The 57,036-nt window shown below is 44.9% G+C and carries 63 protein-coding genes, 1 pseudogene, 2 riboswitches and 1 other annotated feature (2 of these 67 cut by a window edge); of the genes and pseudogenes, 37 read left to right on the top strand and 27 right to left on the bottom strand.

Annotation, left to right across the window (positions count from 1 at the left end; translation table 11 throughout):
* Positions 1-360 carry the final stretch of a twin-arginine translocase subunit TatC gene (tatC, locus tag OC538_RS10005; protein ID WP_251693020.1) on the top strand. The gene continues 534 nt to the left of window position 1, outside the view, so the window shows 360 of its 894 coding nt (coding positions 535-894); its start codon lies beyond the left edge, outside the window; it ends in the stop codon at positions 358-360.
* Between the two features lie 50 nt (positions 361-410).
* On the opposite strand, the gene OC538_RS10000 is transcribed toward tatC, so the two are convergent.
* On the bottom strand, positions 411-602 hold the full coding sequence (locus tag OC538_RS10000; protein WP_251693022.1) for a hypothetical protein: 192 nt from the start codon (positions 600-602) through the stop codon (positions 411-413).
* Positions 603-831: 229 nt separating this feature from the next.
* Entirely contained in the window at positions 832-972 is a 141-nt protein-coding gene (locus tag OC538_RS09995; RefSeq protein ID WP_251693024.1) for a hypothetical protein, read from the bottom strand.
* Positions 973-1,171: 199 nt separating this feature from the next.
* Between OC538_RS09995 and OC538_RS09990 the strand changes: the two genes are divergently transcribed.
* From OC538_RS09990 to OC538_RS09975, 4 genes are all read left to right on the top strand, one after another.
* Positions 1,172-2,221, top strand: coding sequence for a hypothetical protein (locus tag OC538_RS09990; RefSeq protein WP_262174912.1), 1,050 nt, complete (start codon positions 1,172-1,174; stop codon positions 2,219-2,221).
* 97 nt (positions 2,222-2,318) lie between these two features.
* The gene (locus tag OC538_RS09985) at positions 2,319-2,909 is read left to right on the top strand and encodes a nucleotidyltransferase domain-containing protein (RefSeq protein ID WP_251693027.1); all 591 of its coding nucleotides are present in this window, start codon (positions 2,319-2,321) and stop codon (positions 2,907-2,909) included.
* Between the two features lie 46 nt (positions 2,910-2,955).
* Positions 2,956-3,483, top strand: a complete 528-nt coding sequence (locus tag OC538_RS09980; protein WP_251693029.1) for a cysteine hydrolase family protein — start codon at positions 2,956-2,958, stop codon at positions 3,481-3,483.
* A 262-nt stretch (positions 3,484-3,745) separates the two neighbouring features.
* Positions 3,746-4,081 (top strand): L,D-transpeptidase, encoded by a 336-nt coding sequence (locus OC538_RS09975; RefSeq protein WP_251693030.1) that lies wholly within the window; start codon positions 3,746-3,748, stop codon positions 4,079-4,081.
* A 40-nt stretch (positions 4,082-4,121) separates the two neighbouring features.
* Here OC538_RS09975 and OC538_RS09970 read toward each other — a convergent pair whose 3' ends face one another.
* The gene (locus OC538_RS09970) at positions 4,122-4,454 is read right to left on the bottom strand and encodes a winged helix-turn-helix transcriptional regulator (RefSeq protein WP_251693032.1); all 333 of its coding nucleotides are present in this window, start codon (positions 4,452-4,454) and stop codon (positions 4,122-4,124) included.
* 103 nt (positions 4,455-4,557) lie between these two features.
* On the opposite strand from OC538_RS09970, the gene OC538_RS09965 reads away from it, so the two are divergent.
* The 3 genes from OC538_RS09965 to OC538_RS09955 all read left to right on the top strand — a co-directional run bounded on the left by OC538_RS09965 (position 4,558) and on the right by OC538_RS09955 (position 7,891).
* Positions 4,558-5,406, top strand: coding sequence for a VOC family protein (locus tag OC538_RS09965; RefSeq protein WP_251693034.1), 849 nt, complete (start codon positions 4,558-4,560; stop codon positions 5,404-5,406).
* Between the two features lie 100 nt (positions 5,407-5,506).
* Entirely contained in the window at positions 5,507-6,592 is a 1,086-nt protein-coding gene (locus OC538_RS09960; protein WP_251693036.1) for an AI-2E family transporter, read from the top strand.
* Between the two features lie 111 nt (positions 6,593-6,703).
* Entirely contained in the window at positions 6,704-7,891 is a 1,188-nt protein-coding gene (locus OC538_RS09955) for an MFS transporter (protein ID WP_251693038.1), read from the top strand.
* 53 nt (positions 7,892-7,944) lie between these two features.
* On the opposite strand, the gene OC538_RS09950 is transcribed toward OC538_RS09955, so the two are convergent.
* From OC538_RS09950 to OC538_RS09940, 3 genes are all read right to left on the bottom strand, one after another.
* Complete coding sequence (locus tag OC538_RS09950; RefSeq protein ID WP_251693040.1) at positions 7,945-9,591, bottom strand: SLC13 family permease; 1,647 nt, start codon at positions 9,589-9,591, stop codon at positions 7,945-7,947.
* Between the two features lie 176 nt (positions 9,592-9,767).
* Positions 9,768-10,085 (bottom strand): CHY zinc finger protein, encoded by a 318-nt coding sequence (locus OC538_RS09945; RefSeq protein ID WP_251693042.1) that lies wholly within the window; start codon positions 10,083-10,085, stop codon positions 9,768-9,770.
* A gap of 110 nt (positions 10,086-10,195) precedes the next feature.
* Positions 10,196-10,744 (bottom strand): hypothetical protein, encoded by a 549-nt coding sequence (locus OC538_RS09940; RefSeq protein ID WP_251693044.1) that lies wholly within the window; start codon positions 10,742-10,744, stop codon positions 10,196-10,198.
* Positions 10,745-11,000: 256 nt separating this feature from the next.
* Here OC538_RS09940 and OC538_RS09935 point away from each other — a divergent pair, with 256 nt between their 5' ends.
* The 8 genes from OC538_RS09935 (at position 11,001) to OC538_RS09900 (ending at position 17,852) form a co-directional block, all read left to right on the top strand.
* Positions 11,001-12,272 (top strand): acetyl-CoA hydrolase/transferase family protein, encoded by a 1,272-nt coding sequence (locus tag OC538_RS09935; RefSeq protein WP_262174900.1) that lies wholly within the window; start codon positions 11,001-11,003, stop codon positions 12,270-12,272.
* Positions 12,273-12,746: 474 nt separating this feature from the next.
* On the top strand, positions 12,747-13,100 hold the full coding sequence (locus OC538_RS09930; protein ID WP_251693049.1) for a rhodanese-like domain-containing protein: 354 nt from the start codon (positions 12,747-12,749) through the stop codon (positions 13,098-13,100).
* A gap of 191 nt (positions 13,101-13,291) precedes the next feature.
* Positions 13,292-14,113 (top strand): ABC transporter permease, encoded by an 822-nt coding sequence (locus OC538_RS09925; protein ID WP_251693050.1) that lies wholly within the window; start codon positions 13,292-13,294, stop codon positions 14,111-14,113.
* Positions 14,114-14,117: 4 nt separating this feature from the next.
* The gene (locus OC538_RS09920; RefSeq protein ID WP_251693052.1) at positions 14,118-14,906 is read left to right on the top strand and encodes an ABC transporter ATP-binding protein; all 789 of its coding nucleotides are present in this window, start codon (positions 14,118-14,120) and stop codon (positions 14,904-14,906) included.
* Complete coding sequence (locus OC538_RS09915; RefSeq protein ID WP_251693054.1) at positions 14,903-16,015, top strand: ABC transporter substrate-binding protein; 1,113 nt, start codon at positions 14,903-14,905, stop codon at positions 16,013-16,015. Before OC538_RS09920 ends, OC538_RS09915 begins: the two co-directional genes overlap by 4 nt.
* A gap of 125 nt (positions 16,016-16,140) precedes the next feature.
* Entirely contained in the window at positions 16,141-16,497 is a 357-nt protein-coding gene (locus OC538_RS09910) for a Clp protease ClpB (protein ID WP_251693056.1), read from the top strand.
* Between the two features lie 123 nt (positions 16,498-16,620).
* Entirely contained in the window at positions 16,621-17,109 is a 489-nt protein-coding gene (locus OC538_RS09905; protein WP_251693058.1) for an RNA polymerase sigma factor, read from the top strand.
* Positions 17,109-17,852, top strand: coding sequence for a hypothetical protein (locus tag OC538_RS09900; protein WP_262174894.1), 744 nt, complete (start codon positions 17,109-17,111; stop codon positions 17,850-17,852). The genes OC538_RS09905 and OC538_RS09900 overlap by 1 nt, the downstream gene beginning before the upstream one ends.
* A gap of 83 nt (positions 17,853-17,935) precedes the next feature.
* Here the strand turns inward: OC538_RS09900 and OC538_RS09895 are convergent, their stop codons facing one another.
* The 4 genes from OC538_RS09895 to OC538_RS09880 are packed head-to-tail and all read right to left on the bottom strand — an operon-like array spanning position 17,936 to position 21,787.
* Positions 17,936-18,898: a multidrug resistance efflux transporter family protein gene (locus OC538_RS09895; RefSeq protein WP_262174892.1), complete on the bottom strand. Its 963-nt coding sequence runs from the start codon at positions 18,896-18,898 to the stop codon at positions 17,936-17,938.
* Between the two features lie 12 nt (positions 18,899-18,910).
* Positions 18,911-20,137, bottom strand: a complete 1,227-nt coding sequence (gene pepT, locus OC538_RS09890) for a peptidase T (RefSeq protein WP_262174889.1) — start codon at positions 20,135-20,137, stop codon at positions 18,911-18,913.
* A 37-nt stretch (positions 20,138-20,174) separates the two neighbouring features.
* A complete protein-coding gene (locus tag OC538_RS09885; protein WP_262174886.1) occupies positions 20,175-20,834 on the bottom strand; it encodes a lysoplasmalogenase in 660 nt (219 codons plus the stop codon).
* Positions 20,835-20,890: 56 nt separating this feature from the next.
* Positions 20,891-21,787, bottom strand: coding sequence for a LysR family transcriptional regulator (locus tag OC538_RS09880; RefSeq protein WP_262174883.1), 897 nt, complete (start codon positions 21,785-21,787; stop codon positions 20,891-20,893).
* Positions 21,788-21,915: 128 nt separating this feature from the next.
* Between OC538_RS09880 and OC538_RS09875 the strand changes: the two genes are divergently transcribed.
* Entirely contained in the window at positions 21,916-22,908 is a 993-nt protein-coding gene (locus tag OC538_RS09875) for a YeiH family protein (protein ID WP_262175265.1), read from the top strand.
* An 89-nt stretch (positions 22,909-22,997) separates the two neighbouring features.
* On the opposite strand, the gene OC538_RS09870 is transcribed toward OC538_RS09875, so the two are convergent.
* Positions 22,998-23,228, bottom strand: coding sequence for a DUF2187 family protein (locus tag OC538_RS09870; protein WP_251693070.1), 231 nt, complete (start codon positions 23,226-23,228; stop codon positions 22,998-23,000).
* Positions 23,229-23,469: 241 nt separating this feature from the next.
* Here OC538_RS09870 and OC538_RS09865 point away from each other — a divergent pair, with 241 nt between their 5' ends.
* From OC538_RS09865 to OC538_RS09840, 6 genes and pseudogenes are all read left to right on the top strand, one after another.
* The gene (locus OC538_RS09865) at positions 23,470-23,733 is read left to right on the top strand and encodes a metal-sensitive transcriptional regulator (RefSeq protein ID WP_251697986.1); all 264 of its coding nucleotides are present in this window, start codon (positions 23,470-23,472) and stop codon (positions 23,731-23,733) included.
* A gap of 76 nt (positions 23,734-23,809) precedes the next feature.
* Positions 23,810-24,289 carry a DsrE/DsrF/DrsH-like family protein gene (locus OC538_RS09860; protein WP_262174876.1) on the top strand — a complete coding sequence of 160 codons (480 nt, stop codon included), beginning with the start codon at positions 23,810-23,812 and terminating at the stop codon, positions 24,287-24,289.
* 17 nt (positions 24,290-24,306) lie between these two features.
* Positions 24,307-24,576, top strand: a pseudogene (locus tag OC538_RS09855) (rhodanese-like domain-containing protein); the annotation flags it as partial.
* 84 nt (positions 24,577-24,660) lie between these two features.
* A complete protein-coding gene (locus OC538_RS09850; RefSeq protein ID WP_262175262.1) occupies positions 24,661-25,773 on the top strand; it encodes an MBL fold metallo-hydrolase in 1,113 nt (370 codons plus the stop codon).
* Between the two features lie 25 nt (positions 25,774-25,798).
* Entirely contained in the window at positions 25,799-26,029 is a 231-nt protein-coding gene (locus OC538_RS09845; protein WP_262174873.1) for a sulfurtransferase TusA family protein, read from the top strand.
* Between the two features lie 59 nt (positions 26,030-26,088).
* Entirely contained in the window at positions 26,089-26,862 is a 774-nt protein-coding gene (locus OC538_RS09840; RefSeq protein ID WP_262174870.1) for a sulfite exporter TauE/SafE family protein, read from the top strand.
* 36 nt (positions 26,863-26,898) lie between these two features.
* On the opposite strand, the gene OC538_RS09835 is transcribed toward OC538_RS09840, so the two are convergent.
* Entirely contained in the window at positions 26,899-27,537 is a 639-nt protein-coding gene (locus OC538_RS09835) for a glycerol-3-phosphate acyltransferase (RefSeq protein WP_251693078.1), read from the bottom strand.
* Between the two features lie 285 nt (positions 27,538-27,822).
* A riboswitch (SAM riboswitch) is annotated at positions 27,823-27,938 on the top strand.
* Between the two features lie 121 nt (positions 27,939-28,059).
* Between OC538_RS09835 and OC538_RS09830 the strand changes: the two genes are divergently transcribed.
* Both OC538_RS09830 and OC538_RS09825 read left to right on the top strand, forming a co-directional pair.
* The gene (locus tag OC538_RS09830) at positions 28,060-29,358 is read left to right on the top strand and encodes an O-acetylhomoserine aminocarboxypropyltransferase/cysteine synthase family protein (protein ID WP_251693080.1); all 1,299 of its coding nucleotides are present in this window, start codon (positions 28,060-28,062) and stop codon (positions 29,356-29,358) included.
* Between the two features lie 125 nt (positions 29,359-29,483).
* Positions 29,484-30,470: a homoserine dehydrogenase gene (locus OC538_RS09825; protein ID WP_251693082.1), complete on the top strand. Its 987-nt coding sequence runs from the start codon at positions 29,484-29,486 to the stop codon at positions 30,468-30,470.
* Positions 30,471-30,522: 52 nt separating this feature from the next.
* Here OC538_RS09825 and OC538_RS09820 read toward each other — a convergent pair whose 3' ends face one another.
* Both OC538_RS09820 and OC538_RS09815 read right to left on the bottom strand, forming a co-directional pair.
* Positions 30,523-32,040 carry a BCCT family transporter gene (locus OC538_RS09820; RefSeq protein WP_251693083.1) on the bottom strand — a complete coding sequence of 506 codons (1,518 nt, stop codon included), beginning with the start codon at positions 32,038-32,040 and terminating at the stop codon, positions 30,523-30,525.
* A 266-nt stretch (positions 32,041-32,306) separates the two neighbouring features.
* The gene (locus OC538_RS09815; protein WP_251693085.1) at positions 32,307-32,537 is read right to left on the bottom strand and encodes an excisionase family DNA-binding protein; all 231 of its coding nucleotides are present in this window, start codon (positions 32,535-32,537) and stop codon (positions 32,307-32,309) included.
* A 111-nt stretch (positions 32,538-32,648) separates the two neighbouring features.
* Between OC538_RS09815 and OC538_RS09810 the strand changes: the two genes are divergently transcribed.
* Positions 32,649-33,017, top strand: a complete 369-nt coding sequence (locus tag OC538_RS09810) for a DUF2512 family protein (protein WP_251693086.1) — start codon at positions 32,649-32,651, stop codon at positions 33,015-33,017.
* A 51-nt stretch (positions 33,018-33,068) separates the two neighbouring features.
* Here OC538_RS09810 and OC538_RS09805 read toward each other — a convergent pair whose 3' ends face one another.
* Complete coding sequence (locus OC538_RS09805; protein ID WP_251693089.1) at positions 33,069-33,554, bottom strand: QueT transporter family protein; 486 nt, start codon at positions 33,552-33,554, stop codon at positions 33,069-33,071.
* A 6-nt stretch (positions 33,555-33,560) separates the two neighbouring features.
* Positions 33,561-33,606, bottom strand: a riboswitch (PreQ1 riboswitch).
* 167 nt (positions 33,607-33,773) lie between these two features.
* Between OC538_RS09805 and OC538_RS09800 the strand changes: the two genes are divergently transcribed.
* The 3 genes from OC538_RS09800 to OC538_RS09790 all read left to right on the top strand — a co-directional run bounded on the left by OC538_RS09800 (position 33,774) and on the right by OC538_RS09790 (position 35,698).
* A complete protein-coding gene (locus OC538_RS09800) occupies positions 33,774-34,319 on the top strand; it encodes a hypothetical protein (RefSeq protein ID WP_251693090.1) in 546 nt (181 codons plus the stop codon).
* Between the two features lie 16 nt (positions 34,320-34,335).
* Positions 34,336-34,752: an SRPBCC family protein gene (locus tag OC538_RS09795; protein ID WP_262174826.1), complete on the top strand. Its 417-nt coding sequence runs from the start codon at positions 34,336-34,338 to the stop codon at positions 34,750-34,752.
* Positions 34,753-34,819: 67 nt separating this feature from the next.
* Entirely contained in the window at positions 34,820-35,698 is an 879-nt protein-coding gene (locus tag OC538_RS09790) for a DMT family transporter (protein ID WP_251693095.1), read from the top strand.
* Between the two features lie 156 nt (positions 35,699-35,854).
* On the opposite strand, the gene OC538_RS09785 is transcribed toward OC538_RS09790, so the two are convergent.
* From OC538_RS09785 to OC538_RS09765, 5 genes are all read right to left on the bottom strand, one after another.
* On the bottom strand, positions 35,855-36,745 hold the full coding sequence (locus OC538_RS09785) for a CPBP family intramembrane glutamic endopeptidase (protein WP_251693097.1): 891 nt from the start codon (positions 36,743-36,745) through the stop codon (positions 35,855-35,857).
* Positions 36,746-36,788: 43 nt separating this feature from the next.
* A complete protein-coding gene (locus tag OC538_RS09780; RefSeq protein WP_251693099.1) occupies positions 36,789-37,349 on the bottom strand; it encodes a hypothetical protein in 561 nt (186 codons plus the stop codon).
* Positions 37,342-38,205, bottom strand: coding sequence for a hypothetical protein (locus tag OC538_RS09775; RefSeq protein WP_251693102.1), 864 nt, complete (start codon positions 38,203-38,205; stop codon positions 37,342-37,344). Before OC538_RS09775 ends, OC538_RS09780 begins: the two co-directional genes overlap by 8 nt.
* A 258-nt stretch (positions 38,206-38,463) precedes the next feature.
* A complete protein-coding gene (gene metG / locus OC538_RS09770) occupies positions 38,464-40,110 on the bottom strand; it encodes a methionine--tRNA ligase (RefSeq protein WP_262174820.1) in 1,647 nt (548 codons plus the stop codon).
* Between the two features lie 55 nt (positions 40,111-40,165).
* Positions 40,166-40,423: a binding site (T-box leader), on the bottom strand.
* Positions 40,424-40,476: 53 nt separating this feature from the next.
* Entirely contained in the window at positions 40,477-40,665 is a 189-nt protein-coding gene (locus OC538_RS09765) for a hypothetical protein (protein WP_251693106.1), read from the bottom strand.
* Between the two features lie 417 nt (positions 40,666-41,082).
* Between OC538_RS09765 and OC538_RS09760 the strand changes: the two genes are divergently transcribed.
* From OC538_RS09760 to OC538_RS09745, 4 genes are all read left to right on the top strand, one after another.
* A complete protein-coding gene (locus tag OC538_RS09760) occupies positions 41,083-41,772 on the top strand; it encodes a response regulator transcription factor (protein ID WP_251693108.1) in 690 nt (229 codons plus the stop codon).
* Positions 41,750-41,929, top strand: a complete 180-nt coding sequence (locus OC538_RS09755) for a hypothetical protein (RefSeq protein ID WP_251693110.1) — start codon at positions 41,750-41,752, stop codon at positions 41,927-41,929. The genes OC538_RS09760 and OC538_RS09755 overlap by 23 nt, the downstream gene beginning before the upstream one ends.
* Positions 41,929-44,130: a sensor histidine kinase gene (locus tag OC538_RS09750; RefSeq protein WP_262174813.1), complete on the top strand. Its 2,202-nt coding sequence runs from the start codon at positions 41,929-41,931 to the stop codon at positions 44,128-44,130. Before OC538_RS09755 ends, OC538_RS09750 begins: the two co-directional genes overlap by 1 nt.
* A gap of 131 nt (positions 44,131-44,261) precedes the next feature.
* Positions 44,262-45,296, top strand: coding sequence for a potassium channel family protein (locus OC538_RS09745; RefSeq protein WP_262174811.1), 1,035 nt, complete (start codon positions 44,262-44,264; stop codon positions 45,294-45,296).
* Here the strand turns inward: OC538_RS09745 and OC538_RS09740 are convergent.
* Positions 45,265-45,915: a CPBP family intramembrane glutamic endopeptidase gene (locus OC538_RS09740; RefSeq protein ID WP_262174810.1), complete on the bottom strand. Its 651-nt coding sequence runs from the start codon at positions 45,913-45,915 to the stop codon at positions 45,265-45,267. The genes OC538_RS09745 and OC538_RS09740 overlap by 32 nt on opposite strands.
* 188 nt (positions 45,916-46,103) lie before the next feature.
* On the opposite strand from OC538_RS09740, the gene OC538_RS09735 reads away from it, so the two are divergent.
* Together OC538_RS09735 and OC538_RS09730 are read left to right on the top strand one after the other, a co-directional pair.
* Positions 46,104-46,439, top strand: coding sequence for a hypothetical protein (locus OC538_RS09735; protein ID WP_262174808.1), 336 nt, complete (start codon positions 46,104-46,106; stop codon positions 46,437-46,439).
* 80 nt (positions 46,440-46,519) lie between these two features.
* Positions 46,520-46,984 carry a DinB family protein gene (locus OC538_RS09730; protein WP_262174806.1) on the top strand — a complete coding sequence of 155 codons (465 nt, stop codon included), beginning with the start codon at positions 46,520-46,522 and terminating at the stop codon, positions 46,982-46,984.
* 52 nt (positions 46,985-47,036) lie between these two features.
* Here the strand turns inward: OC538_RS09730 and OC538_RS09725 are convergent, their stop codons facing one another.
* Positions 47,037-47,873: a TetR/AcrR family transcriptional regulator gene (locus tag OC538_RS09725; RefSeq protein WP_262174804.1), complete on the bottom strand. Its 837-nt coding sequence runs from the start codon at positions 47,871-47,873 to the stop codon at positions 47,037-47,039.
* 99 nt (positions 47,874-47,972) lie between these two features.
* Between OC538_RS09725 and OC538_RS09720 the strand changes: the two genes are divergently transcribed.
* Positions 47,973-51,059 carry an efflux RND transporter permease subunit gene (locus OC538_RS09720; protein ID WP_262174802.1) on the top strand — a complete coding sequence of 1,029 codons (3,087 nt, stop codon included), beginning with the start codon at positions 47,973-47,975 and terminating at the stop codon, positions 51,057-51,059.
* A gap of 217 nt (positions 51,060-51,276) precedes the next feature.
* Positions 51,277-53,085, top strand: a complete 1,809-nt coding sequence (locus OC538_RS09715; RefSeq protein ID WP_262174799.1) for a mechanosensitive ion channel — start codon at positions 51,277-51,279, stop codon at positions 53,083-53,085.
* Between the two features lie 472 nt (positions 53,086-53,557).
* Here the strand turns inward: OC538_RS09715 and OC538_RS09710 are convergent, their stop codons facing one another.
* The 5 genes from OC538_RS09710 to OC538_RS09690 form a co-directional block, all read right to left on the bottom strand.
* Positions 53,558-54,190, bottom strand: coding sequence for a response regulator transcription factor (locus tag OC538_RS09710; RefSeq protein ID WP_262174796.1), 633 nt, complete (start codon positions 54,188-54,190; stop codon positions 53,558-53,560).
* Complete coding sequence (locus tag OC538_RS09705) at positions 54,168-55,211, bottom strand: sensor histidine kinase (RefSeq protein WP_262174793.1); 1,044 nt, start codon at positions 55,209-55,211, stop codon at positions 54,168-54,170. Before OC538_RS09705 ends, OC538_RS09710 begins: the two co-directional genes overlap by 23 nt.
* Entirely contained in the window at positions 55,208-55,909 is a 702-nt protein-coding gene (liaF, locus tag OC538_RS09700) for a cell wall-active antibiotics response protein LiaF (protein WP_251693136.1), read from the bottom strand. Before liaF ends, OC538_RS09705 begins: the two co-directional genes overlap by 4 nt.
* A gap of 309 nt (positions 55,910-56,218) precedes the next feature.
* The gene (locus tag OC538_RS09695) at positions 56,219-56,857 is read right to left on the bottom strand and encodes a PspA/IM30 family protein (RefSeq protein ID WP_262174788.1); all 639 of its coding nucleotides are present in this window, start codon (positions 56,855-56,857) and stop codon (positions 56,219-56,221) included.
* 13 nt (positions 56,858-56,870) lie between these two features.
* Positions 56,871-57,036, bottom strand: partial view of an ABC transporter permease gene (locus OC538_RS09690; RefSeq protein ID WP_251693140.1) — the final stretch only. The gene runs 188 nt beyond the window's last position; only the last 166 of its 354 coding nucleotides appear in the window; its start codon lies off the right edge, out of view — the gene reads right to left on this strand; its stop codon occupies positions 56,871-56,873.

The raw sequence follows: 57,036 nt of genomic DNA, 5'->3' as shown, positions 1-57,036 counted from the left end.
TTCGTCGTCAATCCACTGAGTTACGGCTTCCTCGTATCGTTAGGAGCCGTGAACTTCACTGTGATGGTGTCTGCACAGGAATATGCGAAGTTCCTGCTTATGACGACGATGCCGATCGGGCTCTTGTTCGAGCTGCCAATCGTCGCCATGTTCCTGGCCGCAATCGGAGTATTGACAGCGCACACATTACGCAAAGTGAGAAAGTGGTCCTATCTCATACTGGCAGTTGTCTCTGCGCTCATCACTCCACCCGATTTCGTCAGCCAGCTCATCATTCTTATCCCGATGATCTTGCTGTACGAGGCGAGCATTTATATCGTACTTCACATGGAGAGGCGCAATATTGCGGTTCAAGAATAAAAGGAGAGGGCGCTTCCAAATGCGCGCCCTCTCCTTTATATTGATTGGATTCAGTTGAATAGACCGCCCAATAAGCCTTTATTCCGACTGGAGGAAGTGGAATTGCGGGAGCTTTTATCGCCTCTCATCGGTGTAGAGCCGAACGAATCGAACTGCTTCGAAAGTTTATTTCTAGCGTCCTTGTTTCTCATCAAATATGCAGCGCCTAAACCAAGTGCGGTCAATGCCATTTTTTTATTCATTATCGTTACCTCCTAGTTTTTAGCTTATAAAATACTTTCCCGATTTGGTAGAGTCTAAACAACGATGATGTACGTATTTTGTGCGGGTGGGCTCTATTATTTCTACAAGGGCTCCTTTATTCGATTAAGGGCTCAATTAATCGTACAAAGGCTCAATTATCGAATGGCGAATTGTCCTCGACAAAAAACGGCACCCATAAAGGATGCGATTCTCCCGTGAGAAAGACACTTATGAATAAGGTGATCCATTTTTTGAGGTGAATGGTTCTGCGAGCGATTCGAACTGCCTCATCAGCTTTCCTCGGACTTTTTTATTTCTCATAAGAAAAGCCGCTCCGATCCCTAATGCCGCTATCGCCATTTTATTCATAAAAACGTCACCTTCCTCACATTGGATTTTGGATCATTGTTAAGATTCCCTACTTCGAAAATTTTATCCGGATATTTCAACGAGTTCAGTACTAAAGAAGCAACTAATTTTCCTTTTGAAAAATAAATTACGCTTTGAAGTAATTTGTTATTGCGTTACGGCATAAAATAAATTACTATACAAAGTAAGGGGTGAGGAAATGGAAAGAGATAATCTTCGGTTGAATGTTTCACTACTAAGGAGAAGGGTGCCGAATTTGACGAGCGCGGCGAAATCGGTCGGTCTTCGGCCAGCGACAGTTTCGAATTTGTGTACGGGTAAAATTTCAGTCGGTAAATCGGAAGTGAGGACACTTGTAGCGCTTGCGGATCTGGCGGGGTGCAGTTTGGATGAATTGATAATCCGGGGGGAGAAAATCGAAATGATTGAAACGAAGATTAAAACATTGGATTTATTTGCACCGTTGGCAAAAGGCGGGACAGTCGGTTTAGTTGCTAGGAAGCAAATGGGTCAACTTGTCGTCATGAGTGAATTATTCTATCGGTTGAAGCGCGAGGGCTATACGACATTCCTATTAATGCCCGAGGGAGATTACCCTGAGTTGGAAGATATATTGGAACACGTGGATATTACAACGAAAACAATTGATGAAACGTATGAGAAAATGGCAGCCCTAGGCCTTGAGAAAGAAATTGCATTTGCAGCAGACAAAAGTCATGTAGTGGCCGGTGGAATCTATGAGCTGCAAGATCGCTTACAGCAAATCGGGATGGAAGCCGTTACGACTTTCCTATTGGACTTAACGGGAGAATCGGTAGATGAGGAGCTTCCATATGGTCCACTTGAAACGCTTTGGCAGTTCGACGCCGATCTATCGGCAAGACACCAATATCCTGCAGTCAATCCGATTGCCTCCACTTCATCTGTACTGGAAGGCTCGCATATGGATCAGAATCATTTCTTCATTCAGCAAAGAGCACAAAAATTATTACGACGTTACCGGGAATTGCGTTCACTTGTTGCGGTAGGCGGAGAAGAGAGGCTGCCGACTTCCGAAGTGCAAACTTACAAACGTGGAGAGCTTTTGGAAGCGTATTTGACTCAACCGTTCTATGTGGCGGAAGAGTACACCGGGCAAATGGGCCAATCAGTGAATCTTCAGGATACATTGAAAGATGTGCAGGCCATATTGGACGGCTCGTTGGATTCACAAGGTATTGAAAATCTAAGTTACATCGGAAAGTTGTGAAAATAGTTTGTGAGGATTCCAACGTTCAGATAAAATAATGAAAAGACAACTGGGAGTGACGCGGTCGCTCCTTTTTTCGAGTATTGGGGGAATTACCTTGGAGACATGTCGAAAAGTTGCGAAATGGATGGGCGGCTATGATCGTCCTTGGGGAATCGCGGGTGGATGGGCAATAGATCTTTTTGTCGGGAATGAAACACGGGAACATTCGGACATCGAAATCGCTGTACTTCGAGAAGATCAACGCAGGTTTAAGAATGTATTAGCCGACTGGTCCTTTCAAAAAGCGGTCAATGGGGAACTCGTTGATTGGGATTTGGAAATGCTTGAGCTGCCGATCCATGAATTACACGGCAACCATAAGAGAAGCGAGGAACGTTTGGAAGTCTTGATAAATGAAGTGGAAAATGAGCAGTGGGTTTTTAGACGTGATCCCACAATCACTTTTCCAAGTTCTACATTATTTTTAAATTCCGAGGAAGGCATTCCTTATTTGAATCCGGCGATTGTCCTTTTATACAAAGCAAAGAATTTTCGTGAGAAGGACGATGCGGATTTTAAAGTAGTAAAGGACTTGCTGAGCCATGAAGATCAGCACTGGCTTTGCAAAGCGCTGGAAACTCATGTACCCGGTCATGAATGGATTTCCAGGTTGCAAGAAGGGATTGAATGCAGCACCGCAGAATGAAAGAGAGAGCGTAAAACATTTCAACTTTTAAGAGGGGGAAGGGACAATGAAGAAGAAGGCGCTTGTCGTAATTGATGTTCAAAATGCAATGTTCATGGAGGAGGATCCTGTCTATCAAGGAGGAGTCTTGATTCAAAACATTAAAGATCTCATAGCAAAAGCCCGTTCCAATGAAACGCCAATATTTTTCATTCAACATAACGAAGGGATGGGGCAGCCGTTGGAGAATGGAACTTTCGGATGGGAGATACATCCTGAACTAGCACCTGGTGAACAGGACACCATCATTCAAAAGACCACGCCGGATTCATTTCACAAGACAGATTTTGAAGAACATCTACAACATCGAAAAGTTGAAAACCTTGTTCTGGCAGGTATTCAAACGGACATTTGCGTAGATACGACGTGCAGGAGGGCATTCAGTATGGGCTATCATGTCACGTTGGTCGCGGATGCCCATAGTACATGGAATTCCGGGAGCCTTTCCGCCCGACAGGTCATTGATCATCATAATAGAGTGCTGAAATGGTTTGCGCGCGTCAAGGAAGCAGGTGATATTCAATTTAATGAATGAAAATGGATGTCGATCGCTATTCTGCGCTCGGTTTTTAGATTAGATTAAATTAAATTAAATTTTTGGCGCGCCCAAAAAGGGCGGTCCCACGTCCAAAGAGAACCCTTGCCGTCCAATGTAAGCCTCCCTGCGTCCATAGAATCTCGCCATGCGTCCAAAGTGATCCGCTTTGCGTCCAAAGAAATCCCCCCACGCCCAGCCCGCCGAAATCCTTTACCGTATCTTATTAGAAACAATCCTTTTTTAAGAAGGTGGGAAGGCAATGGTGCGTTGGATTGATATCTCCGTTGGAAAGCATGAGTTAAAACTATTTGATGGAGATCGATTGCTGAAAAAGTATCCGATCGCCGTTGGGAGGATTGTGTCGTCTACGCCGATCGGGACATTTACAATCATTAATAAACAGCTGAATCCTGGCGGTCCGTTCGGTGCTTATTGGATGGGGCTATCCAAACCCCATTACGGGATTCATGGTACAAATAATCCTTCTTCCATCGGGAAAAACGTCTCGCGCGGCTGTATCCGGATGCATAACAAAGATGTCCTGGAGCTGTCCAAGGAAGTGCTGTTAGGAACGACGGTCGTCATTCATAAATAAGAATATAGACTAAAAGCCGGTTGCTTGGGTGCAATCGGCTTCATTTCGTAGTGGTTGGGGAATCAAGTTCAACCCATTCCTTCGACCACTCTTCAATCTCTTTCATTATCGGCGTCAAAGACATTCCCTTCTCCGTCAATGAATACTCGATGCGCACCGGTGTTTCGGGATATACTTCGCGGACGACGAACCCGCGCTGCTCCAAATCCTTTAGCCGTTCCGTCAACGTTTTTCCGCTCACTCCCAATTTGTCGGTCATCGTGCAAAAGCGCTGCGGACCGGACATGAGTTGGTATAAAATCAACGCAGTCCATCTCTGGCTCAAGATGGAGACAGTCTTTTCAAAGCGTGGACATAGCTCGAATTCATTCATATGCCAAAATCCTTTCACATAAAATCTATATTTGTTGACAAACTATATTATAGCATATAAAGTTAGTTACATGAAGTAAGTAACTTACTGGGAGGAATAAACAATGAATTTTCATCACCCGCCACATATATACACAGGGGAAGTCGTTTTAAAAGTGACTGACCTGGACAAATTGACAAGTTTCTATACAGAAATTATCGGATTCGACGTGTTGGAAAAGGATGATAATCACGTAATCTTAACAGCCGATGGCAAAAATCCGTTGCTCGTATTGGAGCAGCCGGAGCAAATACATCCGAAAGAGCCTAGAAGAACAGGGCTATATCATTTCGCGCTTTTGTTGCCGACGCGAGCGGATCTCGGAAAAGCGATCAAGCATTTTTCAGAGAACGAAGTACGCCTTGGGGCTTCAGATCATCTCGTGAGTGAAGCACTATACTTATCCGATCCTGACGGAAACGGAATAGAGATTTACCGTGATCGGGAACCGGAAACTTGGAAATGGCAAAATGATTTCGTTGCGATGAGCACGGACCCGCTTGATGCAAGAGCAATTGTTGAAGAAAGCGGGAATGAGGAATGGAATGGTCTGCCCGAAGGAACACTCATGGGGCATGTCCATCTCCACGTCGCAAGCCTTCCCGAGACACAAGCATTTTATGAAGCGTTAGGTTTCAGAGTTGCCACCCATTATCCGCAAGCCTTGTTCATGTCGACGGGAAATTATCACCATCATCTTGGACTGAATACGTGGAATGGAGCAGGCGCGCCTCGACCGTCGGAAGAAAGCGCAGGACTTCAAGCTTACACACTTGTATATCCTGACGAAACGACTTTGGCTGCGGCAATCGGAAAAATTGAAGAACTGGGTGCTCGTGTGGAGCCAAGAGCGGGCCAATTTGTGACGGAAGATCCTTCTGGAAATGGAATCATTCTGCGTCTTCACCGATAAAAAAATCGAAACCACTACTAGTGAAACTTTTTTCGACACCAACCGTAATAAACCGTATACTTGAATAAATACTTTCGTAGACGGTAAAGGACGTGGGAAATTGACAAAGAAGCTTTGGTTCCAAGTTGGTGTCGGCATTTTATTGGCCATCTTAATCATTAAATATTTCATGGAAATCAGTTTCATATTTGCGCCGGTCATCATTATTATAAAAGCGATTATTTTACCGTTGTTGCTCGGTGGAGTGCTCTATTACATGACCGAACCGATACAGCGTTTCCTGGAAAGTCGTAATATCCCGCGATGGGGAAGTATTCTGATCATCTTGGCAGGCTTGGTCATCATACTAGCCATTTTCATTTCCATCATAGGACCCCATGTAACGAGACAGGTGAATAACCTTGTCGAAAACGCGCCAACCTTGTCGAAGAAATTCGATGATATGAGAAGTATGTTCGGGGATCTGGAAGATTATTTACCTCCAAGCTTGCAAGGTTCAATCGACAGTGCCACAAATTCGATTCAGGCAATAGCTGTGAACTTTGGAAAATGGATTGTCCAATTTTTACAATCTTTCTTCCAAGCGATATTCCTGCTCGTATTGGTGCCGTTTTTCTTCATCTTTATGTTGAAGGACCATGAAAAATTCGCACCGATCATCTATGACCTGTTCAGTGGGGAACGGCGTGAATGGGTTAAAAAAACCTTGAGCGATATTGACAATGTGCTACGTTCTTACATTCAGGGACAATTCCTGATCAGTACAATTCTGGCAACTCTCATCTTCATCGGATATTTAATATTGGGTCTTGAATACGCATTGCTTCTAGCCATCTTTGCGCTATTCATGAACTTGATTCCTTTCATCGGACCATGGATTGCGGTTGCGCCGGCTCTCATCATCGCTTTTATGGATAAGCCTAAACTTGTCATCGGTGTAGCGATCGTGACGCTCGTAGCCCAGCAAATCGACAGCAATCTTATCACGCCGAACGTCATGGGCAAATCGCTCGACATTCACCCGCTAACTGTCATTACAATCATCCTGGCAGCAGGTAATATCGCCGGTTTCGTCGGCATTATCGTTGGTGTGCCTGTATATGCGGTAGGAAAAGTGATTGTACGCAATATTTACGATCAACGAAGAAAAATCAAACATGCAGCTACAAAGGATGTACAAGGATGACAATAAACGCCGGTATTGGATAAATCCAATACCGGTATTTTCATTTCTTTCAGATTACAATTTTAAAATGTTATAATACAATCTATTAGGCTGACGACTGGATGTGGGATGATGCAGCATGACGGCTATACGGTAAGGGATCTTCAATTTTGGAAAATTGTACTTGGCTTAGGGTTCGCCTCTATTTTCATTTTCGCATCGATGTATTCAATGCAACCGCTCCTGCCTTTATTCACAATAGAATTCGGCATATCGGTTTCGTATGCAAGTACTGCCATGTCAATGACGACAATCGGGTTAATTACAGGACTACTTGTCCTCGGTTTCTTTTCGGATCGGAACGGACGGAAAGTATACATTTACCTTTCCTTAATCGGATCGGCTATTCCATTTCTACTTATCGCAAACACGGATTCATTCCTGCTCATCATCATTCTTCGCTTCGTGCAAGGGTTTGCACTCGCTGGTGTACCTGCCGCGGCACTTGCCTATATCAGCGAGGAAATACATAAGCAGTTTACGAACATTGCAACAGCGCTTTACATATCTTTTAATAGTTTGGGAGGCATGATCGGCCGTTTCATGACGGGTTTTATTGCCGAACAGGCTTCTTGGCAAATGTCTTTATACATACTATCGATTTTCGGAACGGTGCTGTTCGTCATCCTGCTGTTGGCGTTGCCGAAATCAAGGAATTTCGTGCCAAGTGATACGACCTTTGCGAAAGATATCGAAGGGATTGTTTTTCATCTCAAAAATCCTGCTTTGCTCATCGTATTCGGCTTAGGCATCGTTCTTCAATTGTCTTTCACAGGTGTGTGGACGTACTTACCGTTCCATCTGATTAATCCACCGTATTCTCTATCACTTGAGGCGATTTCATACTTATACTTGGCGTATGGGTTCGGAGTCGTCGGGGCTCCGCTTGCAGGATGGCTTTCAGGGAAGTTCGGTCTCCGCAATGTCAGGCTCGCAGGGGTTGCATTACTAGCCTTAGGCATTGGCATGACAGCATTTTCATCGCTCACTATGATCATTATCGGTCTATGTGTCATCTGTTTAGGATTTTTCACGGCCCATTCTTTGACGGCGGCATCTGTCAGCAAGGAAGCGACTCATCATAAGGGCAGTGCAGCGAGTCTCTATTTGGTTTCTTATTACATAGGCGTAGCGATGGGCAGCACATTGCTTAGCCCGCTATATGAATCGTTCGGTTGGGTAGGGCTCATTGTATTGACGGCAATCTTGCCGATTGTTTATGTAGGAATGATTCGGTATAGACGAGCGAAGAGGGCGTAACGAATAAAAACAGGGCAGCCGTAGAAATATGGCTTGCCCTGTTTTCAATTTATTCATTTGAATGATTCTGGAATGGTTGTTAAATCGATGCCCCATAGCAGCGGAAGCAAGAAATAGATCGCTGCTGTCACGAGGACAATTCCAATGATATTTAGTGCAAACCCAGCCTTCGCCATATCGGGAATCCGTAAATAGCCGGAACCGAAAACGACGGCGTTCGGTGGTGTCGCTACAGGCAGCATGAACGCACAAGAAGCGGCCACACCTGCAGCTATCATAAGTGCAAACGGATGGAACCCTAACGCGACGGCAAGTGATGCCATGATTGGATACATCATGGATGCTGTTGCAGTGTTGGAAGTGATTTCCGTCAAGAAGATGACGAGTGTCGTAACGATGAGAATGACGATGAGGATATGCACGCCGCTCAACCCCGACAATTGTGATCCAATCCAAACGGACAGTTCCGAGCTGACAAATCCGGAAGCGATTGCCAGGCCCCCTCCGAAAAGCAAGAGAATACCCCACGGTAATTTAACAGCCGTATTCCAATCCAATAGATGGTCGCCTTTCTTATTGACCGATGGGATGATGAATAACAGAATGGCAAATACCATTGCGATGACGCCATCACTTAACCCATCAATGAACTTGGAGAGCAGGAATGTCCGTGTAATCCAAGAGAAAGCAGCCAATACAAAAATAGTAAAAACAATTTTCTCTTCCGTAGAAGCTTTGCCCAATTTCTTTTTCTCACTATCTATGATGCCACGTCCACCAGGCAAGGTTTTGATTTTTGAAGGAAATGCGAATTTCACAAGGTAGACCCACGTGATTAAAATGAAACTCCAAGCAAGCGGTACACCGAACATCATCCACTTTGCAAAGGACAGCTCGATGCCGTACATTTTATTGATTGCACCCGCAAGCAAAGTATTCGGCGGCGTACCGATTAATGTCGCGATACCGCCCAATGAAGCCGAATAAGCAATACCCAACATGAGCGCCTTGCCAAATCCGAAATTCTCTTTTGACGTATCGATGGAAGGGTCATCCTTCAATGCATCTGAAATTTGGTAGATGATTGCAAGCCCGATCGGCACCATCATCATTGCCGTCGCCGTATTCGAAATCCACATGGATAGGAATCCAGTCGCGACCATGAAGCCTAGGACGATGCGATCCATATTCGTTCCAATTGCGGAAATGATCGTCAATGCAATCCGGCGATGTAAATTCCATTTTTCCATCGCAAGCGCTATCATGAAGCCTCCCATGAATAAAAAGATCGTTTCGTCCCCATAAGCCGAAGCGGTAGACTTCACTTCCAGTCCACCTGACAAAGGGAACAGGACTAGCGGCAATAACGAAGTGACGGGGATAGGAATTGCTTCCGTAATCCACCACGTTGCAATCCACAACGTACTCGCCAAAATGGCGACACCCTCAGATGATAATCCTTCAGGCTTGAAAAATAAGAGAGTAATAAAGAATAATAGCGGTCCTAACGCCAATCCGGTCAATTGTGCTGGTGAATAACTCCGCGGATCTCGCCCCCCGCCTGCATTTCCGACACCAATCTTCTGACCGCCTCCGCCGCCGGATGCCATCTCTGACGAATCCGGTCGGAAAAAGAAACGGAACAAGTCTTTTACCTGATCGTGCATATGCCACAACCGGTCCCATGTCGATGAAAACATTGTCGAATTCCCCCTTTATGTAATTGTTAAAATTTTTCAGTACATTATGAGTATACTATTCAACTACTTGGGGAACAAGACCATATAAACTTCATTATTGTCGCTAGCACATTAGGCGTATTCTCGGGAAAAATTAAATAGAAGCGAAACTCACTCAGGCTATTTCATTTTACTTTTCACTTTTCGAAATACAATTCCCAATGCAACCCGCATCCTGGATTAAATTGTGCCCCGCAAGAAGGACACCCAAATCCGCTATCCTTATATTGATCAACCGTCAATTCGTTTTTGCATTTACCACATAGCACTGCATGCATACCAAACTTCACTTTCGGCCAAACTTTATGGTCGCCGCAACCTGATTCTTCATGGCACCGATAGCAAGGATAATAAGTATCGCAGCAATAAAATTTAATCGCTATAATATCAAACTCGGAATGGTAGTGCGTACAGCGCGTTTCGCTATCGATGACATTGCCCGAAACATGAATCATTGATTCCCCTCCTCAACATGAATAAATTGGAGCTTTTTACCCTGGGACCGTAATCAGCGGCCTTTATTCCATTAATAAATCTTATCTAGCCTACCGCGTAAGGTGAACGTTCATTTTAGCGGGCAAAACCCACACTGCATTAAGCCCGGCACATCTTTCGAGAAACAGCACGTCGTCCGAACTGTCGTGTTCAGCAAATCGCACGGCTCGTTTCCTTTTAAAAATGCTGCGAATAAAGAGTGCGAGGCGATGTCTTTCCAAATCTCGTCATCTTTCAAGCAATTTATATCTGCCCGCGCTTTTTCTTTCGTGCCAGGATTGCTCAACATGACATGGTACTGCCACAGCAAAAAGCCGAAGATGTTCTCCCAAAGAGTCAGCGGAGAGACGGAGGTGACTGTCCGGATTTGACGGATGACTTTATCCGCTTGCAGCAAGATTTTCCGGATGGCAACCCGATGTTCATCTTCATCAACCACTCGCCAATCGTTCTCTTCGACAAAGGTGCTTACTGTACGATTTCCATACTCTTCGACTGCCCCAAAATACATCTTCGCTGCATCCCCGTCCCATATTTCGTCATAGGCCGCCACGTTATACAACTGCATATTGATGAACATTCCAACACGCCGCATAAAGAAAGAAGCAGCGACCGTCATATTCGGGCTTCCGCTCACTGTTTGCACAGCTCGAATGCAATCCGCCGTTTTTTCATTATCAAGAAGGTCTTGTAATGTGAATAAGAGATGTTGCGGGTTATTTACGCAAACACTATAGCTATTCAATTGTCTAATTTGATCACTCGATAATTTTGTCATACGTCAATTATAAGTATTGACGCATTTTTCAACAAGTTGAGTAGGCTTACAGTCTGTACTATACTGATTGCAATACAACAGCAGGGAAGTGTGACATATGACAAAGCTATTAAATTCATTGGAATGTATCGGATTAATTGAAAAGGACACTGACATTATTATCCCTCTTTCAAATGGCGAGCCACACGGTTTGTTGGATGTACTTGAAGCAAATTATGAGAAATTGGATAACGTCAAAGTGCATCAAATGTTGGCACTTCGTGAGCGTGATTATATAAACGGTAAAATGACCGGACATCTTTCCCACATTTCGTACTTCCTGAGCGGAGCGACGAGAAGAGCATTTTGGGCAGGGCATGTCGAATTAATTCCAAATGTGTTTCAGGAAATGTATAGATTGCTGCAAAAGACGACGAAGAAGCCGATGGTCATGGCGGTCGCTTCGCCGATGGATGAGCATGGCTATTTTTCGCTTGGCACGAATGCTGATTATGCCGCTGAATTTATCGGCAAGGTTCCTTTTGTATTGGAAGTGAATCGCCACATGCCGCGCACTTTCGGGGCGAATCAAATACACATTAGCCAAATTGCGGGATTCATTGAAAATGATTTGCCGTTGACTGAAGAGGTATCACCGGTAATTACGGAGAAAGATCTGAAAATCGCGGAGTATATAACAAATGATATCCAAGATGGCGATACGTTGCAGATCGGCATCGGTGCCATACCGAATGCTGTCATGAAGATGCTCAAGGACCGCAAGCATTTAGGCATACACACGGAAATGCTGACGGATGGCATTGTTGATTTAGTTGAGTCGGGCGCGGTGGATGGAATGAAAAAGTCGTCCCGTACAGGGAAAATCATTGCGACATTCGCTTTCGGATCACAGCGGTTGTATGATTTCCTCGATAACAATCCATCAGTGGAGTTTCTGCCGGTAAGTGTCGTCAATGATGCATATGAAATTGCAAAAGAGGATCATATGGTGTCGATTAATGCAACGACAGAAGTCGATTTGTATGGGCAATGCGCATCGGAAACCGTTGCTGGCCGTTATTACTCTTCTAGTGGTGGCCAGGCTGATTTTGCTAGAGGTGTCCGATTGTCGAAATACGGCAAAGGGTATGTATGTATGCATTCGACGGCGAAAAATGACACGATTTCGAGAATCAAGCTTCATCTTGCGCCGAGCTCTGTCGTGACAACCTCAAAAAACTACGTGGACAATGTTGTAACGGAGTATGGGATTGCCAGATTGCATGGCAAGTCCTTGTCAGAACGGGCGGAAGCATTGATTGGCATCGCACATCCTAAGTTTAGGGAAGAATTAATGAGGGAAGCTATAGAATTTGGTTTTATCGATTAAGTAAGGGGAGGAGCCTAGTGTGGTTCCTCTTTTTTTGATGAAGTGGACGAATTTCAAGCTGAATTGTAGTCAAACGGTGATAAATTCCCCTGAATCGGTGATAACACATCAAGAGTCGGTGATAAAGTCATCCAAGTCGGTGATAACCTGTTTCAAGTCGGTGATAACACTTCCAAGGTCGTTGAAAGCGGGTAAAAATACTACATACGAAGTGGGAAGTATTGGTCAAGTGGTGATAAACCTCGTCTGAGTGGTGATAACCATCTCCTAAGCGGTGATAATGTCCGTCTGAGTGGTGATAAGTCTCTCCTAAGTGGTGATAAACAAAACTGTTGCGCGCCCCATACCCATGGTGGTATATTGAAATTGCAATAATAATACTGTGCAGGGTATGCTTGGGACACGGTTCATTGTTCGCAGATACGCAACTAAACCATTATTATCTTTGCCACGAAAATTTAGGAGTGAAAACCGATGGAATGGATTATTATCATAGCAATCGTCGCATTTTTTGCATGGCGCATGATGCCGGCAAAAGGCGTAAAATCAATATCGACGCACGAATTGAAACCAATGTTGAAAGATAAGTCAAAGCAATTCATCGATGTCCGTACGCCGGCAGAATATAAAGGGCGCCATATTAATGAATTTAACAATATCCCTTTGAACTTGTTGAATTCCAAGTTGGATAAACTTGATAAGAATAAAGAGATTGTCGTCATTTGCCAGAGTGGTATGCGAAGTTCTCAAGCAGCAAATATCCTGACAAAATCGGGATTCACAAATGTCACGAACGTCAGAGGCGGTATGAGCGCCTGGCGCGGATAAATTAGTAAAACACGAAAGCATCTGTTGCGGAAATCGCGGCAGATGCTTTTTGACGTCCAAAGCAAGCCAACCCGCGCCCAAAACCACCCATCCCACCTATCCAAACCTTGTCGATTCGCCAAAAACCGCGCCATTTGCCCAACCAAACCCATAGGCGTATACATATTATTGTTATGAAGAGGTGGTGAACGTTGAAAAAAGATAAGGCGACTATTGGACGCGATCCGTATGAGATCGAACAGCGGGAATGGAAGCACAGACAATCGAAGGAACGATATAAGCAGCTATTGACGATCGCTTCGCCAATCTTCCTGTTGCTGTTGTGGGAAGTGATGTCAAGGACGGGGATAATGGATATCCGATTTTTCCCGCCACCATCCGCCATTTTAGGCACCTTTGTCAAAATGATTGCAAGCGGGGCGATGGCGGACCATATCGGCGTTTCGTTGTACCGGATTTTTGCAGGGTTCCTCGCGGGTGTCATACCAGGGGTTGTCATCGGTTTGCTGATGGGTCTTTATTCCCCGATCCGTCATTTTGTTCAGCCGATCGTCATGGCGCTCATGCCGATTCCGACGCTTGCATTGCTGCCGATCATCATCATCCTATTTGGGATCGGTGATTTGTCGAAAGTTGTTACGATTGCGGGAAGCGTATTTTTCCCGGTTGTCATCAATACGGCGGCTGGGGTCTTGAACATCGACCGAATTTATTTGGATGTTGCAAATAATTATGGAGCAGGTAAAGTGCAGTTCTTTTTCAAAATTGCTTTGCCTGGTGCTTTGCCGGTCATGCTGGAAGGAATCCAGATGGGGCAGGCGATTGCATTGCTCACGATTGTCGCCGCAGAAATGATGGGGGCGACATCGGGTATCGGATATTTGATCTGGACGTCTTATAAAGCATTCCTGCTCCAGGAAATGTACGTCGGACTCATCCTCATCTCCTTTTTCGGCTATCTCTTTTCCTTGATGCTTCGCGGTCTTCAGAAAAAGTTGTTACCTTGGAGGTGAGTGGATGAGAAAGAAAGCGAAAATCGAAATTAGGAATCTGACGAAGGCATTTTACAAGAAGCAATCTAGTGTGACAGCTCTCGACGATATTTCCCTCTCAATAGGAGAAGGGGAATTTGTCTGCATTGTCGGACCGAGCGGCTGTGGCAAAACGACTTTATTGCGGATATTGGCGGGTTTGGAACAACCGAGTGTCGGTGAGTTCGAAATTCGGTCGGAACAAGAAGGACGTCCTCTCCAATCGATGGTGTTCCAGGAGAGGGGCGTCATCCCCTGGCTGACTGTGAAGGAGAATGTTGCATTTGGGTTGAAAATGCGGAAAATGCCGAAGGACGTCATTCGGGAGAGGACGGAATATTACTTAAAAAAGACTGGACTTGACCCGTTTTCACATCTTTACCCTAAGGAATTATCCGGGGGAATGAAACAGCGGGTAAGCATAGCCCGTGCGTTCGCAAATGATCCCGAAATCCTACTTATGGATGAACCGTTCGCTGCGTTGGATGAACAGAACAAGTTCATCCTCCAAGAAGAATTGTTATCTATCTGGTCGGAAACAAAAAAAACAGTGATCTTCATAACACATAGTATTGACGAAGCATTATTGCTGAGCGATCGAATTCTGCTTATGAGTGCACAACCAGGGAAGATCATCCAGCAAGTGAATATTGACACACCACGACCTAGGACAGTGGAAGATATCCGGAAAGACCCGAAACTTGCAGCGCAGTTTGTCGATATTTGGAAACATTTGCAAGACGAAGTACAGCGGTCCAGGAAAGAGAACAAATGAAATGGGGAAAAAAAGTGAAAGGGTTCAAATATGGTTGGATGATGATGTTGGCTGTCATGCTTGTACTTGCTGCATGCGCTAAACAAGAGCCCGCTCCGCCGACAAAAGTGGAAACACCGCCTGGCGATCCAGTCACTGAGGCACCTTCCGGAGATTTGGCGCCACTTGAGAAACGGGTGAAAGTGTTGATTGCTGAAGACGGTGCGGCTTCCGGTGCGGGGTTCTATATTGCGAAGGAAAAAGGGTATTTTGAGGACTACAATATTGAAGTGGAATTTGCGGATTTTGCCAATAGCGACGACATGCTGCCGGCACTTGCAGCGGGTGAAGTCGATATTGCGGGCGGCGTCTCGACCGCTTCATTCTTTAACGCGATTGCGCAAGGCATCGACGTTCGGATCATTGCGGATAAAGGGCATAATATGCCAGGGAAATCGTATTTTACTTTCGTCATCGGAAACCATATGGTAGATGAAATTAAAGATTATCCAGATTTCCGCGGGAAAAAGATTGGCGTATCTTCCAGAAACTCGATTGATGGATATATTTATGAGGAAATGTTGAAACATGCCGGATTGACAGAAGATGACGTCGAATATGTCAATATCGCGGACTTCGGTTCAATGCTTGGCGCGATTAACGCAGGAACAATCGACGCTGCGTTGAATATCGAACCGCTTATTGCGCAAGGAGTCGCGAACGGCTTTCACGTCCGTTTCAAAGATGCAACCGATTATGCCCCTGAATCGCAGATTGCGATGGTACTCGCTTCGCCAAAATTCATGGGCGAGGAAGAAATTTCGCTCCGCTTCATGGCTGCCTACTTGAAAGGCGTCAGGGATTATAACGACGCGTTCTTTAAAGGGGAAGGCAAGGAAGAAATCGTGGACATCATGGTGAAGCATACCGCTTTGAAAGATCCGGAGCTATGGGATAAAGTGAATGTCACCGGGCTCGATCCGGATGGTAGGATGTTCGTGGATGATATCAAGAAGCAATACGAAACATATAAAGCGAACGGTGCAATTCGCGGTGATATCGATTTCGATAAAGCCGTTGATACTTCATTGGCAGAGGAAGCTGTAGAGATTATTGGTGCTTATAAATAAAAGAAAAAGGTCCACTAATACGGGGATGCAATTCATAAGAATTGGCGTCTCCTTTTTTTGTTGTTTATCAACGCACAATTCAGTTAAAATAAATACAAGTGTTGTAAAATATTGGGTGGCGCAATTTGAAACAATCAACGTATCTAATAGGGACTGTCATCCTGGGATTATCAATCGTACTGTCTGCTTTTATTCTCAGTAGCGCAACGAATAAAACAACTAAACAAGAGAACAATCCACAAGCTATCAATTCAACAGCTGATTTAATGACAATAACTCAACTTGCTGAATATCTGCAAACAAGTGAACAGGCATTAGAAGACATTATTTTAAAGGATGATTCTGAAAGAGCGGAACTTAGCAGCTATGACACGTATCGATTCATCCCATATCTAACAATCGCTGAGCAGAAAAGATTTATAAAAGCGGAAATCGATGAGTGGTTAAAGTATCAGAATGACCATAACTACCGCTACCGCTGACTTGCTGTGAATAAAAAGTGCTTAGTTTTTCGATAAACTAAGCACTTCTTTTATATCATCTCCAACAATATGTCACCTTTTAGCATCTTCAAGTGTGTTAGTAGTGAAAGGGGTTGATTAACGTTGCAACAAGTAGTTTGGTTGACTGAACTAGATGTAGAGCGAATGGTTGATACATACGGCAATATGCTGTTCAGGATATGTCTCGTTCTGTTGTCCAATGAGAAAGATGCAGAGGATGTCGTACAAGACACTTTTATAACTTATCTAACTAAATCTCCGAATTTCAATGATTCAGAACATGAGAAGGCGTGGTTGATAACGATTGCCACGAATCGCTGTAAGAATATGAGAAGATACAATATTATTCGTAAGCATATGGATATCAATGATTTGCAACTCTATAGTATAGAGGATGAAAATTATGGGTTACTTGATCACCTTATGAGATTACCAACTAAACATAAAGTTGTATTGTTACTTCATTATGTGGAAGGCTATAAAGTCGATGAAATAGCAAAAATCCTTACTATTACTACATCAGCAGTGAAAAAGCGATTACAACGGGGAAGAGAGCTTCTGCGGGAGAGATATCGAAAGGAGAATGAATGATGGATTATGAGAAGATTAAAGATGCTGTTACCTCTATCGAAATGTCGAGAACGATGGAAGATCGTGTAAGAGAGAATATCGGAAAAAGAAAATCGGGACAGATACATTTTAAAAGGTGGATTCCGTTAGCAAGTGTATTTGCAATCTTATTGGCGATTATGATGGGTATTCCCTACTTTAATAAGAATGGAGAGCTCCAGGTTGCAAATTTTACAATTACGGCCTATGCATTGAGTGACGATGAGAATCAGTTGGATACGACGATTACATCTGAACAAGCTGCTATTGAATTAGCAACTAAAGATAGAATGGGTATTACGGGTATGGGCGGTGATGGAGGTGGATACATCTTCACAGATGTTATGCTCAAAATAACTGGAGAACAAATCGAGTCAATTACGTATACAATGAGCCACGGCAAGTTTGTAGAAGATGTTACATTTACATCTAAAAAGCATCCAGGCGCTGAATGGTTAAGATCGGAAAAGATAGATTTCGTTATTAGTGAGCCGGGTTCAGGTGTATATGAGGGTATAAGGAATATCGGGAAAACGTACACAGTTACCTATAATGAACAGGAAAAATATAAATATACCCTTGCCATTCCTCACGATGGTAATAATGTAATAGTTGACGACGTAATCATCAAAGTAAATGTAACATATATAGATGGCAACTCTGAACAACAAGACATTCTTGTAACGCAAGAAGAAAATTCTATTTCATTGAAGCTTGTAAAGTAATCAAGAATCCAAACCTTTACGCTGATAGAAAACATATGAAAAAACGCTCGTTTCTGAGCGTTTTTTTCCTTCAACCGAACCCGTTACTGAACAACGGACATTTTTTTCTTTGCAACGGAAGTCTGATAGCTATGCAATCCCATACCGATAATGATCACCAATATACCGATCATAGAAAGCGGACCAGGCAAAGCGATATGTAAAATGAGCATTTCGCCGATCATCGCGAAAATGAGCTCTGTCGATTGCGTCGCTTCCACTGCAGCGAGCTTGCCTTGATCATGTTGGACTAGGTCTGTCGCCATGAAGAACAACGTTGTCGCAATGACTCCCGAGCTGACCGCGACAATTAACGACTGGATAACCTGATTCATGGAAGGCGGTCCAACAGTCAACATTGCGTAAACAGCAAATCCGATCCAAACCGGAATCGTCATCAATGTCATCGCTAGCACACGTTGAAACATATCAAGCCTTCCCTGCAACAAATCCATCATTTTCCGATTACCCAAAGGATAAGCGAACGCAGCAATGACAACGGGAAGGATACCGAGCAATAATGTGCGCATATCGACACTGTTCGCATTCGGAATTTGAATCAATACAACACCTGCAAAAATGATCAATGTAATGAGCAGCGATACGAATGGAATCCGTTGTCGAACCCTCTTTTCCCCTTCATCTGTCTTCACGACTATGACGAATAGTGGCGCTAACAGAACGCCTGCGACAATCGTCAGTTGCCACGTTCCCGCAAGCAACCATCCAGGGCTATACGCTGCAGAAAAGGTCAAAGGGGCATAAAATAGTACGAACGCGACGACGCTCCAGCTGAAAAAGGGAAGAGGTTTCGCGGCCATTGCCTTGCCTGTATCCCGAAGCCCTTTCCGATAAGCCACGATGCCAATCAAAAATGGAACCATGAAGAAATAACGGAGGGAGGCGCTCCATAACCAGCTGCCTCCCGAAATCTCCATCGATCTGTTTAACACAAACGTCACCGCGAAAAACAGAGATGATAAAATACCAATCCAAATAGCTTTCACAGCAACGCCCCCTTATGCGCGTTCTTCGAATAGCTTTACAGCTTCGATGATGACATTCGTCGCCTTCTCCATATTGTCGACCGAAATATATTCATATTTTCCATGGTAATTCTCTCCGCCTGTGAAAATATTCGGCGTCGGCATGCCCATGTAGGAAAGCTGCGATCCGTCCGTACCACCACGCACAGGCACGATATTAGGCTTGATCTCGAGCGCTTTGAATGCATCCGAAATGATATCGACAATTTCCATGACTGGCTCGATTTTCTCGCCCATATTGAAATATTGATCGTTCAGTTCAAGCTCAACAACATGGTCGCCGTGCTCTTTCTGTAGTTGAGCAGCTGTGTCGACGAACAATTGCTTCCGCGCTTCAAACGTTTCACGGTCAAAGTAGCGGATAATATAGTGCAACTCGGTCTTCTCGACAGATCCATTAACATCCATCAGATGAACGAACCCCTCATAACCGTCTGTCACTTGTGGAATCTCATTAGCAGGCATTGCCGCTTGGAATTGGTTCGCGATGAGAATGGAGTTCACCATCTTGTCCTTTGCGGAACCCGGATGCACATTCGTCCCGTGGAACGTGACTTTTGCACCTGCCGCATTGAAGCTTTCATATTGAAGCTCGCCAAGCGGTCCGCCATCCATCGTATATGCATATTTTGCACCGAATGCTTCTACGTCGAATTTATGCGGTCCACGCCCAATTTCTTCATCAGGTGTGAAAGCAACACGCAGTTTACCGTGTTTAATTTCCGGGTTTTGAATCAAATACTCCATCGCTGTCATGATTTCAGCAATTCCGGCTTTATTGTCGGCACCTAACAATGTCGTGCCATCTGTTGTGATGAGTGTATGACCCAGATAATTTTTCAGCTCAGGGAATTTGGAGACTGACATTGTCGTCTGTTCATTCAACTGGATGTCGCTGCCGTCATAATTGTCGATCCGCTGTGGATTAACGTTTTTGCCAGTGTAGTCGGTCGCCGTGTCGACATGAGCGAGAAATCCGATTACCGGCAGATCTTTATCGGTAGTTGACGGTAAAGTGGCGAATAAGTAGCCGTTTTCATCCAAAGTGATTTCTTCCATGCCAATTTCAGCAAGTTCTTTTTCAAGTACGTGCAGCAGATCCCATTGACCAGGTGTGGATGGTGTGGATGTGCTATTCGCATCCGATTGTGTATCGATTTTTGCATAACGAGTTAGACGTTCGATCAGTTTTTCCTTCATTCCAAATACCTCCAGTTAATGAAAAGCATAGTTTCTTTTATCTTATCAGATTGTTTCGATTCACGGAATACTTGACGACCCGGCTGCCAATGCTTGCGGCAATGAATACCTGTGCAGCATAGTATGTCACCATGACAAAGGCTTCCCGATAAGGAATATCGATGATGAATCGGTCTATGGCGAGCACGGAATCCGAGAACATGAAGAGCAGCGCACCAGTAATGGCCAGTACCATTCTCGTACGGATCGCCATCCATCCCATTGTCAAAATGACTGTGATATAGGCGAGGATAGCCAATCCAAGAATGGCTTCTCCATTGGCGAATTGGGACCCTGCAATCCAGATGGCCATAACGACACCATAAAGCACAAGCAGAATCGCAGCCCATATCGGTACACGTTTACGGCTAGCAGACTTAAAAGCGAAGATGTAAAAAAGATGCCCGATGAAAAAGGTGATAAGCCCTGCCATGAACCAATAGATGACACCATCTGCAATCATGCAGACACATAATCCAGCAATGATGATTCTTTTATATGTCTGTGACACAAGTGGCAGCGTCATCACAGCGAACATGATAATGAGCGCCATCGGAATGAGCTTCATGAAAATTTTAAAACCGACTGGATCAGGCGGGATGAAAAAGATATATATGGCACCCATTATGACGATGGCTGTCAATAGAATTTTCCTCACTGTATGTACAGCTCCTCTCCTCCTTTTCATTTCGATAGTCGGAGGCGGAAGTCCTTCTATATAAGTGTCGTCAACAGTTTTTTTGTCCTTAGGATATCAATGAAAACTTCGAGTGCCTTCGTTTGGAACGGTGTATTTGTCACAATGGAAAATTGACGGCGGTGGGGGAGTCCTTTCACATCCAACACTCGCAAATCGCCGTTTTTCAATTCTTTTTTAATCGACCAATGGGAAAGCAGGCTGATTCCGAGACCTGCCTCGACCGACTCCTTGATCGGCTGCGTGCTGCTGAAATTCATGAGCTTCGTCGGTAAAATTCCGTGTTGTTCGAATAAAATATCCATCGCTTCCCGAGTACCGGAGCCGTGCTCACGTACAATCCAAGTCTCATTCTCCAAATCCGTCAACTCGAGCGATTCTTTCCTATTTGCAAACGGGTGGTCGATAGAACTGACGATTACCATGGCATCTTCAGCAAAATCCTCTACAATGAGCCTTGCCGTATTGAAATTCCCTTCCACAATGCCGATATCGAGCTGGTGGCTTGCAACGAGATCGGCGACGGTCGCCGTATTGCCGATTTTTACGGTCGGTTGGATATCGGGATAAGTCTGTTGCAAATTGGCGATAATGCGTGGCAACACGTATTCTCCGAATGTATAACTCGCACCGATCGACAATGGACCGCTCGCCTTATTCGCCAGATCATCGACAAGGTTTTGCATTTTCGTATACAAAGCAAGAATCTCCTTCGCATGATGATAGACGATTTCCCCTGCCTTGTTGAGACGGACATATTTATTCGTACGTTCCAGCAGCCTTGCTCCGATCTGTTCCTCGAGCTGACGGATATATTGGCTCACTGCCGGCTGGGTCATATGATGCTCCTCGGCAGCGCGTGAAAAGCTCTCTTTTTCCGCTACCGTAACAAATACTTGAAGGCGTTGGTCCATATCCATCACTCCTTGCGTTCAATCATATCATTTTACTTATCATGGGCATTATTATAATTTATTTTACTTATGGAGTGGCGCATATTAGGCTTATACAGGAGGTGGTATAGTTGGATGAAAAGAAGAGTATGAATGAAAAAAGCATGTGGAGCGCCGGGATTGCATTCACATTTTTTATTGCATTTTTAGGTTTTTTATTAGCGAAAGTACCTGGATTCAATCACATCGGACAATTGGCGAGCGCCATCATCATAGCTGTTGCGTATCGGCAATTTTTCGGTTATCCTGAAGCGCTTCGCGGCGGGATCACGTTTTCATCGAAAAAGCTGCTGAGGCTCGCGATTATATTATACGGATTGAAATTAAATATCGATGTCGTCTTCCGCGATGGATTGGGCTTGTTGGCGCGTGATATGCTCGTCATTGCATTTGCAATCGGGCTTATGGTCCTTCTTGCCAAATGGCTGAAGGCGGATAAGAGCATCTCCATGCTGCTTGGAGTCGGGACGGGAGTTTGTGGGGCTGCAGCCATCGCGGCGGTCGCGCCGATCATCAAAGCGAAGGATGAAGACACCGCAATCGGAGTCGGCATCATCGCCATGCTCGGTACCGTGTTTGCCATCGGCTATACAGTATTACGGCCGATTGTGCCGTTGCTCCCGACAGAATACGGTATCTGGTCGGGCATGAGTCTCCACGAGTTAGCCCATGTAGCAATTGCTGCAGCTCCCGCTGGGGAAGATGCACTTGCGCTTGCGCTACTTGCGAAACTCGGCAGGGTATTTCTCTTAGTGCCGTTATGCTTCATTTTCATTTATTTCATGAAACGTAAAAGTAAAGGGGAAGAAGAGGGGCAGAACAAAATTGAATTCCCTTGGTTCCTCGTCGGGTTCATTGCGATGAGCTTATTCGGAAGTTATGTGCTTGGCAACTTGATTCCGGTATCTGAAAGCGTACTGGCAGGAATTAGCACTGCAACGACATGGTTATTGACAGCCGCCATGGTTGGACTCGGCTTGAACGTAAGCTTGAAAGACTTGCGTGAACGCGCGATGAGGCCGTTAATCGCTGTGACAATCACATCAATCTGCTTGTCTGTTTTGGTGTATTTTATTATATGAAGATCATGGGCTTGATTGCCGATGGAGAATAAATAGAAAACCAAAAGAAAAAGGGCACTCCCTGACGGAGATGCCCTTTTAGATATAAATTAACCAACTGAGTAGTTCTTATGAGAAACAACGGTGAGGTTGGATGCGACACCAATACGGTCGGCGTCGTCCTCCGAAATTTTAACGATGACTGAGTTTTCGAGAATCTTATGAATCGTTCCGTTCACCTCAAAATCATTGCGAACGAATGAAATCTCCTCATCGATATGACGAGCTGCGACAAAATCTGAAACAGGTTTCTCCCTGCGTGGAAATGCCAAACGAATCACTCCTACTGTTTATTCTCATCATAATCCCTAATGAAAAACTGCTTAGGTGCATCCTAAGCAATTGAAATCATGATGGAAAACAACTAGTTGAAACCGATCCCTATCAAGTTGTCTATAACTAGTATACCATAAATTGTCGAACTTTGCAGAACTCTGAATCGTTTATGCCCAGTCGCTTGACATTATACCTAGAGGGGTATAGAATCAGAATTGTAACAAACGATAAAGGAGCTGAAGGTACGTGCATTACGATGATAAAATCGTAAATCGATTAAAAAGGATTGAAGGCCAAATCAAAGGAATATTACGGATGATTGAAGAAGGAAAAGACTGTAAAGAAGTCGTCACTCAATTGTCAGCTTCCCGTTCAGCGATTGACCGTACGATAGGCGTCATTGTCAGCTCAAATATTATTTCATGCATGCAGAACGTTGATGAAAATAATCCGATGTCTCAAGAGGAGATTGTAAAAGAAGCAGTTAATCTCCTAGTAAAGAGTCGCTAACAGTTGACTCTTTTCTTTTATCGGTTTAATATACCCCTAGGGGTAGCGGTATTTTGAAAAGAAAGGATGATTGAGATTGTCGGAAACGAAAAAGACGACCATTGTTTTGTTCAGTGGTGACTACGATAAAGCGATGGCTGCCTATATCATTGCGAATGGGGCTGCGGCTTATGACCATGAAGTGACGATTTTCCATACGTTTTGGGGGTTGAATGCACTTCGCAAAGAGGATCACGTTCCAGTGAAGAAAGGGTTTTTGGAAAAAATGTTCGGCAAAATGATGCCGCGTGGCGCAGATAAGATGGGCATTTCAAAAATGAATATGGCTGGAATGGGACCTAAAATGATTAAGCATGTCATTACTAAACATAATGCGATGACGCTTCCCCAATTGATCGAATTGGCGCAGGAACAAGACATTAAACTTGTCGCTTGTACAATGACGATGGATTTATTAGGTCTTGATCAAGCAGAGTTGCTGGAAGGCATCAATTATGCGGGCGTAGCTGCTTATTTGGCTGATGCACAAGATGGAAATGTGAATTTATTTATTTAAAAAAGGAGGAAATAACAATGAATGAAGTAACAGCAAAAGAAATCGAAGCAAAACTATCCGCGGGACAGCCGCTTACTCTTATAGATGTCCGTGAAGTGGATGAAGTCGCTGAAGGAAAAATTCCTGGTTCCATTAATATCCCCCTTGGATTATTGGAGTTCCGTATGAATGAATTGGATAAAACAAAAGAATACACAATGGTTTGCCGGTCGGGAGGACGTAGCGGACAGGCGACGAACTTCCTTGAAAGTTACGGATACAAAGTAGTTAATATGGCAGGCGGCATGTTGGCTTGGGAAGGCCCGACAGAGGATTTATTTACAAAAAATAATACCCCTGGGGGCAAATTGGAGGGCAGTGCAGTTACACCGATGACAGCTGGAGAAGTCGCAAAGAAAGTGATTAATAAAGAAAAGTTCTTCATTTTGGATGTCCGTAATGAAGATGCGTTTGCGGATTGGAAAATTGAAGGGGAGAACATTCACTATTTGAATAGCCCTTATTTCGATTTACTCGATGGCGTAGAGGAAATCCTCGATCAAATTCCGACTGATAAAGAGGTTGTTGTCGTCTGTGCGAAGGAAGGTTCTTCGATTTTTGTCGCGGAAATGCTTGCTGAGGATGGTCGTGACGTTCACTACTTGCAAGGCGGCATGAAAGCATGGAGCGAACATTTGGAGCCGGTGAAAGTCGGTGACTTGAAGGATGGCGGCGCGATTTATCAATTCGTCCGGATCGGAAAAGGCTGCCTCTCTTATATGATTGTGTCGAACGGAGAAGCGGTCATTGTGGATGCAACAAGAATGACCGATGTCTTCCTTGATTTCGCTAAACAATTGAACGTAAAGATTACGAATGTACTCGATACACATCTGCATGCGGACCATATTTCCGGTGGTAAAAAAATTGCGGAAGCCGTGAATGGAACGTACTGGCTGCCGACGAAAGATGCAACAGAAGTGACGTTTGATTACGAACCGTTGGAAGGCGGCCGGGTGATCACAGTGGGAACATCGAAAATCGATATTCAAGCGCTTTATTCACCAGGTCATACGATCGGTTCCACTTCGTTTATCGTAGACGATGCTTATTTATTGTCAGGAGATATTTTATTCATCGACTCCATCGGTCGCCCAGACCTCGCGGGTTTGGCGGAGGACTGGGTCGGCGATCTGCGGGAAACATTGTATAGCCGTTATCGTGAGTTGGCGGAAGATCTACTCGTACTTCCCGCGCACTTCATGATTATCGAAGAGTTGAATGAAGATGGAAGCGTTTCGGAAAAGTTAGGAACGCTGTTCGCGAATAACCACGGCTTGAATATTGAGGATGAACAAGAATTCCGTCAAATGGTGACAGGAAACTTGCCTCCTCAACCAAACGCGTACCAAGAAATCCGTCAAACGAATATGGGGAAAATCAATCCTAACGAAGAAACGCAGCGTGAAATGGAAATCGGACCGAATCGTTGTGCAGTAAGGTAATTTAATCAAAAAGGAGAAGATGAAAATGAACGTAACAAAAGTATTAGATGCAAAAGGGTTGGCATGCCCAATGCCGGTTGTACGTGCAAGAAAGACGATGAAGGAAATGGAGACGGGTGAAATCCTGGAAATCTTCACAACTGATAAAGGCTCAGTCGCTGATTTGACAGCATGGGCGAAATCCAGCGGCCATGAAATGGTTGATCAAAAAGAAGAAGATACAGGCGTCTTCACATTCTGGATTAAGAAAGGCTGATTGTAGGGTAGGGGGTATCTGAGCAGATACCCCTTTCCTGATTTAGGAGGTAAATACCGATGGATATGACATTTCTAATAACGATTTTCCTCATCGGATTTGTAGGATCCTTCGTTTCCGGAATGGTCGGAATCGGCGGATCAATCATCAAATACCCGATGCTATTATACATTCCGCCATTACTTGGAATTGCCGCATTCTCTGCGCACGAAGTTTCAGGAATCAGTGCAATTCAAGTGTTCTTCGCGACTATATCCGGAGTATGGGTATATCGGAAAGGCGGATATCTCAATAAAACGCTGATCATATACATGGGGAGCGCGATTTTGGTCGGAAGTTTTATCGGGGGTTACGGCTCCAATTTGATTTCTGAAGGAAGCATCAACCTCGTGTACGGAATTCTTGCAACGATTGCGGCCATCATGATGTTCATCCCGAAAAAAGGATTGGATGATATTCCGGCGGATCAGGTTGTTTTCAATAAATGGCTTGCAGCCGTGCTCGCTTTCATCGTAGGGATTGCAGCTGGAATTGTTGGAGCTGCCGGCGCGTTCATTTTAGTTCCAATCATGCTTGTCGTTTTGAAAATCCCGACACGCATGACGATTGCTACTTCCCTCGCCATTACATTCATTTCATCGATCGGTTCGACGGTAGGGAAGATCGTGACAGACCAGGTGCTTTACGGTCCGGCAGCTGTCATGATTGTAGCGAGCATCCTCGCCGCGCCACTCGGGGCAAAAGCAGGACAGAAGATGAATACGGAAGTATTGCAGGGGATATTGGCAGTTTTGATTTTAGGGACCGCTGTGAAGATCTGGTTGGATTTTTGATTGATAAAAGGCAATCTCATCGAAAAAACAGAAGCCTCATTCCGAGTGCTTCTGTTTTTTCTTGAATGATGTGCGAATGCGTGGCTCCGTCCCTTTGCGAATCCGCTTCAAGTTTTCGATATGCTTCCAGATTGCCATCAAGAAAAGTAAGGTTGCAATTACTATTGGCCAATATCCATCTAACCAAACGGCCATGGCCAATAAAGTGATGTATAACATGATAACGCCAAAGACAAGAATGTCAGATATGATGGCCACTAGAATGAATAGAATGAACCCGGCAAGTCCGAACCGCCAGTCAATCGCAAATAATACACCGATTACTGTTGCTGTCCCTTTCCCCCCGTTGAACTTCATATGGAACGGATAGTTATGGCCGAATATAACAGCAGCTCCGACAGCGAATAATAACAAAGTGATGTATTCCGTAGGCAGTCCGAAATGTCCAGCTAGCAGCCTTACAGCAATGACCGCGAAGATGCCTTTGCCAATATCAATCAATGCAACAAGCGCACCATACCGTTTTCCAAGAACGATCATCGCGTTCGACGCTCCGGCATTTTTAACACCGGTTTCTTTCAAATTAACCCCCGAAATCCAACGAGCGACTGTCGAGCCATGAAGGCAGCCGACCAAATATCCACAAATTATGATAGCTATAATCCATAACGTCATAAGAATCCCCCAAAAATAATATAGTCATATACACCGATGTTCTAGTTTGGCTGAATCGCGTCCAAAGCAACTGGCTGCGCGTTCAAAAAGGCTGCATCCGCGCTCTAAGAAGCCACTCCCGCGCTCAAAGTATCCACCCGCTTCATCAATCCGTCATTCCGACTTCTACAACTATTATAACATCGAAGATAAAGCGCAAGTTTCAGAAAAAAATAAATTCACCCCTTGACTTTTAAAAAATAGTCTCCTATACTGTTCAACAAGATGAAAAACTGAATAACCAAACTCTTATCAAGAGCGGCGGAGGGACTAGGCCCTGCGATGCCCGGCAACCGGCAAGTGATGAACTTGCAAAGGTGCTACTTCCTACAGATTCGTGAAAACGGTCTGAAAGATAAGAGGAGGAATAAGCGAAAGCGTAACCCTTCTCTTAGCGAAAGGGGTTATTTTTTTATTCCCAAAACCCCCAACGCCTCCGCACTGCATCATTTTCATCTTAAAAAACCACTGGAGGTAATGACAATGACAAACAAACCACTTCAACCAGAAACTCTTCTCTTACACGGAGGGCAGAAACCGGATCCAATTACAGGTTCCCGTGCTGTGCCAATCCACCGTACTACTGCATTCGTATTCCGTGATACTGAACATGCCCAAAACTTATTCGGCTTGCAAGAAGCAGGCAATATTTATACAAGAATTACGAATCCTACCGTTGCTGTCTTTGAAGAAAGGGTAGCACTCTTAGAAGGTGGAACTGCTGCAGTTGCTCTGTCTTCGGGAATGGCAGCAATCGCATTCTCCATTCTCAATATTGCGGGTGCGGGTGACGAGATTGTCGCTGCCGGCAATCTTTACGGCGGTACGTATAATCTATTCGCCGTTACGCTTCCACGCTACGGTATCAATGTGAAATTCGTGGACGCGGACGAACCTGAAAACTTCCGTGCTGCGATTACAGATAAAACGAAAGCGATTTTCGCTGAAACGATCGGAAATCCTAGCCTTCAAGTGCTCGATATCGAAGCGGTCGCAAACATTGCGCATGAAAATGAAATCCCATTCCTCATCGATAACACATTCGCATCCCCATACGGATCGAACCCAATCGAGTTTGGTGCTGACGTTGTCATTCATTCCGCAACGAAGTGGATTGGCGGCCATGGAACGACTATCGGCGGCGTCGTAGTCGACGCAGGGAAATTCGACTGGACGAGAGGGAAGTTCCCTGGCTTCACGGAGCCGGATGAAACGTACAACGGCTTGCGATACGGCATTGACACGGCGGGAGCTGCATTCGCGACGAAGCTCCGCGTCCAATTGCTCCGCGACTTCGGGCCTTGCTTGGATCCGGACAGTGCATTCAACTTCCTTCAAGGGCTGGAGACGCTCCATTTGCGTGTGACACGCCATAACGAAAATGCCGTGAAAGTCGCTGAATTCCTACAGGCTCATCCGTCTGTGGAATGGGTGACGTACACGGGTCTTGAAGATCATCCAACACATGAAAATGCAAAGAAATATTTGAAGAACGGGTTTGGTTCTATCATCGTCTTCGGAATTAAAGGTGGCCGTGACGCAGGACGCAGAGTGATTGACAATATTACGCTATGGTCGCATGTTGCGAACGTAGGGGATGCAAAATCGCTTATCATCCATCCTGCATCAACGACGCACCAGCAATTGTCTGCGGAGGACTTGAAAAAGACAGGAACGCCAGAGGAATTGATCCGTCTGTCTGTCGGACTGGAGTCTACTGATGATATTATTGCGGACCTTAAGCAGGCGATTGAGAAAGCGGCGCCTGTCGCAGTTCGCTAACTATTGCTATGATTAACATCTAGCTGCGAAAGCCGTCACATAGAACGGCTTTTGCGAGTAAAAGCGAAGCGTTACGAGCACGGGCTAAACGCCCTCCTCCGCTTTAGATCAGAAAGGGTGGTTTCATGCCGTCAATTAAAGTGGCCATACTCGGTTTTGGTACGGTCGGTGAAGGTGTTTATAGAATCCTGCAAGAGAAGCGGGAAGAAATTAAAAAGAGCACTGGTTTCACCGTTGATGTCGTATCCATCCTTGTAAAAGACAAGGCGAAAGAACGCCTGCCGATAACAGGCGCAAATTTTACAGATGATATTCAGGATATATTAGGGAACCCTGAAATCGATATCGTTCTTGAAGCGATTGTCGGGGAAGAACCTGCTTATACGTATTTGTCGGATGCGATTGAGAAAGGGTGCCACATCATAACTGCGAACAAAAAAATGTTTGCAAAACACGGACCTGCGTTAAGGAAACATGCCGAATTTCGGAACGTGCAAGTCGGGTTCGAAGCGACGACTGCTGGCGGGGTGCCAATCATCCGGACTGTGACCAATCTGCTGGTAGGCGACCGGATTAAACGGATCCAAGGCATTTTAAATGGGACGTCAAATTTCATTTTGACGAAAATGCGCGATGAGGGGTCTTCATTCAAAGAAGCACTGTTACATGCACAGCAAAATGGTTACGCGGAAGCAGACCCTGCAGATGATGTGGATGGCACGGATGCTTTCCGTAAACTGATGATTTTGAGCGCGCTCGCTTTCGGCAGGCAGCCTGACTGGGAAGACGTTCCTGTCGTCGGAATCGATCATCTCGAATCAATTGATATCAATGATGCAACCAAAGGCGATCTCCGTTATCGTCACGTGGCAGATATTTGGAAGGATGAAAAAGGGAAGCTGCAGGCGACGGTAGGACCTGTCCTAATTGGAGCGGATCACCCGCTTTTCAGTATTGACGGTGTCGACAATGCCGTCATCGTAAATACCGAATATCTCGGACCATTGACGTTGGTTGGCCCGGGTGCAGGAATGTATCCGACAGGAAGCGCGATGGTTGCGGACTTGCTGCATATCATTCGCCAACACGAAGCAGTCCTGGTGCCAAATTAAAAAAGTGGAGGAGGAATCTTTAGATTCCGTCCTCCACTTTTTTCTATGCTGTTTAAATGGTATCTTTCGCTTTTCTTCTCCTCGGCCGTTCACTCTTAGGCAGTTCGCTCTTCAACGCTTTGAGTAGTGAGAAAATCATCAGCAAAATGATGAAGGAAAACGGCAGAGCGGCAATGATGATCGTGTTTTGCAGTGCAGTCAATCCATTTACAGACAGCAATATGATAGCAATTGCAGACTGGATGACGCCCCAAATGATTTTTACGCTATTCGGCGGGGTCAATGAACCGTATGTGGACTGCATGCCTAACACAAATGTCGCTGAATCCGCGGAAGTGATGAAAAACGATGCAATTAACAGAACTGCGACAATGGAAATAATGAACGACAAAGGCATCGCATGGAACATTTCAAATATCGTCAATTCAGTGTCTGTTTTCGCTAAGTCTGCAATCCCTTTACGTTGCATGTTGATGGCAGTCGTTCCGAAAGCTGAAAACCAGATAGCGCTCAGAACGGTTGGTGCTAACATGACAACGACCATGAACTCTCTAATTGTCCTGCCCTTTGATACCCTCGCGATGAACATGCTGACGAATGGTGCCCAGGAAATCCACCAAGCCCAATAGAAGATCGTCCAACCTTCCAGCCAGTCACGATGAGTGTCATTCAACGGTGCAGTCCGGAAACTCATCGAAACGAGGTTGGCGAGATAGCCTCCAATAGAATCGGTAAAAACATTGAAGATGAGCAATGTCGGCCCTAAGATGAGGACGAAACCTAATAAGGCGAGCGCAAGAACTAGATTTGTGTTTGACAAATATTTGATTCCTTTGCTAAGCCCCGACCACGCAGACATGACAAAGAGGACTGTCACGACCGCAATAATGATCAGTTGTGAAGTGAATCCGATTGAAACGCCAAATAGATAATTCACGCCTGCGTTAATTTGAACAGCACCGAAGCCGAGAGAAGTGGCAACGCCAAAAGCTGTTGCAAATACGGCAAGTACATCTACGAGTACGCCCCATGGCCCCTCCATTTTTTTACCGAAAATCGGCTTCAATGTTGCTGAAATTAAACCTGGCTCTCCTTTACGGAATTGGAAATACGCAAGAGCAAGTCCGACGATCCCGTACATGGCCCATACATGCAATCCCCAATGGAAGAATGTTTGTCGCATTGCTTCTTTAAATGCAGCATCTGTATTCGGCTCGGCCGTTGCGGGATTAATGGCATAGTGGGATAGCGGTTCTGCTGCCCCGTAGAAGACTAACCCGATTCCCATCCCTGCAGAAAATAGCATGGCAATCCAAGTGATTGTCGAAAACGATGCACGGTCTTCATCTTGTCCTAATCGCACTTTGCCGAATGGGCTAAAAATGAAGAAAAGGCTAAGCACAAGCAGGAATGAGAGCAGGAGCATGTAATACCATCCGAATGAAGATGATACGAAGGATTTGATGGAATTTGTGACGGTTTCAAAACTCTCCGCCGCAATCACTCCATATCCAACAGCCAATATAATCAGGCCGATTGTTATATAAAACACATTTGATATTTTTCGCATGTTTCCCCCTATGAATAATGGATTTTTGAAACGACTACACACTATACCAATCATGTAGTGGGAAAGCAAAGGGAGTGAAAATCTAGTCACTTACAACAATCGCTCATTTGATTTTTTTATTAACACCGATAAAATGCATCCCAAAGGTGCCTGTTAGAAATAAATAGGATATTTCGAATTGAAAATCCGACTAGTATTGAATGAAAAAATTGTGTCTTTTATACTATGGCACATCCCTGGTTTCAGTTTACCCTTTATAGGGGTTTTTAATCCTCATCCTTAATATCACGGTCGGGTGGAAGCGGTTCATTGAAATAGTCGTCGATTTGCCTTTTTAACGTCTCGAGCTGGTTGAAATACTCGCTGAATTGATTCTGATTAATGAAGAATTGTTCGCCGTCATGAACGGAACGGATGCGTCCTTCCCATACATACTTCCGGACTTGCTCGACTGGCATACTCAAATATTCTGCTGTTTCTTCAATCGTCATATACATTAAAAACCCTCCTTTCATTATCTAAATATTATAATCGAACGAAGCGCTTCCTACATATTTTAATTGGACTTGGGCAATGTTAAAAGTAGTAAATGAATGGAGGCAATAACGATGAATGAGGAATCAAACGTTAACCATGGAAGGTCACTTCTTATCAAAGCAATTTTGATATTCCCTGTACTTTGGATTGTACTAACGGTATTCAATGGCGTCTCTTTTTGGCACTCCACTATTTTAGGTTTCGCTTTACTATTAATTTCTTACTTGGGAGATCTGATGATTCTACCAAGAGTAGGCAATATGACCGCGACGATTGGAGACTTGGCATTAGGATTTATTGTTTTATGGGGTGGCTTAAACTTGCTTGGATATTCGGAATCCTTGGGAGAAGCATTTTTGGCTGGAGCAATTATCTCTGTCGGGGAATACTTTTTTCACTCTTGGCTATTAAAAACGCAATACGGCAACACCTATGTATGAGTAAAATAAAACAGAGAGCGGCTATTAAATGCCACTCTCTGTTTTTTAATCCTATATGAGCTTGCTGAAATTAAGTCGTTTATTCAATGCAACCATGATAGGAATGCCGATTGCCATGACGACAAATTCACCAACAGCAACGAAAAGCCATGTCAACAAGAAAGGCAGTTCTAGCATGATATTCAATTCCCATGCGATGAGGAACATCGTGAAAGTGAAAACCAATGTATTAAAAATCATTCGTCGGTAGAGGCCTTTGATGAACTTTCCGGAGAGGATTGTAATTGATAGAGCGAGTACCGATTGGCCAACACCAAATAGGAGATCGATCGGTCCCAATTCCGAGAAGAGCATATTGGCGATAAATACGCCTAATACGACCCCGACGATGTATTTTTTATTGAACACAACGAGGTGATTGAACATCTCCGATAAGCGGAACTGGATGTTAGTGAACCCGAACGGTGCTATCAAAAACGTCACAGCAACATACAACGCAGCGATAATACCGCTTGTTGCCATTGTTTTTACTTTCATATTCATTTCTCCTTAGTTTTTTTTACGTGGGATGGTTACGAACCACGCGGCAAAAAGCCTGCCTTTTAGTGTAACATGGTATTATTGTTCGTTCAATAGCTTGGGTACTATTCCAGTTGCCGATGAACTAGGGATTGATGAATTGCACAAGGACTCATTTCAGCCCTCCAGGATCCATTAATCTAGTTATGTTAAAATGATATAAAAAGAGGTATTCACATGGAAAAGCAAATTCAATCTTTATTCGACGACCTTGAAGGTGAAGATAAAGACAAACAATACTCCGCATTCATGGCTATTATGGAAAAGTTGGAATTTAAAGTGGATTGGGCGTACGAAGTGTGGGACATTCTGCTTGCTTGGTTGACGGACAAAGACAATCATCGAAGGGCAAGAGCGGCGCAGTTTTTGGCGGGCTTGGCGATCAGTGATCCGGAGCAGCGCATACTTCGTGACTTTCCACTCCTCTTGAAAGTCACGAAAGATGAGAAGTTCGTGACAGCTCGGCACTGTCTTCAATCGATTTGGAAAGTAGGCCTAGCGGGTAAGGCACATAAGGAATTGGTGATGGGGCACCTCGTTAGCAGATTCCAAACGTGTTCGGATGAAAGACATCCAACATTGATCCGTTATGATATCCAGCAAGGTTTCAGACAGTTATATGACGCAACGAAAGACCAATCAATCAAAAAAACCGCCTTAGAATTAATTGAAATCGAGGAAGATGAAAAATATGTGAAGAAATATAAATTAGTGTGGAAATGACAAGGAGGAATTTTATATGATCGTGAATGAAATAAAAAAGAATGTATTGCTTGAAGTGCCCATTGAAATGGTGTGGCCGTATATTTCAACAGCTGATGGGATTGGAGCTTGGTTCATGCCGAACGATTTGGAACCGGTCGAAGGAAAAGAATTTACCTTACAAGCGGGACCATGGGGCGAATCGCCATGTAAAGTGACTGAAGTGCAATCACCGAACCGTTTCTCATTCGACTGGGGTAAGGATTGGCAAGTACATTTTCAATTGAAAGCAATCGATGGACAAACCGAGTTGACCTTTATTCATGCTGGTTGGGAGGAAGGGAAGCAGACGGAGTTCGGCGAATCGCATGACGTCGTTCGTCCTCGCATGTCCGAAGGCTGGGATGGGCTATTGGCGAAGCTGAAAAAAACGATCGAATCAACAGCTAAATAATTTAGATAATTCATACACCCTCCTTCGATATCATGATATATTCAATACATCGGAGGAGGGGATTTCTTTGTCACAGCGCATTGCATTCATAGTTGTCTTATTAGGGGCGGTGCTTTGGGGAACGACAGGCACTGCACAAACATTCATGCCGCAAACCGTTCACCCACTGGCAGTCGGCGCCTCAAGACTTGCAGTCGGCGGTTTCACTTTGCTCATTATCATGCTTATTCTTCGGAAGATCGATTTTCGAAACTGGCCGTGGAAAGCGACGCTTCTTTCCGCACTGGCGATGGCAATCTTCCAATATTGTTTTTTTACGTCAATCCGGTTGACTGGAATCGCTATCGGGACCGTCGTAGCAATCGGAAGTGCACCGATGTTTTCCGGTCTAATCGAATGGCTATTCCTAAGAATACGCCCATCGAAAATATGGCTCACGGCAACTTCACTTGCTATCGTCGGATGTGTATTATTGTTTTCGAATAAAGAAGGGTTGGTCGTCAACCCGGTAGGCGTCTCGCTATCGTTATTCGCCGGACTTTTATTTGCCTTCTATACTTTGTTCAACAAAGAAGTATTAGAGAAAGCAGATGCGGTTGCCTCAGTTGCCGTCATCTTCTCAGTGAGCGCAATTATGCTGATGCCGTTTCTGTTCATCTTCGAAACGGAAGGGTTAGTAACCCTACCCGGTATAGCGACAATGATCTACCTCGGTATCGCGACGACAAGTGTGGCATATATTCTGTTTTCCACCGGGCTGCGGCACATCCCCTCATCATCCGCGGTTACGCTCTCGTTAGCAGAACCGCTCACTGCCGCGATTTTAAGCGTGCTCGTCGTAGGGGAAAGGTTGGATTTTGTTTCGTGGTCAGGAATCGCGCTCCTTTTAGGCGGAATCCTCGTTTTAACGCTTAGCGGACGAAAAGAAGAGGCTGCCATAAGCTAGGCAGCCTCAAGCAAGCTTTCATTCACGCATAAATCGCTCCAAACGCGCATAAAATGCCTCAAAAGCTCATAAATCGCTAAAATCGCTCATAATTCCGCAAAATCACGCATAAACATCTAAAATCGCGCATAAATCGCAGCAAAGGCGCATAACCGCTTACTCCGCCTTCATCCTCACATACAGCCTCGTTGCAAAAAATCCTAGAATAATTAACAACGTCGCTAATAGGCCGCCTTCCAATCCGAACGCTCCGCCGGTCAGCCATGCATTTCCTTCTTCCACCGAGACGTTATAGATTCCGTGTGGGGTCGTTCCGCTAACAGCAAATCCGAAAACATTCCCTTGAAAGTAGTTCCATGTAATATGATAGCCGATTGGAAGCCACAAGCTCTTCGTCGCGTCAAACATATAGGCGAATAAAACGCCGACCAATGCGATATTGATCAAGCCCAATACGCTGACATTCGGATTCGTGCCGTGCGCCAAACTGAACACGACAGCAGAGGCGGTATAGACAAGCCATTTCGGATTCCCACGTCGTTCCAGTGTGGACATGACATATCCTCTGAAAAACATCTCTTCAAAAAAGCCGACAAGAATGAAAAGTACCAGAAATGACAATGAGTACACTGTGAACTCAGGTTTCGTGAATGAATTGAGCAACGCCACATTACCGGAAGCCAATAGAATAAAGAAAATGATGGCGATCGACACTGCTCCGAGCAAGAGGCCGAACCCTAAATCTTTCAACGTCCCCCTGAATCCCAACTCTTTCAGCGTCCCTTTATTGACAAAACGCCATAACAAAACAGTAGCGAGCATTCCGCCGACTGTCCCGCCGCCTTGGGTCAATAGGAAAATCCACGGGTGCCTGTCGAATGCGGCTTGGAAGTCCATATCATAATTTCCATCTTGAAACGGGAAATCAGCAATCGCCAGCAGGACTCCTCCCGGAATTGCAAAAATCTGCTGCGTAATAAACATCGCGAAGAACGCCAAAAAGATGAGCCATCCAGCGCGAATTTGGTTTGCATCGTTTTTGAACAAATGATAACCCCCTATGATTCTTACTTTATGCGGGAAATAAGTTTCAAATGAACGTATCTACCCGAAGTTGCTCCGGGCTGACACGCCGGATGGCCCCGATCAATAGTAGAAAAAGAATATCTATCACCAGCACGCCGATTAATGAAAGTAATGAAAGAGCGGCCCATCCGTCTTCCGGTACATTCATGAAAAAGGATTCTATTGCCAATGCGAAAAGATGGATCGCCACGTAAAATTTGAACGTGTTTTCTGTTCTTTGATGCAACGCTCGGCCGCCAAACACTTTCGTTACATCTTTCAATACAATGAACAAGTAATAGCCCATAACCATTTTGAGGACTAATAGAAAGCTGGAGTAAGTCGACCAACCAAATGTAAGAGGTATTTCCGAAAGGTTCACGAAGACTGAAGGAAGCGAAAAGATAGCACCGATCATCGCAACAATCATTGCTTTTTTAGCTACTGGATATGCCTCAACGAGTTTGGAGCATCCCGATAAAATCAGGAAATAACCGATTGGATCCGCTAAAACATCGAAGCCAATGTGAATTCGGAAAAAGATGAATACATACCCCCAGAAGATTTGCCGCAACGCTTTATTCATCCGAACCCCTCCCCGTCTTTTCCTCGATAATTCGATTCACGTCGTCCTGTGTCAAATACGGAAACAGATTATAATGAGCATAGTTTGTGAAAGGTTTTCCTTCCGCTGTTGTTCCGGATATATGGATGGCAAATGCGAAAGGGTTCACAAAACTTTTTTCTTTAAAATTAACTCTCAATGTCACAGATTTATCCTTCTCTAATTGAATTGGAAGCTTGAGGGAATCCAGCGGTTGCTCTGTTTGTTTGCCGCTTATTGTAAAGTTGAACCGTTCTTCAATCGGTTCATTGAAAGGGAAGTCGATTTTCTCGATTGCCAACGGCTCGGTTGCTCGGAATGTATCCCAGCTCGAGCCGTCATTGCTGCTTCCGCTAGATGGTTGTTCCAACGCTCTAGCATCGTCATTCCCATAGTACCTTTTTGGATGGATGATCACTTCCCCGATGGACGCGGTTGCTGATCTTCCGTCTGAATAAAACACTTCCATTTCGTTGAATGATTGTGCATTTTTTTTATCATTGAATGACCTTAGTGCGACTGTAATGCTTCTTAATTCTTGATGATTATATGTGTCAATTGCATGGGGGGCGGTGGTTCCTGCATAGAAATAGTCACCTTGCGGAAAGCCTTCGACATCACCGAATCTTATATAATTGATAGTTGAGTGATCGTTTTTATTTGCTAAATAGTAAAAGATGACATAGTTATGGTCGTGTTCATCCGTCGTCGTTTCAATATAATGATCCAGAAAAATAGGCTCCTCCAATTGCTTTGACTGTGCGTATAATGAATTCGCAATCCAGCTGATTGCGATAAGTCCGATCGCTGCCCAAAAATAACGTTCTTTCAAATTCATCACCCTTCCAACCTTTTCCTTTGTCTGTATATTGTCTCAAATTGAGGGTGGGATTGCATCAAATAGTTGGAGGGGAAGTTTACCACCGATTCTTGGCAAGTTACCACCGCTTTGCGCGACTTTACCACCGATTCTCGTCCAGTTATCACCGAATTGACCGCGTTTATCACCGATTCTCGTCAGGTTATCACCGAATGCTTATAATTACCTTCCATTCTCAAATGAAAAAACCTTCTCAAACTATGAGAAGGTCAGAATTCATTGCACCCCTATAGACTTATCCCTCAATCGTTCCAATTCCACGTCAATCTGCTCGACATCAATCCGTTCAAACAGTGGTTTGACATGTGACAATGTCAATTCACCAATTTCGATTTCCTTCCATTCAGGCTTCCGCAGTTTCAGCATCGCTTGCACGTCCTCGCTCGAAAACGGCAGGAAAGGGGAGAGGAGCTGTGCCAAGTTTGCGATGACATATGCGCATGTAGCCATTGTTCGCCCACATGCTGCTTCGTCATCCTTGATCTGCACCCAAGGCTTTTCATCATCGAAGTATTTATTAGCCCGGCGAATGAACTCAAAAATCGTTTCGATCGCTTCTTTGAAGTGTCCTTCTTCAATTCGTTCGCCGACTTTGGAATAAAGCCCCACGACTAATTCCTTTATTTCCAAATTAATCTCCGCAACCGGCACAACCCCGGCATACGATTTCTCAATAAACTTCAATGTCCTGTTTACGAAATTTCCGTACGCCCCCAAAAGCTCCGAGTTATGGCTATAAATGAACTCGCGCCATGAAAAATCTGCATCCCTGCCTTCTGGAGCGTTCGCAGTCAGGAAATACCGCACCGAGTCAGGATGATAACGTTCCAAAATATCCGGTACCCATACCGCCCAGTTTTGGCTTGTCGAGAATTTCCGCTTTTCCAATGTCAAATATTCATTAGAAATGACATGGGTCGGCAATGCGTTCTCCTTGCCAATTCCCATTAGAATAGCTGGCCATATAATCGTATGGAAGGGGATGTTGTCTTTACCATGCACATAGTAGGAGACCGTTTCTTCGTTCCAAAACTCCTCGAAATCCACGCGGTTCAAAGCCGCCCATTCCTGGCTCGCGGAATAATAGCCCGTCACCGCCTCAATCCACACATATACCTTTTTCTCCTCATAGCCCCTGACAGGTATTCCGACACCGTTCGCCAAATCCCTGGACGCAGCCCGATCACGGAGTCCTTCCCGTAAATAGCGCTCGGATTGGTGAATCGCATTTTCGCGCCATCTTCCTTCTGCTTTTGCTCCACCGACATACTTCTCAAGTTCATCTTGAAAAGAACTTAATTTGAAATAAAAATGCTCCGTCTTCCGCACGGTCGGTTCGTTCCCGCAAAGCTTGCACGTGCGCTCAGTTAAATCAAGCGGATCTAAAATCGAGCCGCAATTGTCGCACTGATCGCCTCGTGCACGACTTCCGCAGTGAGGGCAAATGCCTTCGACAAATCGATCTGGAAGAAAACGCTCGTCGACCTCGCAATACGTCTGTTCGACTTCTTTTTTGAAAATAAAACCACGGTCCAGTAACGTTAAAAATACATTGCGGACGACTTGATGATGAAATCTTCCGTCTGTCCGCGTGTAAATGTCATACGAGAATCCCAATCTTGAAAAGCAAACGATAAACTCCGTATGGTAACGGTCTGCAATTTCCTTAACAGACACCCCTTCGGCATTTGCCCGGATTGAAATAGGAGTCCCGTTGCAATCACTTCCTGAAGCATAAAGAACCTTCTCGCCTTTCAACCGGTAATACCTCGCCAAAATATCCCCCGGCAGCAGCGCCGCGATATGTCCCAGATGCAACGACCCATTCGCGTACGGCCAAGCCCCTCCGATAAAAACACTCATTTTCCTTCCCCCTCAAAATAAAATGAAAAAAACCCCGTCCCTATCGATAAAAACCGATAAGGACGGGGTCTATCACCCGTGGTACCACCTTACTTCGCAACCAATTCACACTGATTGCCTCCAAAAGTACGCGCTGAAAAAGCGTTATACTCTGGCAAGGATAACAAGTGCCAACTCGTCGCATCCTACTGGTCCGAAGACGTTCAGTGCGCGGCTCAAGGATCATGTTCAAAAGATTTGTCCGCTTCATTTCCACCGACAGAAGCTCTCTAGGCGACATCCTCTTCCTACTTTTCCCTCTCATTGCCTTTAGTAAGATGTAGTTGAAATGATTATAATCATTTTATTCGAATAAATCAATAGCAATTACCAATTGGTCGGTGGCCGCTTTTGGTCGTTCTTATCTTCATCTGTCTTGTTATTTTTATTTTTCACGTTATCGTTCTTCCCGATTACACCCATATCATCAGGGCTGATATCAAAGCCATACCCGAATTCCTCTCGATCCAATGTATTGCCTTTTTTAATTTTCTTCTCTTTTGCCAAGTCAATCACCTCCCGGTATAGGGGAAGCATGGACTTTTTGGGGTGGATTATAACAAGAGGGAGAAAAGTAGACCGTTCTAGGCGAAGGTATTAAGTGTTATCACCGATTCGCAAGCGGTTATCACGGGGACTTGGCCGACTTTATCACCGAATCTCAGGCAGTTATCACCGCTTCGGCCGACGTTATCACCGACTTTACCTGGTTTATCACCGATTCGCTGCAACTTGATTGATTTTCATGGCAATTTCAAAGCCTGCAAAAGCTTATCACCACTCACACCTAGTTTATCACCACTCAACAATGTAACAGGCATAATTCTTAAGTCAACAACTCTCCATCTTAAGAATTTCTTCATAATTCCCCTAACGGAATGTTAAGATTTACCCACTACAATTGGTATCATAGAGGAAAGTGAGGTGCGGATGATGGCGAAGTTTACAGTGCTTGTGGCGGATGATGATAAGGAGATCCGTGACGGGATTGAAATTTATTTAAAAAATGAAGGATACAACGTTTTGAAAGCAGCGGATGGAAAAGAGGCGCTCGACCTGCTCACAACAAATGAAGTCCATTTGCTCATCCTCGACATTATGATGCCAAATATGGATGGGATTACGGCGACGTTCAAAATCCGGGAGGCGCAAAACATTCCAATCATCATGCTGAGTGCGAAGGCGGAGGATTCGGATAAGATTCATGGATTGTCGGTCGGCGCGGATGATTATGTGACGAAGCCATTCCACCCGCTTGAGTTGATGGCACGAGTGAAGTCGCAGCTGCGCAGGTATGTTCAGTTTGGCACATACGATGGTCAGAAAAAGATTGAGATTGACGGATTGGCGTTAGATGAGGACGCGAAAGAGTTATCGGTTGATGGGAAACCGGTAAAGCTGACGCCGATTGAATATAAGATTACGGAATTACTCATGAAAAACGCGGGGCGTGTGTTTTCGATTAATGAGATTTACGAGCGAGTGTGGAATGAAGAAGCGTATAATGCGGAAAACATTGTGGCGGTCCACATCCGTAAAATTCGCGAAAAAATCGAGGCGGATCCAAAAAATCCGAGATATGTAAAGGTGGTGTGGGGCATTGGCTACAAAATCGAAAAGTGATTGGGGCATCGTATTTTCGGTGTTCTCCATCTGTATCGCAATCGTAAGCATCGGCTATTGTTTCCCTTACATCATCGATATGTTCGAAAACGGTTGGGAACGATCAACACGAGCCATCGCCTATTTTTCGCGCATCATTAGAGGAGGCACAGCCTGATGAAGAATAAAGTACTTCTATTACTATGGGCTGCGCTAGTAACGATTATGCTGCTCGCCAGTCTTTCATTTGCAAGACAAGGAACAGCGCTGATTGGAAAGGATTTCTCCGATTTCGATGACTTCGCTTGGCGGCTCGATGAGTTTTACAACACTATAGGTTCGACAGTGCTTAACCCGATTGACGTGGAAGAGACGAAGAAAAATATTACCGTCTCAGACAATGAAATCGAAGATCACCGGAATCGCTACGGTACACTTTCAGACCAACTCTCCAATATCCATGACCAATATGCGCAGAGGATAGCGGATGCGAAAGATGCTGGAAATGAAGTGTTGCAAAGCACGTTGATCGAAGAACGGGACATGAAACTTGCGGATATCCGGAAGAACTTCGAGAGCGATGCACATGTTGAGGCGAAAATTCGCAAAGAAAAAGAGAAAGCATTAGTTCAATATTTGAATGAAATCAAATCAAATTCATTTTCATTGCCGGTTGCTTATGAATTCAAGGACGTTGAAACGGGGGAAAGGTTTTCTTCTGGAGATGTTTCAGTACCTGCGATTTATAAAAAGCAATTTAATGCCGCAAAGGGCTATTTTAAAGCGAATTCATTGCCAGGGCATAACGATGGATGGGTAAAGACTTCTATTGATCAAAAAGACATTATGTTCCCAGACACAGAGGTCACAATAATGAATTCCGTGAGAACGTTTGAAGGCACTGTCATTATTCCGAGGACAGCAGTTGCAAAGGGTGGCGCCCTCTATTGGCAATACAGGGATTTCAATAAAGGGAAGCTTGCCATGTTCATCTTTTGGATCATTGGCCTCGTTGCCCTCGTTGCATTAGTCACTGTCATGAAATTTCAGAAGGAATGGGTAACAGGGACCGGAATTTCGGTTTGGTATGCCAATTTAAAAATCGATGTAAAGGCTGCAGCACTTATTATGTCAGCCCTCATTTTAGTTGGATATCTCAACAGCGAGTCCTATACTCTGCCGGATTTCTTTACGTATCAAAGGTTGGGTAGATGGGGTGCTGGACTGACTTCCTTCTTTATTGGCGGCGTCATCATGACTGCCTTGCTAGCATTCCAGCTTGTAAATGGTGTGGAACGATGGGAGAAAAAAGGGATATTGGCAAGAGATATAAAAAACAGTTTCACGCTCCAATTTCTTAAAGCGTGGCGTGAAATGTTCCTTAAAAGATCGATCGGCGTTCAGTCGTTCATCCTGCTTATCGGATTTTTCTTAGCGGGAATCGGATTCATTGTCGGTCTTATGGATGGGTCCTTATTCATCCTCTACACATTTTGCGTCATATTTCTTGGTCTTCCTGCCCTCTATATGTTCGTCCGGCGTTCTGCGTACTTGAACCGGATCATCATTGCGACGGAACAGATGGCAGCAGGGCGTTTGAATGAAGATATTAAAGTCGAAGGCCGTTCACCGCTTGCAGAGCACGCGAAAAACCTGAACAATCTCCGTGAAGGCGTGCGGGTTTCCATGACCGAGCAAGCGAAAAGTGAGCGATTGAAAACGGAATTGATTACAAATGTGAGTCATGATCTGCGGACGCCATTGACATCGATCATCACATACACCGATCTTTTGAGGGATGAAACGATAACACCGGAGGAACGTGCGAAATATGTCGACATACTTGATAAAAAATCGCAAAGACTGAAGACGCTTATCGAGGATTTATTCGAAGTGTCAAAAATGGCAAGCGGCAATCTGGAGTTACATAAACAGCGTGTCGATTTGACGCAATTGCTACAGCAAGCACTTGCGGAACATGCCGAAGATATTACCGATTCCGGTCTCGACTTCCGGACGGCGCTTCCAGACGATATGCTTATCGCTTATGTAGACGGTCAAAGATGGTGGCGTGTCCTCGATAACTTGATCGTGAATGCTATCAAATATTCGCTCCCGGGCACTCGCGTGTATGTAACACTCCGAAAAGTAGGGGAGTCTGCAGAATTTGTCGTAAAAAATATTACGAAATATGAGCTTGGGGAAAATGTTGATGAGCTGTTTGAACGTTTCAAGCGTGCCGATACATCACGTCATACCGACGGCTCGGGTCTCGGATTAGCAATCGCGCAATCAATCGTTGACATGCACGGTGGAATTATGAAAATCGATCTTGATGGCGATCTGTTCAAAGTGACAGTTACAGTACCGACAAAATAAACAATCCGCATGCGCTTCTGAGAATAATTGGCAGGCATGCGGTTTTTTTATTTGTGAAGATCGACTAAAGGTTTACAACCGACCAACCAAAGGAATACAAATAGAAAAACTTTTGTGCGGAGGTGGCCGGTTTGTATAGCCGATGGATGGATTTGGACAGGCGATATAAGCGGGTCATTTTTCTGATTGGTATAATGGCGCTTCTGCTCGTCGTAGCTACGGTTGGATTCATGTATTTTGAAGATTTATCCCCATTCAATGCCTTTTGGATGACAATCATTTCAGTCATGACAATCGGCTATGGAGACATTTATCCGACGACGGAAGGAGGCCGCTGGTTTGCCTTGTTTCTTGTGCCGCTAGGAGCGGGAATCGTGACATATGCACTCGGGATCGGGGCTTCCTATTTCATCGAACAGCAATTATCGAATAGGGTGTGGGTGAGAAGGATGGAAAAACAAATTGCCAATTTAACTGACCATATCATCATCTGCGGTTTCGGGCGCGTCGGTCGGCAAGTGTATAAGCAATTAAAGGAGGAAGGCGTTCAGATTTTAGTCATTCATGACAATGAAAGTGATTTGCTGGAAGTCGTCGAACCGGGCACTCTTCGTCTGATCGGCGATCCAACTGACAAAGCTGTCTTGCTGCAGGCACGTGTCGATCAAGCCCGTGCACTTATCACCACTTTATCCAATGACGCCGATAATGTTTTCATCACTTTGACTGCGAAGAGCATCAACGAGGATATAGTCATCTCGGCACGTGCGGAACGGGATGACTCGGAGGATATATTGGAAAAAGCGGGCGCGGATAGCGTCATTAACCCGTCTATCATCGGGGGCAGGGAGTTGGCGATGTCTATCATGAAACCGAACGGCACCGACTTCATCAATGATCTGATTCGATCGGAAGAAAAAGAGTTCATGGTCGGGGAAGTTGCACTGGATCATACGGAACCGTTTATCGGAATGACAATCGAGGACGCGAACCTGCAGAAACACTTTGAAATCACCCTCGTCGCGATTTTACGGAATGAAGAACTGCTTAGCAATCCGGATTTGAATGAAAAATTTCAGCAGGGGGATACATTGATTGTCATCGGCAATCCGAAAAAAATCGAGCATTTCCGTGTCAATAAAAATAAAGGATATACACCCCGATAAATAGTATGCCAAGATCCGCGAACATATGGATGATCCAAGACGGCAGGATCGTGCGGCATTTTTCATTCACAAGCTGAAAGATCAACCCGCCTGCCCAAAGTCCGCCGACAGCTAGCAGTAAAATCGGCAATGTGAACCAAGGTAAGAAGATTGCGATATGGTAAATAGCGAAAAAGAACGGCGGCAGGATGAACCGCATTTTTGACTGTCCGAATAGGTTAGGCAGCAATCCGCGAAAAAAGAATTCCTCAATGACCGAGTTTCCGATTAAAATATATAGTGCGATGAACGGGAATACGGCAGGTGTAATGCCGGATTGCAGCAAGTCGTCCCGCACAGAAGCGATGTCAATGAACTGTTGCAATAAAAGGTAGGCCCCGATAATGAGCGCCATGATCGATATTCCTAAAATGAAAGCGAGTCGCATGCTCTTTCGGTCAGCTTTCCGGAACCGGAGAAATGGAAACTTGGTGGCACGGAATAGGATCAAAGGGATTGCAAGAAATAGCATCACCTTTGCGACAGTTTTAACTTCGTACGTTACACCGACACTTTGCTCAATCCATAACAACAGCAAAATGCTGAGTATAGGAAAGATAACTCCGAACCATTTTTGCATCCAATCACCCCACGATTTTCTCCGTTACTATTCTATGTAACTTTGACGTCTTAAATAGAAAGATGTTTCATTTGCGAACTATTTTGAAAGACTAGGTTTACAACTAAACAGCGGCGGGTATAGATGAAAACCACCTCTCGCCTCGCGAGGGATTTCCTTGTTTGATGAGAGAAAAAGGAGGAATCCATATGACGATTGTTGATGGTAAATATCCGAACAAAAAGGACTTGGAACCGAAAATCCTGCATCCTGGAAAAGGGATTGGACCTACGTACGAACTGCCTTTGGCGGATCCTGCCGACTCGAACTGGACACATGAATTTCGTAAAAATGCACAAGACAGAACAGGCATACATGACCCATCCGCTTATAGTGAAAATAAGCCGCTAGTCGATGAATTCCAACTGATGGGGAATGAAGTGCCTTTGGAAATGCAGACGGATGAAGATCGGGAATTCAACAGTATGACCCGAGAAAAGTGGAACAGCCAAAAGAGAAATGACAAACCGATAGATTTAACATAAAGTGGACTCCGTACAGCGGATGTCCGCTTTTCCTTTTTCATTCCCTATTATAGTATGATGAAGTAAAGGGGGAATTGGAAATGTCAACAATTGAACAATTGAAATTTGCAAGGATGTATACGATGGGGCGTTTATCACAGGTGAAGGAAGATGCATGGGACAAGCAACCGACTGGGTTCAATAATACAATCCGTTGGAATGTAGGGCATATTTATTGCTCGTTGGAAAATTTTATCGCGACAGCCCTGCCATCCTACGAGCCGCAACACAAAGAGTGGAATGCCTTTTTTGAAAGAGGGACGAGCCCTGCGAAATGGGAAGGTCAAGCCCCTGCTAAAGAGGAATTGCTTGCAGCTCTAGAGGAACAGTTGCCGCGTGTCGTTCAAGCATTGGAAGGCAGTCTTGACCAAGTGCTGCCTGAACCGATTAAAATTGGCGACATGTTAACGATGGGAACAGTCGACGCAGTCATGCAATTTGCTATATGGCACGAGGGACTGCATGCAGGTGTCATCCATGGATTGAATCGGGCGATTGGAGAATAAATAAAGACGATAAACGCTTTGTAAGCTTGAATAGCTACCAAAGCGTTTTTGTTTACTTTATTCCAAAATGCCTCCGCAGTAAATAAGCCACCCATTTGCAATGCGGATGTTGGCGGATATTCTCCAATAATCCCTTCACGATTGCCGGATGCAGCGCCGGCTCCAACAGCTCCTGCTTCAAGAGGATCAACGACTCTTTTTCGATCGAATCCTCCATATCCTCAATATTCTTTTCCACGATTTCAACAATCTGAGCCAATGTACGCTCTTCATTCAAAGGCTGATCGATCATCTGAATCAATTCATCTGAAATGAAGGAAAGTGTCATGTTTTTAGCTAGCAGATCCGTCTTTTCAACGAGGGATCGTGCGAGCAGATCCAAGTCGATCGGTAATTTATACAGCAGGAATAATTCGGAATAGGTGTTCATGAAGCCTTTAATACAAAACGCTAAATCGTATTTTAAGTCATTGGCTTGTTCGCCATATAATCGATCAATCATAGATAGGATTATTTTTTCAAGAGATTTATTGTAATTATGAAGCTTTGTGAACAGCTCTTCATTGAATGATTGCGTCGGTTCCTTCATGAGAATCTTGGCGAAATCGGAATGTTTATTGAACGATTGAAACGTCGTGTAATAGAAATTATATAATAAATCGGCGTCATTCTGCTCGTGATTGACCACGTAGTCAATGTCCGCAGTGAACTGTCTCATAAAGTGATCGATCAACGCGACAATCAGCTCGTCTTTCGACTTGAACGATAAATAGAAAGCTCCTTTGGAAATACCGCAATGGTCAGTTATTTGTTGGACAGACGTCGCTTCAAATCCTTGCTTTGCAAAGAGCTCCAAAGCTTTCTCCATAATCAGTTGTTTTTTTGTCATATGTTCAAATCGCTCCTATGCTAATTCTTGACAATTGACCGTATAGTCATTAGTATGAAGAAATGAGTCAAAACTGTCAATGTAGGGGAAGGTGTAAGGGTGAAAGGGTTAGTCAATTTTGTTCTTAAGAATAAATTAGCAGTATGGTTACTCACCATTATTATAACAGTGTCGGGGGTTTATTCGGCAACGCAAATGAAAACAGAGACGCTGCCGGATATTTCGATTCCGTATTTAATGGTGATGGGCGTCTATCCCGGTGCAACGCCGGAACAGGTCATGGAGGAAGTCTCTGTACCTATCGAGAGGGCGATAGAGAACTTAGATCATGTGAAATCTGTCTACTCCAATTCATATTCTAATATGTCCAGCATTCAAGTGGAATACGATTACGGCATCGACATGGACGAAGCCAAGCGGGAATTGGCGTCCGCGATGGATTCGCTATCCTTGCCTGAAGGTGCGCAGGAACCGATCATCACAGCGATCAGCATGAATATGATGCCTGTCGTTGCGCTAAGCGTGAGCAGTACAACCGAAGATATTGTTGAACTGACATCTACTGTCGAAGACATTTTGCTTCCGAAAATTGATAAGATCGACGGCGTTGCATCTGCGACGATTTCGGGGCAGCATATCGAAGAAGTGGAGCTTACGTATGACGAGGAAAAAATGGCTCAGCTTGGTTTGAAAGAAGACGGCATTAAGCAAATGATCCAAGCGAGCAATATGGAAGTTTCACTCGGCCTATTTGAGTTTGAGGAAGGCGAGCAAGCTGTCGCTGTCGACGGCAAGTTCATGACAATTGATGAGCTGAAGGGCATGCTAATCCCTGTCACGCCTTCAGAGGCAAATCCATCGCCATTCGTTAAACTAAGCGATGTTGCAACGATTGAAAAAGTCGGCAAGGTGCAGTCTGTTTCACGTACAAACGGTAAAAATGCGATTGCAATTCAAATCGTTAAAGGACAACGTGCGAATACGGTCGATGTTGTAAATGACGTGAAGAAGTTGATGAAGGAAGAAGAAAAGGCGCTTGAAGGCTTAGTCGTCGATGTATCACTTGACCAAGGAGAACCGATTGAGCACTCTGTATCGACGATGGTTGAAAAAGCGCTTTTCGGTGGTTTGATTGCAATATTGATCATTCTACTCTTCTTGCGTGATTTCAAGTCTACAATTATCTCTATCGTTTCAATTCCAGTTTCAGTATTTATGGCGTTATTGCTGCTGAATTGGATGGATATTACGCTCAATATTATGACGCTCGGGGCAATTACAGTCGCGATCGGCCGGGTCATCGATGACTCCATCGTCGTTGTGGAAAATATATACCGGCGACTTCATTTGAAAACTGAAAAGCTGTCAGGCCGCGCGTTAATTCGCGAAGCAACGATTGAAATGTTTAAGCCGATCATGTCTTCGACGCTTGTTACGGTTGCGGTATTTGCACCGCTTATCTTTGTAGGCGGCATGGTAGGGGAGCTATTTTTGCCGTTCGCATTGACGATGTCGTTTGCGCTTGGTGCTTCATTGCTCGTCGCGATTACAATCGTGCCGGCATTGTCCCATTTCCTATTTAGGAAAAAGCTTTATGGTGAAAAGAAGGAAAGCCAACATAAAGAAGCCGGTAAAATGGCGAACTGGTACAAAGGCGTTTTAAGCTGGTCATTGAATCATAAAGTCATAACGTCGATCATCTCCGTCGTTCTATTGGCGGGTAGCCTAGGGCTCATGCCGCTGATAGGCTTCAGTTTCTTAGGAAGCGATGAAGAAAAAGTGATGTACATTACGTACACGCCTGCAACGGGTGAGCTGCAGGATGAAACGTTGGCAAACGTTGAAGTTATCGAAAAGGAAATGCTGAAACGCGATGATATCGACATTGTTCAATTATCGATTATGGACAGTGCGGATCCGATGACCGCGATGATGGGCGGAGGGTCGAATGGTGCGCTTATGTATCTCATCTTTGACCCGGATATGGAAGACTTCCAAGGAGCTCGTGCAGAGGTTGAAGACTATGTATTCAACATCGGCCAATCCGGAGAATGGAAGAGCCAGGATTTCAGTTCCATGGGAATGTCCACAAATGAAATCAGCTACTCGTTCTACAGTGAAAATTTAAGCAGCCTAAAGGAAGCTGTCCAGCAGGTTGAAAAAGTCATGGGAGATAACAAAGGCATTGAGGATGTCTCTTCAAGTGCAGAGGATGCGTACGTTCAGTACACATTGAAAGCAACGCAGGATGAGTTGTTGCAGCATGGGTTGACGACTGGGCAAATCATCATGATGCTTAACCCGTCAAGAACGCAGGAAGTTGTCACGACGGTCGGTAAGGATCGAGATGAATTGGAAGTTGTCGTGAAACAGAAGGCGACTCAACAGCCGAAATCGATCGATGACATGCTGGAACAGGAAGTTCCGACGGCAATGGGGACGACAATTAAACTTTCAGAGTTAGTGAAGGTGGAAGAGGGGTCGACTTTCAATACGCTGGACCGGAGCAAAGGCCAATATTATGCCACTGTTTCCGGTAAGCTCGTTGACGCGGATATTTCGAAAGCGACTTCTGAAGTCGACAAGGCGATTGCCGAATTGGATCTGCCGAAAGGCGTTGCATTCGATACGGCAGGTGTCGCGGCTGACATGGAAGAAGCATTCACACAGCTCGGCATCGCAATGCTTGCGGCGATTGCGATTGTCTACTTCATCCTCGTTGTGACGTTCCGTGAAGGTGTCGCACCGTTTGCGATTTTGTTCTCGCTTCCGTTTGCAGTGATCGGTTCATTTGTTGGTCTGTTAATCGCAGGCGAAACGATTTCCGTTCCGGTCATGATGGGTCTGTTGATGTTGATCGGTATCGTTGTCACGAATGCGATCGTACTCGTGGACCGAATCATCCGGATGGAACGTACAGGATTGAAAATGCGTGAAGCTATACTGGAAGCGGGTGCAACTCGTTTACGTCCAATCCTTATGACAGCGATCGCTACAATCGGCGCCCTCATTCCATTGGCAATCGGAAATGGAGCAGGCGGCGGATTGATCTCGAAAGGTCTCGGCATCACAGTTATCGGAGGTTTAGTCAGCTCCACATTGTTGACGCTGATCGTCGTACCAATCGTGTATGAAATCTTGTCGAAGATGTTCAAGAAGAATCGTTTAGATTTGGAAGAGGATTAATAGGTGGAGCAGAAGAAGGAGCAGAAACTTGTTCCTTCTTCTGTTTTTTGTGGAATCGCGACCGAGAAACTGGCCTGCGTCCAAAGAGGTGGCTTCCGCGTCCAAAGAGGGTAGTTCTACGTCCAAAGAGACAAGATGTAATAGACTAATAGGTTTAGCCCTCCACGTTTATAGGAATAGTCACTAATAGACTATCTAAATGAATGGAGGACACGGAATGTTTAGAGATATGTATTTTGCCAACATGCTTAGTTGGCTGCCTGAATTGATTCTCGGGTTGGTCATCCTGCTAATCGGCTTTTTCATTGCGAAAGCAGTGGAAAATGCAGTGCACAAACGTTTGAAGAAATCCAGAGTCAATGAAAGGCTGGACGTTAAAGAAGGTAAATGGAATGTGGAAAAGATCATCAGCAAAGTCTTCTTCTTCGGTATCCTTCTATTAGCATTCCTTCTCTTCTTTAACATCATGAATGCATCGATGATCGCAACACCGTTCATGACAATGTATTCCGGAATAGGCGGAGCGGTTCTGAGCATCTTGAAAGCGGCGCTCATCCTGCTTCTAGCTTGGGTTCTTGCATTGATTGTCAAGAAAGTGATTTTGGCAGTCGGCGGCAAGATGAAGCTTAACAAGTACGTGGCGAAAGTAGGAGGCTCCCCAGATGAAGTTGACAAGTCGAAATGGGTCGAAACGGCAGCGAACATTGCGTTCTATGTCGTCTTGCTGCTATTCGTGCCGGCTGTCCTTCATGCGCTTGGCTTGAGCGGAATTAGCGGGCCATTTGAAGGAATGTTGGAGAGCTTCATGAACTTCATTCCGAAACTTGTAGGAGCGGCGTTGATTTTTGTGGTTGGATGGGTTGTCGCGAAAATCGTCCGTACGATTGTTACGAAGCTGCTTGAATCGGTTGGTGTAGACCGGTTTGCACATAAGTTGAAATCCTCTTCAAAAGGGACAAGCATTTCAGGAATTATCGGTACAATTGTTTTTGTCCTCATTATGCTGCCGGTAACGATTTCCGCCTTGGAAGTATTGGATCTTGAAGGGATTTCTCAACCAGCTATTGCTATGCTGAACGACATTATGACGATGCTGCCGAAGATTGCGGTAGCCGTTGTCCTTGTATTAGTAGGCATCTACTTGGCGAAATGGGTTAAACGTGTCGTCGTGTCCTTACTGAAGAACTTAGGCATCGACTCGCTCTCCGGTAAAATGGGTGTGCGAGCCGGGGCGACAACAATCTCATTCTCTCACATTATCGGAACGATTGTTCAAGTAGTTGTCATCTTATTGTTCGTCGTTGAAGCGCTTCAACTGCTTCACCTTCGCTTCATGGTGACGCTCGCAACAGGCATCTTTGCATACTTGCCGATGGTCGTTGCAGCTGTCGTCATTTTAGCAATCGGCTTCTGGCTTGCGAACCTTGCTGAGAAATTTGTCGGAAGCATTATGACGACGCAGTCAGGTGCTCCTCACGTATTGCGCTACGTAGCGAAATATGCGATTCTCGCGTTTGCATTCTTCATGGCATTGAGCCAGCTCGGCATTGCACCAGCAATCATCAACGCGGCATTCATCCTCATCCTTGGGGGTGTCACATTGGCGTTTGGACTTGCATTCGGTTTAGGTGGACGTGAGCATGCTTCACGCTACTTGACGAAAATGGAAAGCAGCTTGCAAAATGCAGATGTTTCCAAAGAGAAATGGGAGCAGGAGAAGAGCGAGATGAAGCGGGAGGCGAAGCAATCCGCGACTAACGCTCAACAGGCCGTAGATCGAACGGCGAAGGAAGATCATGTACCACCTGTCGGCAATGGCAGCGGCTATCCGACCGGTCGGGATTATGAACCGCGGACAGGCAACCTGCCATCTGACGAGCTGCCACTGTCTGACCCGGCAGACTCGAATATGACAGAGGCGTTCGATGAGAATGATCCCTCTAGATATAACCAAACAAACAAAGACGGCTACAATACGACGGATCCGGGTGAAGACTACCCATTCGATCCGAACCGCGGTAATTAATAAACGTGAAACTGCCCCATCCATCGGAAATCCGGTGGTGGGGCAGTTTTTTTATCTAATGAAAGAAAGTTATGGCGCATTGTTGTCGAGTTATGCGCGAGTTCGGAGGGGTTATGACGCAATCTCGGCAAGTTATGCGCGAGTTCGACATAGTTATGCGCGACTTTTCCATAGTTATGCTCATTTCGTTACTGTACCTATGCAGGAAACTCTCCTACGCTAGAATTTCTCGTTCCTAGGAGAAGAGTTCTCATTCTACACAGGAAAGTTTCCGTTCCTAGGAGAAGAGTTCTCGTTCTACACAGGAAAGTTCTCGTTTCTAGGCAAAGAGTTCTCGTTCTACACAGGAAATTTCTCGTTTCTAGGCAAAGAGTTCTCATTCTACACAGTAAAGTTCCCGTTCGTGGAAAAAAACTTGGGAAGTTTACACACAGATAAGCCGCACACCCATTCCGGGACATGCGGCATCCATTCATTCAACCAAATCATTCTTAAACGCATAAATCACAGCTTGCGTCCTATCCTGTACCTCAAGCTTCGATAACAGATTGCTGACATGTGTTTTCACCGTTTTCAACGCAATGAACAAGTCGTCAGCGATCTCCTGGTTCGTTTTCCCTTTTGCCAATAAAAGAAGAATCTCTAATTCGCGCTCCGTCAGATCATTATGAAGGCGATGTCCATTGCCGGACCGCATCTTCTGCATCATTTTCGACGTCACTTCAGGCTCCAATACGGTTTGGCCTTTCAACGTATCGCGTATGGCCTCCGCGATCCGCTTGGCATTCGAAGTCTTCAATATGTAGCTAATGGCCCCTGCTTCCAGTGCCGGATAAACTTTGTCGTCATCAAGGAAACTGGTGACGATGACGATTTTCGCTTCCGGCCATTGTTTGATAATCTCGGCAGTCGCCTCTGCGCCGTTCATTTCCGGCATGACCATATCCATTAATATAATATCCGGCCGTAATGCTAGCGCCTTCTCGACAGCTTCTTTCCCGTTGACTGCTTCGTCGATGACTTCCATATCGGGCTGCGTCTGCAAATAAGCGGACACACCGATTCGCACCATTTCATGATCATCAACCAATAGAATCCGAATCATCCGGTTCATCCCCCTTTTTTGTCGGCAATTTCACTTCCACTATTGTGCCTTGCGAAGGGACTGAAACGATTTTGCATGTACCGCCGATTTCAATCGCCCGTTCCTTCACGTTTTGCAATCCATACGAACCGCCTTTGCCGTCCGACTCCTCGAAACCGACTCCGTTATCCTGCACTCGGAAAATGGCAAGGTCGTCGCGTTCGACGAATAGGACATCGACTTCCGTCGCCTGCGCATGCCGCAACGTGTTCGATAGCGTTTCTTGCGCTATCCGGAAAAGGTGGTCTTCAGCTCCCTTAGACAAAGAGACTTCCTCAAGTCGATAACGGATATCGAACGTAACCTTCTCTTTTAATTCGACTAACAGTTCCTCAAGACCTTCCGCAAGCGATTTGTTATTCAATGCCGCTGGTCGTAAATGAAGGAGCAGTGCCCGCATTTCGAGCTGCGCCTGCTGTATCATGCGTTCCACTTGAAATAGCGGTTTTTGCATTGTCTGTTCATGCTCCTGTTCATTTATGGCAGACATGAGCATCGAAGCGGCAAAAAGCTGCTGGGAAACGGAATCATGCAGCTCACGTGCGAGTCTCTGCCGCTCCTGTACAATCCGTTCCTGTATCAATTTATCTTGGGCTTCCGCACGTTCATCCGTGATCCGTTGCAAGCTTTTCCGTTGTGTCGTCAAAATATTGGACACGTCTTCAAGCGTTCTATCAATCTTCGGGGAAAACGATTTTGAGACTTTTACAATCTCTTCATTTTGAACTAACCCTGTCAGCTGTTGTTCAATCGCCTTCACTTTGGAACGGCCGATGCCGCCCATCCAACCTGCAATAATTGAACCAAGCGTGATGCAAGTCAAAATGATCCAGGCTCCTAATGGTACGTTCGCATATTGGATTTCATAGAAGAACAACCAGCTTTCATTCAACGGAACATCGACGAGCGTGTAGAAATACAATGCCGCAACTCCCGTGAAAATGAATGATAAAAAGAGGCTGCGACCAAAGAAGTTCTTCATTTCCGCACCACCTCAATATCCCCGATCCATGTGGAAAGGGAAATGATCAGCTCGGCCCGGTCCCCGATGTCCGCGTCGTAGCCATCCTTAAAATGAAGCGTCTCATTGATCATCCGCTTCGGACTGATATCAAGGATCCGCGCTTCGCCAAACAACGTATTGTAATGGATGCGCACGGGGATTTCGTAAGGCAGGTCAATCTTGATCCGCCCGAACCCTTGCCGAATGGCGATGAATGACGTCCCTTTCGGAAGAACTGTGTCGGTCACATCAACATGGATATCCCCGAAAAAACCTTGGATTTGTACGTCTTCCCACTCATATGAAGAGAAGGGGGACGCCTGGACAGAAAACCATTTGTTTTTCCAAATGCCATTCGGCGTCTCCTTTTGAAACTCTTTCAACGGACGCATCATCTGCTCCGCAGGAATCCCTTTCCACAAGTGGAATAAAACATAAATGAACATGGCGAGCAACAACAGGCGTAAGCTCCACAAGGTCAACAGCGCCATAACAATGAAGAACAGCCCTAAAAAGGCCATCCACTTCGAACGTCTCTTGAACCCGAAATAAGTCAATCCGGCACCGAGAAGGAGGAAGATGATGTTGCCATTCGCCAGGAAAGCAGATTCTATGAAAACGAGCAAAAGAAACGCAGCTATCCAAAATGTCATCTTATTCGTATCCATTTGTTTCATTCTAATGCCCCCTTCTTGATGTCAGATAGAAAAGGGAAGGCGGACACCTTCCCATGTAACTAATGTGAGTGATCATAAATCGTTGTAAGTGATCATAAATCCCGTTGAGTGATCATAAACCGTTGCAAGTGATCATAACTCCCGTCGAGTGATCATAAACCGTTGCAAGTGATCATAAATCCCGTTGAGTGATCATAAACCGTTGCAAGTGATCATAAATCCCGTTGAGTGATCATAAACCGTTGCAAGTGATCATAAATCCCGTTGAGTGATCATAAACCCTGCAAATGAAACCTACGCACTTCTATATTACACAATTTCCGCCTTGTTTGCGGCATTTTTCTCAAGCAATTCCAATCTGCGCTCCATCGAAGACGCTTCATACTCGCGATTGATCTTGCCGCCAAGATTTTCGATATATGCATTCATTTCCTCGACGCTTGAAACTTGCTTATCGCCGTTTTCAGGGGAGATGAATTGATCCATGCGGCGATGGGCGCGTGTGACGTTTTCTTTGCCCATCAATTGCAACTGGCGGACCTTCATATCTTTCACTTTATGCTTCATTTCTTCAAATTTCCGTTCCAACGCAATCAATTCTTGCCCCGACTGCGTAATGCTAGCCGCCAACTCGTTCGCACGCGTTTCGTAAGCAATCACCTCATCTTGAGCAAACGCGACTAAATCCTCTTCGCCCATCGACTGCGCAAGCTCCAATTGACGGCGGCGTTTTCCGAGCATCGCTTCCGCTTCTGCAAACTCCTTCTCTAGCTCGACTTTCAACTTCCCTTGGCGCTCTAATAGCTTGCCAACCGATTCTGTCTGTTTTTCCGCTTCTTTGATGTATTGATTCAACATCGCAATCGGGTTTTTCGATTCCTTTTTATCAAGCGCTGAATGCAAGTCAGCTTGCACCGTGTATTTCAATCTGTTCCATAAACTGTTCATTGTAGTTTCCTCCTCATTTTGTAATTTCATCCCATTGCCGTTCGAAGTTGACGAATGGGTCGTCTGAATATGCAGCTTCAATTACATTTTCGTTTGTACGCTCATTCCATTTACGCCACACATAGTAAACACCAAGCAACGCGATGATGCCGATGAATGCCGGCACGTTTGAAACAGCT

The organism is Saccharococcus sp. Marseille-Q5394, assembly GCF_946901335.1.
Taxonomy (GTDB): domain Bacteria; phylum Bacillota; class Bacilli; order Bacillales_A; family Planococcaceae; genus Sporosarcina; species Sporosarcina luteola_C.
This window is presented reverse-complemented; position numbering and strand designations above follow the sequence as displayed.

Excerpts from the sequence above, each read along its gene's own strand:
- OC538_RS10000 (WP_251693022.1), bottom strand. The coding sequence starts at position 602 with ATGAATAAAAAAATGGCATTGACCGCACTTGGTTTAGGCGCTGCATAT.
- OC538_RS09995 (WP_251693024.1), bottom strand. The coding sequence starts at position 972 with ATGAATAAAATGGCGATAGCGGCATTAGGGATCGGAGCGGCTTTTCTT.
- OC538_RS09990 (WP_262174912.1), top strand. The coding sequence starts at position 1,172 with ATGGAAAGAGATAATCTTCGGTTGAATGTTTCACTACTAAGGAGAAGG.
- OC538_RS09980 (WP_251693029.1), top strand. The coding sequence starts at position 2,956 with ATGAAGAAGAAGGCGCTTGTCGTAATTGATGTTCAAAATGCAATGTTC.
- OC538_RS09975 (WP_251693030.1), top strand. The coding sequence starts at position 3,746 with ATGGTGCGTTGGATTGATATCTCCGTTGGAAAGCATGAGTTAAAACTA.
- OC538_RS09970 (WP_251693032.1), bottom strand. The coding sequence starts at position 4,454 with ATGAATGAATTCGAGCTATGTCCACGCTTTGAAAAGACTGTCTCCATC.
- OC538_RS09965 (WP_251693034.1), top strand. The coding sequence starts at position 4,558 with ATGAATTTTCATCACCCGCCACATATATACACAGGGGAAGTCGTTTTA.
- OC538_RS09955 (WP_251693038.1), top strand. The coding sequence starts at position 6,704 with ATGCAGCATGACGGCTATACGGTAAGGGATCTTCAATTTTGGAAAATT.
- OC538_RS09950 (WP_251693040.1), bottom strand. The coding sequence starts at position 9,591 with ATGTTTTCATCGACATGGGACCGGTTGTGGCATATGCACGATCAGGTA.
- OC538_RS09945 (WP_251693042.1), bottom strand. The coding sequence starts at position 10,085 with ATGATTCATGTTTCGGGCAATGTCATCGATAGCGAAACGCGCTGTACG.
- OC538_RS09940 (WP_251693044.1), bottom strand. The coding sequence starts at position 10,744 with ATGACGGTCGCTGCTTCTTTCTTTATGCGGCGTGTTGGAATGTTCATC.
- OC538_RS09935 (WP_262174900.1), top strand. The coding sequence starts at position 11,001 with ATGACAAAGCTATTAAATTCATTGGAATGTATCGGATTAATTGAAAAG.
- OC538_RS09930 (WP_251693049.1), top strand. The coding sequence starts at position 12,747 with ATGGAATGGATTATTATCATAGCAATCGTCGCATTTTTTGCATGGCGC.
- OC538_RS09920 (WP_251693052.1), top strand. The coding sequence starts at position 14,118 with ATGAGAAAGAAAGCGAAAATCGAAATTAGGAATCTGACGAAGGCATTT.
- OC538_RS09915 (WP_251693054.1), top strand. The coding sequence starts at position 14,903 with ATGAAATGGGGAAAAAAAGTGAAAGGGTTCAAATATGGTTGGATGATG.
- OC538_RS09900 (WP_262174894.1), top strand. The coding sequence starts at position 17,109 with ATGGATTATGAGAAGATTAAAGATGCTGTTACCTCTATCGAAATGTCG.
- pepT (WP_262174889.1), bottom strand. The coding sequence starts at position 20,137 with ATGAAGGAAAAACTGATCGAACGTCTAACTCGTTATGCAAAAATCGAT.
- OC538_RS09880 (WP_262174883.1), bottom strand. The coding sequence starts at position 21,787 with ATGGACCAACGCCTTCAAGTATTTGTTACGGTAGCGGAAAAAGAGAGC.
- OC538_RS09875 (WP_262175265.1), top strand. The coding sequence starts at position 21,916 with ATGAATGAAAAAAGCATGTGGAGCGCCGGGATTGCATTCACATTTTTT.
- OC538_RS09850 (WP_262175262.1), top strand. The coding sequence starts at position 24,661 with ATGACAGCTGGAGAAGTCGCAAAGAAAGTGATTAATAAAGAAAAGTTC.
- OC538_RS09845 (WP_262174873.1), top strand. The coding sequence starts at position 25,799 with ATGAACGTAACAAAAGTATTAGATGCAAAAGGGTTGGCATGCCCAATG.
- OC538_RS09840 (WP_262174870.1), top strand. The coding sequence starts at position 26,089 with ATGGATATGACATTTCTAATAACGATTTTCCTCATCGGATTTGTAGGA.
- OC538_RS09835 (WP_251693078.1), bottom strand. The coding sequence starts at position 27,537 with ATGACGTTATGGATTATAGCTATCATAATTTGTGGATATTTGGTCGGC.
- OC538_RS09830 (WP_251693080.1), top strand. The coding sequence starts at position 28,060 with ATGACAAACAAACCACTTCAACCAGAAACTCTTCTCTTACACGGAGGG.
- OC538_RS09825 (WP_251693082.1), top strand. The coding sequence starts at position 29,484 with ATGCCGTCAATTAAAGTGGCCATACTCGGTTTTGGTACGGTCGGTGAA.
- OC538_RS09820 (WP_251693083.1), bottom strand. The coding sequence starts at position 32,040 with ATGCGAAAAATATCAAATGTGTTTTATATAACAATCGGCCTGATTATA.
- OC538_RS09815 (WP_251693085.1), bottom strand. The coding sequence starts at position 32,537 with ATGTATATGACGATTGAAGAAACAGCAGAATATTTGAGTATGCCAGTC.
- OC538_RS09810 (WP_251693086.1), top strand. The coding sequence starts at position 32,649 with ATGAATGAGGAATCAAACGTTAACCATGGAAGGTCACTTCTTATCAAA.
- OC538_RS09805 (WP_251693089.1), bottom strand. The coding sequence starts at position 33,554 with ATGAAAGTAAAAACAATGGCAACAAGCGGTATTATCGCTGCGTTGTAT.
- OC538_RS09800 (WP_251693090.1), top strand. The coding sequence starts at position 33,774 with ATGGAAAAGCAAATTCAATCTTTATTCGACGACCTTGAAGGTGAAGAT.
- OC538_RS09795 (WP_262174826.1), top strand. The coding sequence starts at position 34,336 with ATGATCGTGAATGAAATAAAAAAGAATGTATTGCTTGAAGTGCCCATT.
- OC538_RS09780 (WP_251693099.1), bottom strand. The coding sequence starts at position 37,349 with ATGAATAAAGCGTTGCGGCAAATCTTCTGGGGGTATGTATTCATCTTT.
- OC538_RS09775 (WP_251693102.1), bottom strand. The coding sequence starts at position 38,205 with ATGAATTTGAAAGAACGTTATTTTTGGGCAGCGATCGGACTTATCGCA.
- metG (WP_262174820.1), bottom strand. The coding sequence starts at position 40,110 with ATGAGTGTTTTTATCGGAGGGGCTTGGCCGTACGCGAATGGGTCGTTG.
- OC538_RS09760 (WP_251693108.1), top strand. The coding sequence starts at position 41,083 with ATGGCGAAGTTTACAGTGCTTGTGGCGGATGATGATAAGGAGATCCGT.
- OC538_RS09750 (WP_262174813.1), top strand. The coding sequence starts at position 41,929 with ATGAAGAATAAAGTACTTCTATTACTATGGGCTGCGCTAGTAACGATT.
- OC538_RS09740 (WP_262174810.1), bottom strand. The coding sequence starts at position 45,915 with ATGCAAAAATGGTTCGGAGTTATCTTTCCTATACTCAGCATTTTGCTG.
- OC538_RS09735 (WP_262174808.1), top strand. The coding sequence starts at position 46,104 with ATGACGATTGTTGATGGTAAATATCCGAACAAAAAGGACTTGGAACCG.
- OC538_RS09730 (WP_262174806.1), top strand. The coding sequence starts at position 46,520 with ATGTCAACAATTGAACAATTGAAATTTGCAAGGATGTATACGATGGGG.
- OC538_RS09725 (WP_262174804.1), bottom strand. The coding sequence starts at position 47,873 with ATGACAAAAAAACAACTGATTATGGAGAAAGCTTTGGAGCTCTTTGCA.
- OC538_RS09715 (WP_262174799.1), top strand. The coding sequence starts at position 51,277 with ATGTTTAGAGATATGTATTTTGCCAACATGCTTAGTTGGCTGCCTGAA.
- OC538_RS09710 (WP_262174796.1), bottom strand. The coding sequence starts at position 54,190 with ATGATTCGGATTCTATTGGTTGATGATCATGAAATGGTGCGAATCGGT.
- OC538_RS09705 (WP_262174793.1), bottom strand. The coding sequence starts at position 55,211 with ATGAAGAACTTCTTTGGTCGCAGCCTCTTTTTATCATTCATTTTCACG.
- liaF (WP_251693136.1), bottom strand. The coding sequence starts at position 55,909 with ATGAAACAAATGGATACGAATAAGATGACATTTTGGATAGCTGCGTTT.
- OC538_RS09695 (WP_262174788.1), bottom strand. The coding sequence starts at position 56,857 with ATGAACAGTTTATGGAACAGATTGAAATACACGGTGCAAGCTGACTTG.